Source organism: Rodentibacter genomosp. 1 (assembly GCF_001999285.1).
Classification (GTDB): Bacteria; Pseudomonadota; Gammaproteobacteria; order Enterobacterales; family Pasteurellaceae; genus Rodentibacter.
Window position 1 is genome coordinate 115343 of record NZ_MLHN01000009.1, and the last position, 57671, is coordinate 173013.

Annotated in this window: 58 protein-coding genes and 3 tRNA genes (2 of these 61 running past the window's edge); 40 read left to right on the top strand and 21 right to left on the bottom strand. The window is 40.0% G+C overall.

Features of this window, described 5'->3' with window-relative positions; genetic code table 11:
• From mutL to orn, 6 genes are all read right to left on the bottom strand, one after another.
• Nucleotides 1-947, bottom strand: the beginning of a protein-coding gene (gene mutL, locus BKK54_RS05670) for a DNA mismatch repair endonuclease MutL (protein WP_077542157.1). 958 nt of this gene lie to the left of the window's left edge; only the first 947 of its 1905 coding nucleotides appear in the window; its start codon is at nucleotides 945-947; the stop codon falls past the left edge of the window.
• A complete protein-coding gene (locus tag BKK54_RS05675; protein ID WP_077542158.1) occupies nucleotides 937-2436 on the bottom strand; it encodes an N-acetylmuramoyl-L-alanine amidase in 1500 nt (499 codons plus the stop codon). The genes mutL and BKK54_RS05675 overlap by 11 nt, the downstream gene beginning before the upstream one ends.
• A gap of 20 nt (nucleotides 2437-2456) precedes the next feature.
• Entirely contained in the window at nucleotides 2457-2927 is a 471-nt protein-coding gene (gene tsaE / locus BKK54_RS05680) for a tRNA (adenosine(37)-N6)-threonylcarbamoyltransferase complex ATPase subunit type 1 TsaE (protein WP_077542159.1), read from the bottom strand.
• Nucleotides 2928-3085: 158 nt separating this feature from the next.
• Nucleotides 3086-3161 (bottom strand) — tRNA-Gly (locus BKK54_RS05685).
• Between the two features lie 16 nt (nucleotides 3162-3177).
• Nucleotides 3178-3253: transfer RNA gene (locus BKK54_RS05690), tRNA-Gly, on the bottom strand.
• A gap of 92 nt (nucleotides 3254-3345) precedes the next feature.
• Nucleotides 3346-3894, bottom strand: a complete 549-nt coding sequence (gene orn / locus BKK54_RS05695) for an oligoribonuclease (RefSeq protein WP_077542160.1) — start codon at nucleotides 3892-3894, stop codon at nucleotides 3346-3348.
• Nucleotides 3895-3964: 70 nt separating this feature from the next.
• Between orn and rsgA the strand changes: the two genes are divergently transcribed.
• The 5 genes from rsgA (at nucleotide 3965) to manA (ending at nucleotide 9090) form a co-directional block, all read left to right on the top strand.
• Complete coding sequence (gene rsgA / locus BKK54_RS05700) at nucleotides 3965-5005, top strand: small ribosomal subunit biogenesis GTPase RsgA (RefSeq protein WP_077542161.1); 1041 nt, start codon at nucleotides 3965-3967, stop codon at nucleotides 5003-5005.
• Nucleotides 5006-5187: 182 nt separating this feature from the next.
• Nucleotides 5188-5445, top strand: a complete 258-nt coding sequence (gene ptsH / locus BKK54_RS05705; RefSeq protein ID WP_077414172.1) for a phosphocarrier protein Hpr — start codon at nucleotides 5188-5190, stop codon at nucleotides 5443-5445.
• A gap of 102 nt (nucleotides 5446-5547) precedes the next feature.
• Nucleotides 5548-7275: a phosphoenolpyruvate-protein phosphotransferase PtsI gene (gene ptsI / locus BKK54_RS05710; protein WP_077542162.1), complete on the top strand. Its 1728-nt coding sequence runs from the start codon at nucleotides 5548-5550 to the stop codon at nucleotides 7273-7275.
• Between the two features lie 59 nt (nucleotides 7276-7334).
• Nucleotides 7335-7835 (top strand): PTS glucose transporter subunit IIA, encoded by a 501-nt coding sequence (crr, locus tag BKK54_RS05715; RefSeq protein WP_077542163.1) that lies wholly within the window; start codon nucleotides 7335-7337, stop codon nucleotides 7833-7835.
• A 55-nt stretch (nucleotides 7836-7890) separates the two neighbouring features.
• Nucleotides 7891-9090 (top strand): mannose-6-phosphate isomerase, class I, encoded by a 1200-nt coding sequence (manA, locus tag BKK54_RS05720; protein WP_077542164.1) that lies wholly within the window; start codon nucleotides 7891-7893, stop codon nucleotides 9088-9090.
• A 237-nt stretch (nucleotides 9091-9327) separates the two neighbouring features.
• Here the strand turns inward: manA and BKK54_RS05725 are convergent, their stop codons facing one another.
• The 6 genes from BKK54_RS05725 to BKK54_RS05750 all read right to left on the bottom strand — a co-directional run bounded on the left by BKK54_RS05725 (nucleotide 9328) and on the right by BKK54_RS05750 (nucleotide 15376).
• On the bottom strand, nucleotides 9328-10767 hold the full coding sequence (locus BKK54_RS05725) for an anion permease (RefSeq protein ID WP_077542165.1): 1440 nt from the start codon (nucleotides 10765-10767) through the stop codon (nucleotides 9328-9330).
• A 2-nt stretch (nucleotides 10768-10769) separates the two neighbouring features.
• Nucleotides 10770-12167, bottom strand: a complete 1398-nt coding sequence (citG, locus tag BKK54_RS05730; RefSeq protein WP_077542166.1) for a triphosphoribosyl-dephospho-CoA synthase CitG — start codon at nucleotides 12165-12167, stop codon at nucleotides 10770-10772.
• Between the two features lie 65 nt (nucleotides 12168-12232).
• The gene (gene citF, locus BKK54_RS05735; RefSeq protein WP_077542167.1) at nucleotides 12233-13735 is read right to left on the bottom strand and encodes a citrate lyase subunit alpha; all 1503 of its coding nucleotides are present in this window, start codon (nucleotides 13733-13735) and stop codon (nucleotides 12233-12235) included.
• An 11-nt stretch (nucleotides 13736-13746) separates the two neighbouring features.
• The gene (citE, locus tag BKK54_RS05740) at nucleotides 13747-14622 is read right to left on the bottom strand and encodes a citrate (pro-3S)-lyase subunit beta (protein WP_077542168.1); all 876 of its coding nucleotides are present in this window, start codon (nucleotides 14620-14622) and stop codon (nucleotides 13747-13749) included.
• A complete protein-coding gene (gene citD, locus BKK54_RS05745) occupies nucleotides 14619-14906 on the bottom strand; it encodes a citrate lyase acyl carrier protein (RefSeq protein ID WP_077542169.1) in 288 nt (95 codons plus the stop codon). Before citD ends, citE begins: the two co-directional genes overlap by 4 nt.
• 206 nt (nucleotides 14907-15112) lie before the next feature.
• Nucleotides 15113-15376 (bottom strand): GrxA family glutaredoxin, encoded by a 264-nt coding sequence (locus tag BKK54_RS05750; protein WP_077542170.1) that lies wholly within the window; start codon nucleotides 15374-15376, stop codon nucleotides 15113-15115.
• 121 nt (nucleotides 15377-15497) lie between these two features.
• Here BKK54_RS05750 and BKK54_RS05755 point away from each other — a divergent pair, with 121 nt between their 5' ends.
• Nucleotides 15498-16397, top strand: a complete 900-nt coding sequence (locus BKK54_RS05755) for a RimK family alpha-L-glutamate ligase (protein ID WP_077542171.1) — start codon at nucleotides 15498-15500, stop codon at nucleotides 16395-16397.
• Between the two features lie 28 nt (nucleotides 16398-16425).
• Here the strand turns inward: BKK54_RS05755 and BKK54_RS05760 are convergent, their stop codons facing one another.
• A complete protein-coding gene (locus BKK54_RS05760; protein WP_077542172.1) occupies nucleotides 16426-17028 on the bottom strand; it encodes a hypothetical protein in 603 nt (200 codons plus the stop codon).
• Between the two features lie 111 nt (nucleotides 17029-17139).
• Nucleotides 17140-18534, bottom strand: coding sequence for a class II fumarate hydratase (fumC, locus tag BKK54_RS05765; protein ID WP_077542173.1), 1395 nt, complete (start codon nucleotides 18532-18534; stop codon nucleotides 17140-17142).
• Between the two features lie 239 nt (nucleotides 18535-18773).
• Between fumC and BKK54_RS05770 the strand changes: the two genes are divergently transcribed.
• The 4 genes from BKK54_RS05770 to BKK54_RS05785 all read left to right on the top strand — a co-directional run bounded on the left by BKK54_RS05770 (nucleotide 18774) and on the right by BKK54_RS05785 (nucleotide 23536).
• Nucleotides 18774-19205: a DNA polymerase III subunit chi gene (locus BKK54_RS05770; RefSeq protein ID WP_077542174.1), complete on the top strand. Its 432-nt coding sequence runs from the start codon at nucleotides 18774-18776 to the stop codon at nucleotides 19203-19205.
• A gap of 26 nt (nucleotides 19206-19231) precedes the next feature.
• Nucleotides 19232-19816 carry a hypothetical protein gene (locus BKK54_RS05775; RefSeq protein ID WP_077542175.1) on the top strand — a complete coding sequence of 195 codons (585 nt, stop codon included), beginning with the start codon at nucleotides 19232-19234 and terminating at the stop codon, nucleotides 19814-19816.
• Between the two features lie 269 nt (nucleotides 19817-20085).
• Nucleotides 20086-20637: a membrane lipoprotein lipid attachment site-containing protein gene (locus BKK54_RS11750; protein ID WP_158074620.1), complete on the top strand. Its 552-nt coding sequence runs from the start codon at nucleotides 20086-20088 to the stop codon at nucleotides 20635-20637.
• An 88-nt stretch (nucleotides 20638-20725) separates the two neighbouring features.
• Nucleotides 20726-23536 carry a valine--tRNA ligase gene (locus BKK54_RS05785; RefSeq protein ID WP_077542176.1) on the top strand — a complete coding sequence of 937 codons (2811 nt, stop codon included), beginning with the start codon at nucleotides 20726-20728 and terminating at the stop codon, nucleotides 23534-23536.
• Between the two features lie 73 nt (nucleotides 23537-23609).
• Here the strand turns inward: BKK54_RS05785 and BKK54_RS05790 are convergent, their stop codons facing one another.
• Nucleotides 23610-24485 carry a D-alanyl-D-alanine carboxypeptidase family protein gene (locus tag BKK54_RS05790; protein ID WP_077542177.1) on the bottom strand — a complete coding sequence of 292 codons (876 nt, stop codon included), beginning with the start codon at nucleotides 24483-24485 and terminating at the stop codon, nucleotides 23610-23612.
• Nucleotides 24486-24696: 211 nt separating this feature from the next.
• Here BKK54_RS05790 and BKK54_RS05795 point away from each other — a divergent pair, with 211 nt between their 5' ends.
• The 6 genes from BKK54_RS05795 to BKK54_RS05820 all read left to right on the top strand — a co-directional run bounded on the left by BKK54_RS05795 (nucleotide 24697) and on the right by BKK54_RS05820 (nucleotide 30528).
• The gene (locus BKK54_RS05795; RefSeq protein ID WP_077542178.1) at nucleotides 24697-25845 is read left to right on the top strand and encodes a bifunctional tRNA (adenosine(37)-C2)-methyltransferase TrmG/ribosomal RNA large subunit methyltransferase RlmN; all 1149 of its coding nucleotides are present in this window, start codon (nucleotides 24697-24699) and stop codon (nucleotides 25843-25845) included.
• An 18-nt stretch (nucleotides 25846-25863) separates the two neighbouring features.
• The gene (gene pilW / locus BKK54_RS05800) at nucleotides 25864-26409 is read left to right on the top strand and encodes a type IV pilus biogenesis/stability protein PilW (RefSeq protein WP_077542179.1); all 546 of its coding nucleotides are present in this window, start codon (nucleotides 25864-25866) and stop codon (nucleotides 26407-26409) included.
• Between the two features lie 69 nt (nucleotides 26410-26478).
• A complete protein-coding gene (locus BKK54_RS05805; RefSeq protein WP_077542180.1) occupies nucleotides 26479-27495 on the top strand; it encodes a RodZ domain-containing protein in 1017 nt (338 codons plus the stop codon).
• Between the two features lie 12 nt (nucleotides 27496-27507).
• Entirely contained in the window at nucleotides 27508-28614 is a 1107-nt protein-coding gene (gene ispG, locus BKK54_RS05810) for a flavodoxin-dependent (E)-4-hydroxy-3-methylbut-2-enyl-diphosphate synthase (protein WP_077542181.1), read from the top strand.
• Nucleotides 28615-28623: 9 nt separating this feature from the next.
• Entirely contained in the window at nucleotides 28624-29895 is a 1272-nt protein-coding gene (hisS, locus tag BKK54_RS05815) for a histidine--tRNA ligase (RefSeq protein ID WP_077542182.1), read from the top strand.
• 18 nt (nucleotides 29896-29913) lie between these two features.
• Nucleotides 29914-30528, top strand: a complete 615-nt coding sequence (locus BKK54_RS05820; RefSeq protein ID WP_077542183.1) for a YfgM family protein — start codon at nucleotides 29914-29916, stop codon at nucleotides 30526-30528.
• A gap of 194 nt (nucleotides 30529-30722) precedes the next feature.
• Here BKK54_RS05820 and sodA read toward each other — a convergent pair whose 3' ends face one another.
• Nucleotides 30723-31370 carry a superoxide dismutase [Mn] gene (gene sodA, locus BKK54_RS05825; RefSeq protein ID WP_077542184.1) on the bottom strand — a complete coding sequence of 216 codons (648 nt, stop codon included), beginning with the start codon at nucleotides 31368-31370 and terminating at the stop codon, nucleotides 30723-30725.
• A gap of 280 nt (nucleotides 31371-31650) precedes the next feature.
• Between sodA and ccmA the strand changes: the two genes are divergently transcribed.
• The 16 genes from ccmA (at nucleotide 31651) to rnd (ending at nucleotide 45837) form a co-directional block, all read left to right on the top strand.
• On the top strand, nucleotides 31651-32289 hold the full coding sequence (gene ccmA / locus BKK54_RS05830; RefSeq protein ID WP_077542185.1) for a cytochrome c biogenesis heme-transporting ATPase CcmA: 639 nt from the start codon (nucleotides 31651-31653) through the stop codon (nucleotides 32287-32289).
• Between the two features lie 4 nt (nucleotides 32290-32293).
• A complete protein-coding gene (ccmB, locus tag BKK54_RS05835; protein WP_077542186.1) occupies nucleotides 32294-32959 on the top strand; it encodes a heme exporter protein CcmB in 666 nt (221 codons plus the stop codon).
• 44 nt (nucleotides 32960-33003) lie between these two features.
• Nucleotides 33004-33741: a heme ABC transporter permease gene (locus BKK54_RS05840; RefSeq protein WP_077542187.1), complete on the top strand. Its 738-nt coding sequence runs from the start codon at nucleotides 33004-33006 to the stop codon at nucleotides 33739-33741.
• Nucleotides 33742-33845: 104 nt separating this feature from the next.
• Nucleotides 33846-34049: a heme exporter protein CcmD gene (gene ccmD / locus BKK54_RS05845; RefSeq protein WP_077542188.1), complete on the top strand. Its 204-nt coding sequence runs from the start codon at nucleotides 33846-33848 to the stop codon at nucleotides 34047-34049.
• A complete protein-coding gene (gene ccmE, locus BKK54_RS05850) occupies nucleotides 34046-34570 on the top strand; it encodes a cytochrome c maturation protein CcmE (RefSeq protein WP_077542189.1) in 525 nt (174 codons plus the stop codon). Before ccmD ends, ccmE begins: the two co-directional genes overlap by 4 nt.
• The gene (locus tag BKK54_RS05855) at nucleotides 34567-36522 is read left to right on the top strand and encodes a heme lyase CcmF/NrfE family subunit (protein WP_077542190.1); all 1956 of its coding nucleotides are present in this window, start codon (nucleotides 34567-34569) and stop codon (nucleotides 36520-36522) included. The genes ccmE and BKK54_RS05855 overlap by 4 nt, the downstream gene beginning before the upstream one ends.
• A 38-nt stretch (nucleotides 36523-36560) precedes the next feature.
• Nucleotides 36561-37106: a DsbE family thiol:disulfide interchange protein gene (locus tag BKK54_RS05860; protein ID WP_077542191.1), complete on the top strand. Its 546-nt coding sequence runs from the start codon at nucleotides 36561-36563 to the stop codon at nucleotides 37104-37106.
• Nucleotides 37106-37570, top strand: a complete 465-nt coding sequence (locus BKK54_RS05865) for a cytochrome c-type biogenesis protein (RefSeq protein WP_077542192.1) — start codon at nucleotides 37106-37108, stop codon at nucleotides 37568-37570. The genes BKK54_RS05860 and BKK54_RS05865 overlap by 1 nt, the downstream gene beginning before the upstream one ends.
• A complete protein-coding gene (gene ccmI / locus BKK54_RS05870; protein ID WP_077542193.1) occupies nucleotides 37571-38488 on the top strand; it encodes a c-type cytochrome biogenesis protein CcmI in 918 nt (305 codons plus the stop codon).
• Nucleotides 38489-38646: 158 nt separating this feature from the next.
• A complete protein-coding gene (locus BKK54_RS05875) occupies nucleotides 38647-39225 on the top strand; it encodes a hypothetical protein (protein ID WP_077542194.1) in 579 nt (192 codons plus the stop codon).
• Nucleotides 39222-39515, top strand: a complete 294-nt coding sequence (locus BKK54_RS05880) for a hypothetical protein (protein WP_077542195.1) — start codon at nucleotides 39222-39224, stop codon at nucleotides 39513-39515. The genes BKK54_RS05875 and BKK54_RS05880 overlap by 4 nt, the downstream gene beginning before the upstream one ends.
• Before the next feature lie 198 nt (nucleotides 39516-39713).
• The gene (locus BKK54_RS05885; protein WP_077542196.1) at nucleotides 39714-41624 is read left to right on the top strand and encodes an ATP-dependent DNA helicase; all 1911 of its coding nucleotides are present in this window, start codon (nucleotides 39714-39716) and stop codon (nucleotides 41622-41624) included.
• Nucleotides 41625-41634: 10 nt separating this feature from the next.
• Nucleotides 41635-42345, top strand: a complete 711-nt coding sequence (tsaB, locus tag BKK54_RS05890; protein ID WP_077542197.1) for a tRNA (adenosine(37)-N6)-threonylcarbamoyltransferase complex dimerization subunit type 1 TsaB — start codon at nucleotides 41635-41637, stop codon at nucleotides 42343-42345.
• Nucleotides 42346-42347: 2 nt separating this feature from the next.
• Nucleotides 42348-42887: a Slp family lipoprotein gene (locus BKK54_RS05895; protein ID WP_077542198.1), complete on the top strand. Its 540-nt coding sequence runs from the start codon at nucleotides 42348-42350 to the stop codon at nucleotides 42885-42887.
• Between the two features lie 49 nt (nucleotides 42888-42936).
• Nucleotides 42937-44625: a long-chain-fatty-acid--CoA ligase FadD gene (gene fadD / locus BKK54_RS05900; protein WP_077542199.1), complete on the top strand. Its 1689-nt coding sequence runs from the start codon at nucleotides 42937-42939 to the stop codon at nucleotides 44623-44625.
• Between the two features lie 57 nt (nucleotides 44626-44682).
• The gene (gene rnd, locus BKK54_RS05905) at nucleotides 44683-45837 is read left to right on the top strand and encodes a ribonuclease D (protein WP_077542200.1); all 1155 of its coding nucleotides are present in this window, start codon (nucleotides 44683-44685) and stop codon (nucleotides 45835-45837) included.
• A gap of 332 nt (nucleotides 45838-46169) precedes the next feature.
• Here rnd and BKK54_RS05910 read toward each other — a convergent pair whose 3' ends face one another.
• A complete protein-coding gene (locus BKK54_RS05910) occupies nucleotides 46170-46421 on the bottom strand; it encodes a helix-turn-helix domain-containing protein (protein WP_077542285.1) in 252 nt (83 codons plus the stop codon).
• A gap of 106 nt (nucleotides 46422-46527) precedes the next feature.
• Between BKK54_RS05910 and BKK54_RS11755 the strand changes: the two genes are divergently transcribed.
• Both BKK54_RS11755 and BKK54_RS05915 read left to right on the top strand, forming a co-directional pair.
• A complete protein-coding gene (locus BKK54_RS11755) occupies nucleotides 46528-46689 on the top strand; it encodes a hypothetical protein (protein ID WP_158074621.1) in 162 nt (53 codons plus the stop codon).
• A 74-nt stretch (nucleotides 46690-46763) separates the two neighbouring features.
• Entirely contained in the window at nucleotides 46764-47102 is a 339-nt protein-coding gene (locus tag BKK54_RS05915; RefSeq protein ID WP_077542201.1) for a hypothetical protein, read from the top strand.
• A 72-nt stretch (nucleotides 47103-47174) separates the two neighbouring features.
• Here the strand turns inward: BKK54_RS05915 and pta are convergent, their stop codons facing one another.
• Nucleotides 47175-49310 carry a phosphate acetyltransferase gene (pta, locus tag BKK54_RS05920; RefSeq protein WP_077542202.1) on the bottom strand — a complete coding sequence of 712 codons (2136 nt, stop codon included), beginning with the start codon at nucleotides 49308-49310 and terminating at the stop codon, nucleotides 47175-47177.
• Between the two features lie 65 nt (nucleotides 49311-49375).
• Nucleotides 49376-50575 carry an acetate kinase gene (locus tag BKK54_RS05925; RefSeq protein ID WP_077542286.1) on the bottom strand — a complete coding sequence of 400 codons (1200 nt, stop codon included), beginning with the start codon at nucleotides 50573-50575 and terminating at the stop codon, nucleotides 49376-49378.
• 233 nt (nucleotides 50576-50808) lie between these two features.
• Here BKK54_RS05925 and yfbV point away from each other — a divergent pair, with 233 nt between their 5' ends.
• The 3 genes from yfbV to purF all read left to right on the top strand — a co-directional run bounded on the left by yfbV (nucleotide 50809) and on the right by purF (nucleotide 53370).
• Nucleotides 50809-51252: a terminus macrodomain insulation protein YfbV gene (gene yfbV / locus BKK54_RS05930; protein ID WP_077542203.1), complete on the top strand. Its 444-nt coding sequence runs from the start codon at nucleotides 50809-50811 to the stop codon at nucleotides 51250-51252.
• Between the two features lie 98 nt (nucleotides 51253-51350).
• On the top strand, nucleotides 51351-51842 hold the full coding sequence (locus tag BKK54_RS05935; RefSeq protein WP_018356704.1) for a CvpA family protein: 492 nt from the start codon (nucleotides 51351-51353) through the stop codon (nucleotides 51840-51842).
• Nucleotides 51843-51852: 10 nt separating this feature from the next.
• Entirely contained in the window at nucleotides 51853-53370 is a 1518-nt protein-coding gene (gene purF, locus BKK54_RS05940; RefSeq protein WP_077542204.1) for an amidophosphoribosyltransferase, read from the top strand.
• Between the two features lie 32 nt (nucleotides 53371-53402).
• On the opposite strand, the gene BKK54_RS05945 is transcribed toward purF, so the two are convergent.
• A complete protein-coding gene (locus tag BKK54_RS05945) occupies nucleotides 53403-54434 on the bottom strand; it encodes a branched-chain amino acid aminotransferase (protein WP_077542205.1) in 1032 nt (343 codons plus the stop codon).
• A 465-nt stretch (nucleotides 54435-54899) separates the two neighbouring features.
• On the opposite strand from BKK54_RS05945, the gene BKK54_RS05950 reads away from it, so the two are divergent.
• Both BKK54_RS05950 and rlmM read left to right on the top strand, forming a co-directional pair.
• Complete coding sequence (locus tag BKK54_RS05950; protein WP_077542206.1) at nucleotides 54900-55793, top strand: transcriptional regulator GcvA; 894 nt, start codon at nucleotides 54900-54902, stop codon at nucleotides 55791-55793.
• Complete coding sequence (gene rlmM / locus BKK54_RS05955; RefSeq protein WP_077542207.1) at nucleotides 55786-56874, top strand: 23S rRNA (cytidine(2498)-2'-O)-methyltransferase RlmM; 1089 nt, start codon at nucleotides 55786-55788, stop codon at nucleotides 56872-56874. Before BKK54_RS05950 ends, rlmM begins: the two co-directional genes overlap by 8 nt.
• A gap of 83 nt (nucleotides 56875-56957) precedes the next feature.
• Here rlmM and BKK54_RS05960 read toward each other — a convergent pair.
• A tRNA-Met gene (locus BKK54_RS05960) sits at nucleotides 56958-57034 on the bottom strand.
• Between the two features lie 192 nt (nucleotides 57035-57226).
• Between BKK54_RS05960 and mltA the strand changes: the two genes are divergently transcribed.
• Nucleotides 57227-57671 carry the beginning of a murein transglycosylase A gene (gene mltA, locus BKK54_RS05965; protein WP_077542208.1) on the top strand. Its footprint extends 668 nt past the window's final position, so only the first 445 of its 1113 coding nucleotides appear in the window; the start codon lies at nucleotides 57227-57229; the stop codon falls past the right edge of the window.

The window sequence follows — 57671 nt, forward strand, 5'->3', positions numbered from 1 at the left end:
AAGCGTTGTTGATGAAAACGCACCTCGTGTTTTGTTGGGTGAACATTCACATCAACTTCATGAGGATTGAGGTCTATAAACAGCACAAACGCAGGGTAGCTTTCATTGGGTAAATGTTCGGCATAAGCTTGGCGAATTGCATGGGTAATGACTTTGTCACGCACCATTCGTCCATTGATATAACAATAACTTAAATCATTTTGTGAACGGCTAAAGTTTGGGGTGGTAATCCAGCCGGAAAGATGGAGATCGTTGTGTTTCCAATCAATACGTAGGGCATTTTTGACAAATTCATCACCACAAATTGCTGAAACCCGTTTGAGTTGTTGGTTAAGATCTGATGCTGGGCGATATTGACGAATGACTTTGCTATTGTGGGTGAGGGTAAAGGCGATATTAAATTTTGCCAGTGCAATGCGGCGAATGACCTCATCAATATGGGCAAATTCGGTTTTATCGGTGCGTAAGAATTTACGGCGGGCAGGGGTGTTGAAAAATAAATTCGCCACTTCTACCGTAGTACCAACAGGATGGGATGCCGGTTTGATAGTGGTTTCCATCTCACGTCCTTGGGCATACACCTGCCAAGCCTCGTTTTGTTCAGCGGTGCGAGAGGTGAGGGTTAAACGGGAAACGGAGCTGATACTCGCCAGCGCCTCGCCACGAAAACCTAAACTTAAAATAGACTCAAGATCTTCCAAATCCGCAATTTTACTGGTGGCGTGACGGGCAAGGGCTAAGCTTAGCTCCTCTTTCGGGATACCGCTGCCGTTATCACGAATTCGGATAAGTGTTGCACCGCCATTTTCAATATCCACTTGGATTTTATTGGCGCCGGCATCTAGACTATTTTCTACCAATTCTTTCACCACTGAAGCAGGACGTTCTACCACTTCACCGGCAGCAATTTGGTTGGCAAGTTGGGGGGAAAGAATTTTAATTGCCATTATTTTCCCTTAGTTTAATTTTTTGACCGGTCACGACTTTACCGTTTTTTAATGTCGGGTTGAGTTTCAAAATTTGATTAACCGGAATGTTATACTCCCGTGAAACCGCATAAATTGTCTGATCTTTTTTAATGGTGTGATAGAGCGGAATAGCCGCTTTTTTTCCATCAGTATTGATGTTTTTCTTTTCGTTTTTATCAGTTTTTTTATCCGTTGATTTTATTTTTTCTGTTTTTAGGGTTTCAACAATTTTTTGATTTTTACCGTTATTTGGGATTTTGATGGTTTCCCCAATCCATAATTCTTTGCGTTTCAATTGGTTAAGGGCAATAATATCTGCCACTTTGACATCATATTTATTCGCAAGACTGCCAATACTTTCGCCATTTTTTACTTTATGGCGAATACCGCTGTCTTTTACTTCTGAAGTGCGGTCAGTTTTTTCGGTGTTTTTCTCGTTTATTTTTTTATCGGCAGAACCGCTTTCTTCCGGTTTTTTATGTTTTCCGTTATCCGGAATTTTAATGGTTTCTCCCACCCATAATTCTTTTCGTTTCAAATTATTGAGTGTCACAATGTCTGCCACTTTCACCTCATATTTGTTGGCAAGGCTGCCAAGGCTTTCACCATTTTTTACTTTGTGGTGAATTAAACTCTCTTTCGTCAATGAAGTGCGGTTGGTTTTTGCTTCCTTCTCTTTACTATCATTTTCAAAGGCAACAAGAGATTTCAAATTGCCATTTCGGTATGCTACTAGGCCCTCATAAATCATATAAGCGATACGGCGGCGATAGGTCGGGGAATTGAGCTTTTGCTCCTCCTCAGCATTTGAGAGGAAGCCGGTTTCCACCAAGACAGAAGGAATATCAGGTGAACGCAATACGCCAAGGCTGGCGTGTTGTGGCGTGCTTCGGCTTAGTGGCGTGACTTTGGCAAAACGGCGTAAGATACTTCTACCGATTTCATAGCCGGTACGTTGGCTATGGCCAAATTGGAGATCCAGCACAGTTTGATCTAAATATTTGTCGTTATTATGAGAGAGAACCTTTCCGGCCCCCCCCAATAATTCGGAGCGTTTTTCATCATCTTCCAACCATTGCCCCATTTCATCATTTGCCCGACGATTGGATAGTACCCAAACGGACGCCCCCCGTTGATTTGGGTTGAGGGAGGAATCAGCGTGGATAGAAACTAAATAATTGGCTTTGAATTTGCGGGCGATTTCTGAGCGATCAGGCACGGAAATGTAGTAATCCCCATTGCGGGTGAGGACACCACGGAAATTGGGATCTTTATCCAGTAAGGCTTTAAGTTCACGAGCAATAGATAAGGTAACATTTTTTTCGTAAATGCCGAGATTGCGTCCGATTGCACCGGGGTCTTTACCACCATGACCGGGATCAATGGCGATCGTCCATTGAGCAGAGAAAACGGTGGAAGAAAAAAGAGAGAGTATTATTCCTAAAAAAAATGAAAATTTTGTATTCATTGTTGTAAACAGATAAAAGCTTATAGTTGTTGAAGAATTTGTTCGCCTAACGCATTTTGTGCGACTAATGTGATGTTTCGCGCATCATCGTAATAATCAATATTCACTAATAAGTCAGCTGGTGGCAAAATGCCTTCGCCTTTTTCTGCCCATTCAATCAGGCAAATGGCATCTTTGGTGAAGTAATCCCGAATCCCCATAAATTCTAATTCTTCAGGATCGGCAAGACGATATAAATCAAAATGATAAATCATTTTTCCGGCAATATTGTATTCTTCCACTAAGGTATAAGTCGGGCTTTTTACATTGCCTTTATGCCCCAACCCTTGAACCATACCGCGGGTAAGGGTTGTCTTTCCTGCGCCTAAATCGCCATTAAAGTATAACATCACCGCTCGATCGGCTTGGCATTGAACAATAGTTTCTGCCAATTTTTTACCAAAGCGAAGCATAGTGGATTCATCAGGAATATATTGGGTTAATTCATTCATTGGCTGTGATTATTGAAGTCAAAAACTAGCCGAAATTTTACCGCACTTTTGAGTTTTTCGCTAAGGGGATTTTAGCCATATTAGAGGTTGTTTTTTGGGAAATGTTCCATTTGGTTTAGAAACAAAAAATCCACCGCCTTCAGCGATGGATAAAAATCTGGAGCGGGAAACGAGGCTCGAACTCGCGACCCCAACCTTGGCAAGGTTGTGCTCTACCAACTGAGCTATTCCCGCTGGGGATATAAATGAATGGAGCGGGAAACGAGGCTCGAACTCGCGACCCCGACCTTGGCAAGGTCGTGCTCTACCAACTGAGCTATTCCCGCAGTTCACATCAGTGAATGGGGGGCATTATACGAATATTTCGATGTCTTGCAAGGGCAAATTTTTCAAAATGGCTTACCTGACTAAGTTTTCATCAATCTAATTGAATGAAATGATCACGATAATAGGCGAGTTCTTTAATGGATTCTCGAATATCATCTAGGGCTAAATGGGTATTCGCCTTTTTAAAACCCTCTAAAATTTCAGGTTTCCAACGAGCGGCAAGTTCTTTTAATGTGCTGACATCCAAATGGCGATAATGGAAATAATCGGCTAAATCCGGCATATATTGGTAAAGAAAACGTTTATCCTGTGCAATACTGTTACCGCAAATGGGGGAAGCCCCTTTGGGAACCCAACGTTTTAAGAAATCTAAGGTTTGTAATTCCGCCGCCCGTTCGGTAAGTTTACTGGCTTTTACCCGATCCACTAAGCCGTTTGCTGTATGGGTTTTCACGCACCATTCAGACATTTTCCCTAATAATTCATCGCTTTGATGAATAGCAAGCACCGGTCCTTCCGCAAGAATATTTAGGTTTTTGTCTGTGATAATCGTTGCGATCTCAATAATGCGCTCTTTTTCCGGATCTAATCCTGTCATTTCTAAATCAATCCAGATTAGATTTTGTTTATCTAATTGCATAATATAAGGTATCCTATGTGAAAATTTTCTCCATTTTATCAAAATCACAGTAAAAAACGACCGCACTTTTATGGCTAAACGTAAACTCACTCAAAACCAGTCTCGCAGAATTGAATCCAATCACGCTCGTACTCTTCATCGCCATCAAAAAAAAGATATTGAATGGCAAGATGAGATGTTGGGGGAGTCGCAAGAAGGGATTGTGGTTACCCGTTATTCTGTACACGCAGATGTGGAAAATTCACAGGGGGAAATTTTCCGCTGTAATTTACGCCGAACCCTTTCAAGTTTGGTGGTGGGGGATAGAGTTGTTTGGCGGAAAGGAAATGGGCAATTACAGGGGGTTAGCGGGGTAATAGAAGCAATTCATCCGAGAGTGAACGAGATTACGCGTCCAGATTATTATGATGGCTTGAAACCGATTGCGGCGAATATTGATCGTATCATTATTGTGTCAGCGGTATTGCCAACACTTTCACTCAATATTATTGATCGTTATCTTGTTGTATGTGAAACGGCGGGCATTGAACCGATCATTGTGGTGAATAAAGCTGATCTCCTGACATCGGCACAAGAAAAAGAGGTGGAGAGGCAATTACAAATTTATCGTGAGATTGGTTATCAAACTTTAATTATTTCCGCCCAAAATGGAAAGAATATGGAAAAATTGACCGCACTTTTAAGTGAAGGAACTTCCATTTTTGTGGGGCAATCCGGTGTGGGGAAATCAAGTCTTATCAATCATATTTTTCCCACTGTGAATGCCCAAGTTGGAGAGGTAAGTGAAACTTCAGGTTTAGGGCAACATACGACAACCTCGTCCCGTCTTTATCATTTGCCTCAAGGGGGGAGTTTAATTGATTCTCCAGGGATTCGGGAATTTGGACTATGGCATTTAGATGTCGATCAAATTACGAGAGGATACCGTGAGTTTCAATACGTATTAGGCACTTGTAAATTCCGTGATTGTAAGCATTTGACCGACCCCGGCTGTGCATTGAGGGAAGCGGTTGAAGAAGGGAGAATTTCGTCGGTGCGTTATGAGAATTATCACAAACTGATCGAAAGTTTATCAGAAACAAAATCACAGCGGCATTTTTCAGTAACCTAGTTAAACGTTAAGACTAATTTGATTTACTCAAGAAATCACGTGATTTTTTTATGACTTAGCTCAACTTTTTTTGCCTTTTTCCTTGATTATTTCGTGTTTAACAAGGATACTATCGGCAAATCAAAAGTTTGGATTTAACCGTTTTAAAATTAAACAATGACTAAAATAATAGAGGTAACATTATGTTTTCAAAAGATGTAGAAATTACAGCCCCTAATGGTTTACACACACGCCCGGCTGCACAGTTTGTAAAAGAGGCAAAAGCCTTTGCTTCTGATATTACTGTCACATCAGCAGGAAAAAGTGCGAGTGCTAAAAGCTTGTTTAAGTTACAAACTTTAGGTTTAACACAAGGAACAGTTATTACCATCTCAGCAGAAGGTGAAGATGAACAACAAGCTGTTGAGCATTTAGTTGCGTTAATTCCTACTTTAGAATAATTTTGAGTATAGCCATAAAATCCGTTTTAAAGTTACTCCGGTAAATGCGGTATTTTGTGGCTATTTTTTGTTTAACTCCTATTCACATTTCGGAAGGTAAACATGATTTCAGGTATTCCTGCATCCCCCGGTATTGTTTTTGGTAAAGCATTAGTTCTTAAAGAAGAAAAAATTGTTCTTGATACCACAAAAATTACCGATGACCAAGTTGACGCTGAAGTTGCGCGTTTTTATGAAGGCCGTAGTGCTGCCGTTGAGCAATTAAATTCAATCAGAGATCGCGCTTTTGCTTCATTAGGCGAAGAAAAAGCGGCGATTTTTGAAGGTCATTTAATGATTCTTGAAGATGAAGAACTTGAAGAAGAGATTATTGACTATTTGCGTTCACATAAAGTGAATGCCGGTGTAGCGGCAAGTAAAATCATTGACCAACAAGTGGCAATGTTGTCTGAAATTGACGATGAATATCTGAAAGAACGCGCCGGTGATATTCGTGATATTGGTAACCGTTTGGTCAAGAATATTCTAGGTATGCATATTGTTGATTTAGGTGATATTAACGAAGAATCTATTCTTGTTGCTTACGATTTAACACCATCGGAGACAGCACAATTAAACCTCGACAAAGTCCTTGGTTTTATTACAGATATTGGCGGTCGTACTTCCCACACTTCAATTATGGCACGTTCCTTGGAATTACCGGCGATTGTTGGAACTAACAATGTGACTGAAAAAGTGAATACCGGGGATTTCCTGATTCTTGATGCCGTAAATAACAAAGTCTATATTAATCCAACCCAAGCCCAAATTGATGAATTAAAGTCCTTAGAAGCAAAATTAGCAGAAGAAAAAGCCGAATTGGCAAAATTAAAAGATCTGCCTGCCGTGACATTAGACGGGCATAAAGTTGAAGTGGTGGCAAATATTGGTACCATTCGTGATTGTGATGGAGCAAACCGTAACGGAGCCGAAGGCGTAGGCTTATACCGTACAGAGTTCCTCTTTATGGATCGTGATCAACTACCAACGGAAGAAGAACAATTTATTGCTTACAAAGAAGTTGTAGAGGCAATGGAGGGGCGTTTGGTTGTGCTTCGTACGATGGATATCGGTGGTGATAAAGATTTACCATACCTAGATCTTCCAAAAGAAATGAACCCGTTCTTAGGATGGCGGGCAATTCGTATTGCACTGGATCGCCGTGAAATTCTCCATGCTCAGTTACGTGCTGTGTTGCGTGCCTCTGCATTTGGCAAATTAGCGGTGATGTTCCCGATGATTATTTCGGTAGAAGAAATTCGTGAATTAAAATCGGTGATTGAAACGCTGAAAGCAGAATTACGTGTAGAAGGCAAAGCCTTTGATGAAAATATCCAAATTGGTGTGATGGTGGAAACCCCATCTGCTGCGGTAAATGCGAAATTCTTAGCGAAAGAGGTTGATTTCTTTAGTATTGGTACGAATGACTTAACGCAATATACCCTTGCGGTTGACCGTGGTAACGAATTAATTTCTCATCTTTACAACCCAATGCAACCGTCCGTACTTGGCTTAATTAAACAGGTTATTGATGCTTCTCATGCCGAAGGTAAATGGACGGGGATGTGTGGTGAGTTAGCCGGTGATGAGCGTGCAACCTTACTCCTGTTAGGTATGGGGTTAGATGAATTTAGTATGAGTGCGATTTCTGTACCTCGTATTAAAAAACTTATCCGTAGCGTGAATTTCCAAGATGCAAAAGAACTTGCAAATAAAGCATTGCAGAAACCAACTGCTTCGGAGATTGAGCAATTAATTGAAGAATTTTTGTCAGCAAATGTACTGAACTAGATACAAAATCAGTATTTTCAGCTAAAATATCAACCATATTTAATGGATAGGAGATTAAAATGGGTTTATTTGACAAGTTATTCGGTTCCAAAGAGAACAAATCGGTCGAAGTTGAGATTTATGCACCGCTTTCCGGTGAAATTGTCAATATCGAAGATGTACCGGATGTTGTGTTTTCTGAAAAAATTGTGGGTGATGGCGTAGCTATTCGCCCAACAGGCAACAAAATTGTTGCACCGGTTGATGGTGTGATTGGTAAGATTTTTGAGACTAACCACGCCTTTTCAATGGAATCAAAAGAAGGGGTGGAATTATTTGTTCACTTTGGTATTGATACCGTTGAATTAAAAGGTGAAGGTTTTACTCGTGTTGCACAAGAGGGGCAATCTGTAAAACGTGGCGATACAGTCATTGAATTCGATCTTGAACTGCTTGAAGCGAAAGCAAAATCGGTATTAACACCGGTTGTGATTTCTAATATGGATGAAATCTCAAGTATTGAGAAAAAAGCAGGTGAGGTTGTTGCAGGCGAATCTGTGGTTTTAAAACTTAAAAAATAATTTTATATAGAATGAAAAAGTCCGCCGTTGTGCGGATTTTTTGTTTGGAGAGAAAATGATTTATAAATTAACCGGCGCTTTACAGCATTATGTCTGGGGCGGACAGTATTACATTCCACAATTATTAAATATTTCAGTAGAAGAAAATCAACATTATGCAGAATGGTGGCTTGGGGCGCATACTTCTGCACCTTCCATAATTGAGGTTGAGGGCAAAAACTTACCTTTGACTGAATTTTTACAACAAAATCCGACCGCACTTGGTGAAAAAAGTCGAGAAATCTTTGGTGAGACGTTGCCTTATTTATTGAAGATTCTTGATGTGGAAAAGCCACTTTCTATCCAGTTGCACCCAACAAAACAACAGGCAGAAATCGGTTTCGCAAAGGAAAATGAGAAGGGTATTGATCTAAAAGATTCAAAACGGACTTATAAAGATAATAATCACAAACCGGAAATGATGATTGCATTGTCCGATTTTTGGTTGTTACACGGATTTAAGGCGAAAGAAAAAATTCTTTCTTCACTTAATGAGCATCCTTCTCTTGCACCGCTAGCAGAAAAATTAGGTAATCAGGATCTACATTCATTTTACGCAGATGTCATGCAAGCGGATCAAGCCCAATTATATCAATGGCTTGCCCCTATTATTGATAAAAAGCGTGAAGCTTATAGTGCAAATGAACTCAGGCTAAATAATCCCGATTATTGGCTGCTTTATACTATGGAAGCAATGGATATTCCTCTGGAAAAACTTGATGCTGGTTTACTCTGCTTTTATCTTTTCAACATTGTTCACCTTAAAAAAGGCGAGGGGATTTATCAAGATGCAGGTATCCCACACGCTTATCTACGTGGGCAAAATATTGAATTGATGGCATGTTCAGATAATGTCATTCGTGGTGGATTAACGCCAAAATATGTAGATATTCCGGAGCTATTAAAAGTGGTGGATTGTCGTGAAGTAGAACCACAAGTAATCTCTGCTGCTCCTCATGATGCACGTGTCTTTACTTATTCCACACCGGCAAAAGATTTTGCCTTGCAAAATATTCAATATGAATGTGGTGAAACCCATCGTTTAAAAATTCAGAGTGCAGGAATTTTAATGGTGATGAAAGGACAACTCAATTTACGCTCAGAAACTAGCGTATTTGCTCTTAAGTCAGGAGAGTCGGCGTTTATTAGCGCTGATGCTTTTTATGAAATAGAAGGTTTAGATGAAGGATATGCAGTCGTAGCTAAGTTACCTTGATTATATAATATGCGATATTATATGGAGCTGAGCAAACCTAATTTTTAGGTTATCTTGTCGGGATACATTGTGTGTCTGAATTTTAACTTATTGAAATGATTTGATTTTATAACGGACACATGCAATGTGTCCCTAAATGTCATTGAAATTTCTACTTTTGTGTATTTGCTACATAATACCCCAAAAATAAAAAAGTGCGGTTGATTTTAACCGCACTTTTAACCTATGAAGTCTAGATTATAACCAACCGAGATTCATTAATAATTCCCACCATGCCATACCGATGGTTAAGTGAACAATTAAGCTACCAAATGCGATAATTGCGCCGGCAATCCACCAAGATTTAATGTCGTTATAGCCTGCACCAAATGCGATTGGACCCGGGCCGCCACCGTAGTGGGTAACCGAACCGCCATAAGAGTTAGCGAATAACAAACCAAGGGCGAGCAATTCTGCCGGAGCGCCGGCGACGTGTCCAACGGTCGCAAATACAGGTACCATTGCGGCAACATAAGCGCCGCCCGAAGCGAAGAGATAACGTACTGCGACACTTAAAGTGAGGATGACGATTAGGGCTAATGTGCCTTGTCCTTCAAATTGGAGGAGAGTTTTCAAGGAGTCGGCTAACCATTCAAAGAATTTGGCTTTTTCAAGTAAACCAGACATCCCAATAATACCGCCATACCAAATTAAGGTGTTCCAACCGCCTTTATTTTTCAAAATATCATCCCAAGAAACGATACTTAGCACCACACAGCACACCATCACGATTAATGCCACGATAGTTGCATTGACATTAAGTGCAGAGGAGAAAATCCAGCCGAATAATGCGATGATGAATAACACAATAAGGGCTTTTTCACGGAAAGACATTGGGCCTAATTCTTCCAGACCTTTTTTCGCAATGGCTTTATTATCTACTTCTTTCATTTCTGGCGGGGATACCCAATAGCAGATTAATGGAATGATAAATAAGCAGAGTAAACCCGGTACAGAGGCGGCTAAGAACCAATGTAACCAGTCAATATTGAAACCTAAAATTGGTGCCATTAATGAAAGGGCGAGGGCATTGGGCGCCATTGCGGTTAAGAAAATATATGAGGTTGTTTTTACCACCATATATACGTTCATCATTAAATAGCGACCGGCTTTTTTCGGGCTTTTTTCCGGATCTGAACCTAATGCGACCGCCACGCTATTGATGATTGGGAAGATAATTCCACCGGAACGTGCCGTGTTAGAAGGGGTTGCCGGAGAAAGGAGTAAATCTAAAAACATAGTCACGTAGCCTAAGCGTAGCGTGGTACTTCCCATTGCGCCGATCATATGGTAGGCAATACGTTTACCTAATCCCGTAATAACGAAAGCCGAGCTTAGCGTAAAAGCGGTAAAAATCAGCCAAGTTGTACCGGATTTGTAGCCATTAAGAATATCGCCGGCTTTGACAAATTCTTTTGCACCTTCGGTATTACCGATAATTGCGCCGGAAACAGCAATAGCGGCAAGTAAAATAATCGGCTCACCATAAGGTTTAAGTACAAGCCCGACGATTGTCGCAATGTACACGCCAAGCAAACGCCATGCAATGAGAGAGAGTCCCTCAGGAGCCGGCAGTAAAAAGGTGATCAACGGCATAGCCGCTAAGATCACTAATTTTGCATTTTTGGATAATGCCATTTTTAGTTACCTCTAAAAAATAAAAAGAAAATCGACAGTGCTAATAAATCAGCACTTCCGCCCGGACTTAAGTTTTTGGCAATACAGGCAGAATCAAATTTCAGTAAGGCTTGTGTCAGTTTTGTTTTATCTAACACAAGTGATTGATTTTCAAGTAAATCAATCGCACTTTGTTGCACGAATTGTAAGGCTTCCAACCCACCACGATGAACCACATTGGTATCAGGGTTTTCCGCCATTAAATGCAACAAAGCAATCAACAAACGATGTTCCCAATCAAGTTGGTGATACTCATCCAACAATGGCAACAACATTTGAATTTGTTGAAAACCACTTTCTGCTTCACCACGAGCACCTGTTAAACCGTATTTACGGTATAAACGTACACCGGCAGTAATAGGCAAGTGGTCTGGGTAATGTTCAAGTTCTTTCGTGAGATCTTGAGCGAATTTTGCACTGAGAGAACAAATAGTCTCAACACTAAAAATTAGACCATCGGGATTAGAGTAAGCCAATTTCGCCAATCGACCGATTGCGGAACAAATTAATCCGAAAGAAAAAATTGCACCTTTGTGTGTATTGATATTCTGTGTTGCCCGAAACATTGCTTGTTCTGCTAATAGACCAATAGGGCGAATATGCGATAACACTTGGTTTTCCGGTAACGCAGCGGTTTCTATCCCTTTCAACACAAAGTCCACAAAAAAAGGTTTTAAAGCTAATGCACTGTGTTCAAAGGTGTGTAAATCCATATCTTGATGAGCGCCATTTGTAAGGGCATCGACCAATCCTGGCTTCGGTGATAGCTGCGCTTCTTGCAACAAAGCCTGGTAAACTTTTTCGCTAATTTGCTCGGCAAAATAGTGAGCCTGTGTACGGTGTTGCATCTCTAAAAGGATATCATTAATGTGATGTTTTCGGCTACGTGTGCAGTTTTTAGCATTCTCACCACATATCAAACAGGTACGGGGAGATTTGTTAAAATCTGAGCGACTTAACAGACGGCCTGTTACATCAAATACATCTAAATCCCAAAGACGGGCAAGAGAGCTACTCTCTTCGAGCTCAATCATTGCTCGTTTGAGTTCCCTTGCCTCCACGGGCAAGACAAAAAACGCTTCATGTCCCGAATCTAAAATACGAATAGCTTTTTTAGCAGGCTGCCATTTACGCTGAGCAAAAAGTGCGGTCAATTTTTCTAATGCTTTTTCAAACACATAGTCTAATAAAGGATTTTTTTTCACCTCACCGATAGCCGTTAAGGTAACGGAAAGGAGGGGAAGTTGATATTTCTCCAAAAGTTGTTGCTGTAATAAAGCCCGTTCCTCACGTGCATTTAGCAATGCTTCAAGAGAAATTTTTTTTCCTTGGGTTGAAAAGGTTTGAAAAAAACGCTGCAAAATTTGACCGCTCTTTTAGTGTTTCTCAGGCAACAATAGGGCATATAAAATACGCCCTGCTATCATTATTCTTTGATTTGATACACCGTATCAATAACCGAACCGTCACGGTAACGAACGACTGCGACCGGTTTATCGGTAAACTCAATTTCTTTTGGTTTACCGGTTAAACCGTAAGCCCGTTCGCAAAGTTGTTCAATGGTGAACAATGGAATGCCGGCATTGCTTAAAGATTCAATTAAATCAGGGCGTTTAGGATTGACGGCGACGCCATGATCAGTCACGAGAATATCAATATTTTCACCCGGTGTGACGCAAGTAATCACATTTTCCACTACTGTTGGAATACGTCCGCGAACTAATGGGGCGACAATGATTGCCACTTGAGCGGAGGCAGCCGTATCACAGTGCCCCCCTGATGCGCCACGAATCACGCCGTCAGAACCGGTTAAGACGTTCACATTGAATTTGGTGTCAATTTCTAACGCAGAAAGAATCACCACATCTAAACGTTCTACGGATGCCCCTTTTGAGCTGTAGTTCGCATATTGGTTGGCTGAAACTTCAATGTGGTTTGGATTGCGAGCAAGGGATTCCGCAGCAACCGCATCAAAGCTTTGCACATCTAATAATTTTTTGATTAGACCGGCTTCGTGTAATGCCACCATACTTGAGGTGATGCCACCTAATGCGAAATCTGCTGTCACATTTTCACGGCGCATTTTTTCTTCTAAAAAGCGGGTAACGGCTAACGCTGCGCCACCGGATCCGGTTTGTAAAGAAAATCCCTCTTTGAAATAGCCGGAAGCAAAAATCACTTCAGCACATTTGCGAGCGATGAGTAATTCTCGAGGATTGGTGGTCATACGGGTTGCACCGCCGCCAATTTTTTTCGGATCACCGACCGCCTCAACCTGTACGATTAAATCCACTTTATCTTGCCCGATACTGATAGGATGATGGGGATAGTCGGCGAATTCTTCCGTTAAAAGCACGACTTTATCGGCATATTCCGCATCGACACGGGCATAACCCAACGAACCGCATTTACTTTTGCCGGTAAAACCATTTGCATTGCCGAATTTATCACAGCAAGGTACGCCTAAAAATGCCACATCAATATGCAATTCACCGGATTTGACTAAGTGTACACGTCCACCGTGGGAGTGAATATTGACCGGTTCATCTAATAAGCCACGGGAAATTTGCTCGGCAAGTTCGCCTCGTAATCCGGAAGAATAAATTCTAGTTACAACACCATTTTTAATGTGTTCAATAATTGGTGAATGGCTATCAATAAGTGAGCTTGAGGCAAGGGTTAAATTTTTAAAGCCCATTTCGGCAATTTTATCCATCACCATATTAACGACAAAATCACCGCCACGGAAAGCATGGTGGAATGAAACGGTCATCCCGTCTTTTAAGCCCGAACGTGTAATAGCTTCTTCTAAGTTGGCGCAAAGTTTGCGATCTTTCGCTGTGCGGGCAAGGGATTCTGCTTTTGGTACGGCTTGATAAGTTGCTCGACCTGCGTTGTATTTTTCAATACGTTGTTCTCTCGTTGTCATTTTTCTCTCCCTTACTCTTCACGAATACCTGATTTGGCACGTTCTAATACTAATCGTGCACGATCAATAATCGGCGCATCGATCATTTTACCGTTGAGTGAAACCACACCACTGCCTTGACGTTCGGCTTCTTCCGCAGCTTCAATGATACGTTTTGCTTGATCCACATCTTTTTGAGTGGGTGCAAAGAGGTTGTGTAGTAATTCAATTTGACGTGGATTAATTAAGGATTTTCCGTCAAAACCGAGTTGTTTGATTAACGAAGCTTCTTGCAAAAATCCTTCTTCGTTGTTTGCATTAGAATAAACGGTATCAAAGGCTTGGATCCCCGCTGCACGGGCTGCTTGAAGAATAGCGCAGCGGGCAAATAATAATTCAATGCCATCTGCGGAACGTTCGGTTTTTAGGTTACGGACATAGTCTTCCGCACCTAGGGCAATGCCGATTAAACGTTTAGAGGCAGTTGCGATTTGGTTTGCTTGCGTGATACCGAGAGGAGATTCAATGGCTGCTAACATTTTTGTGGAACCTATTTCACGTCCGCACGCTTTCTCAATTTCAGTGATTTCGTGCTCCATATCGATCACATCTTGTGCCGTTTCGGTTTTTGGCATACGCACGACATCGACACCGGCACGCACTACGGCATTGAGGTCTAATAAGCCAAATTCAGAATCTAATGGATTGACCCGAACAACGGTTTCCATCTCTTGATAAAGAGGGTGTTGTAGCGCGTGAGCGACAAGAAGACGTGCCGTATCTTTTTCTTTTAATGCCACCGCATCTTCTAAATCAAACATAATGGAATCGGGTTTGTAAATGAAGCTGTTGCTTAACATCGCGGCATTGGAACCCGGTACGAATAACATACTTCTTCTTAATTTCATAGCAGTCTCTCCCAGTTAATCGCTTCATCCGTTGCACGCATAACCGCAGCTTTCACACGGGCTTGTAAAACACAATCCAATGCGCCTTTGTCCTCAACTACAACGAGGGCTTCAGTGACACCGAGTTTTGCTAACGTGGCAAGAACGGTTTGCTCAATGGCTTCACCAAATTGTTTTCCGACAGAACTGTTAATTTCAACAGATAATGAATTTGCGGGTTCGATACGAATTAATGCATCGCTAGATTCTAGCGTGCCTGCTACCGCAGATTTACTAATCTTCATTGTCATTTCCTTCATTTATTTACTCCAAAAAAATAGACGCTCATTTTACTGACTTTCAGTTCAACTCGCTAACTCTAAAGAGGTATTTTTCTGATATAGATCAAAAAATAGTTTTTAAGAAAAAAAGTACGGTCAATTTTCAAGGTATTTTTAAATATTCCTCAAAATTGACCGCACTTTCTATAACAATCAAGCATCGTTTGAGATTAAGCGACGATACCAAATTGTTCTTTCATTAATGCTTCAAAATCGGTACATCCGCCAATTGGTTTTTCGTCAATAAAGATTTGTGGTACGGTTTCAACGGGTTTTCCGACTGATTTAGATAAATCCTCTTTTGTAATACCTTCAGCGTGAATATCAACGTAACGGTAATCAAAATCAGCAATTTCACTTTTTAATTTTTCAGCAAGATTTTTTGCTCGAACACAGTAAGGACAACCGGGGCGACCAAAAATAACAACAAACATAATTTTCTCCTATTCATATTAAATTTTGTCATTCTACTCTTTTTTTGATTGGCCATAAACCGTTTTTCAGGATTGTTATGATTGGTATAATGTATCGCTATTTTTAATTTGGAATTTTCCTATGAAATTGTTAATGCTTTGCCGTGAACCCCGTTTATACAGTTGCCAACGTTTAAAAGAAGCCGCAATACAATGCGGACATGAAATGGATATTTTAGATCCGAATCGTTGTATTCTAAAACTCAGGGAAAATTCACCGCACTTTGCCATTTATTATCAGCCAAAGGAAGGGAATATCTATCTTTTGCCCGATTATGATGCGGTGTTACCACGCTTCGGCACGGCAAGTACAAAAATGGGCTGTGCTGTATTGCGTCATTTCCAAGCAAAAGGTGTCTATTGTTTAAATACCGAAAGGGCATTTTCAATGGCGCGTGATAAATGGCAAAGTTTACAAATTTTGCGAGAGCAAGGTATTTCCGTGCCAAATAGTCAGTTATCGGGTGTTGAGCTTGAAGCGAAAACCTCTATTGACCAAATGGATTCGCCTTTAATTATTAAAACTTTAAATGGTTCTCAAGGCATTGGCGTGATGTTGATGGAAACATCACAAAGTGCGGTCAGTATTTTAGAAACTTTAAAACAATCGAATGTACCAGTATTGTTGCAAGATTTTATTAGCGAAGCGAAGGGCGAAGATATTCGTTGTTTTGTGATTGGCGATAAAGTTGTCGCGAGTATGCAACGCATAGGGCAAGAAGGTGAATTTCGTGCTAATTTCCATCGTGGAGGCTCTGCACAAAAAATTATTTTGTCCGATGAAGAAAAGCAAGTGGCAGTGAAGGCTACAAAAGCGCTAGGATTAGCGGTTTCAGGCGTAGATCTTATCCGTGCTAAATCAGGTTTATTAGTGCTGGAAGTGAATGCCAGTCCAGGGTTAGAAATGATTGAGAAAACCAGTGGTGTGGATATTGCGTTACAGATGATTTTATATTTGGAGAAAGCAATTTCACAAAAATAAACAGGCGAATAATCTATTTGCCTGCTTATTACCCTTTCAAATTCTGTTGAGGATCGTAATTGGGTGGTAATTCCGGCATTGAATTTTCTTCATCAAAGGGTTCGCTGGCAGGGCGGTATTGAAATTCCTGGTTATTTTGACCGCTCTTTTCCTTGCCTAATAATTGGGGCTGTAATTTCAAAAAGCTACTTTTTGGGGAAAGCCAAATATCAATAAAAGCTTGAGTGAATTTTGCATCAAATTCGTGATTCAATACGGTGTCGTTGGCAATAAAATAACCCTTATTTTCTAACGCAACGAAATTTAAAAGATCATTCGGTGCAAAATCGGGGAAAATCTCCTGCATTTTTTTCAACCAAGCATTGGTGTCATCAGCACTAAGTTGTTGTGCGTCCATTTCTTTTATCAGAGTAATCGCAAAGTTTTTACCTTCAATCGGTTTCTCATATTTGATCGAAAACATTAAAGGACGTTGACTTTCTTGGAAAGTCCCGTTTTCTGAAAAAAGTCCGACACTATAAACGTGAAAGGGACCCCAAGTATATTCGGCATTGCCTACAGGAATCCAGTGGGCAGAAAGTGCGGTTGAAAAAAAAGTTAAAATTGTCACGAAAAGATATTTAATTTTCATATTGTTATTTTATCGTTCAATATGGGGCGGATTATAGCAAAAGCACCTTTAAAACCACAAATAAAAAGGCGGGAGTTTTCCCCGCCTTTGGCCGTTATTTTATCGGTAAGTTTATTTTAAACTCCCTACCATATCTTCAGGGCGTACCCATTTGTCGAAATCTTCCGCTGAAACCAAGCCAAGATTAATGGCTTCTTCACGTAGGGTTGTGCCATTTTTGTGAGCGGTTTTGGCAATTTTCGCTGCATTTTCGTAACCAATATGAGTATTAAGTGCGGTCACTAACATCAATGAATTTTCAAGTTGTTGTTTAATGCGTGGATAATTTGGTTCAATGCCTACCGCACAATGTTCGTCAAAGGACACGCAAGCATCGCCTAATAATTGCGCGGATTGTAAGAAGTTAGCGATCATCACCGGATTAAACACATTTAATTGGAAATGACCTTGTGACCCTACAAAAGCAATGGTGGTGTCATTACCAAATACTTGTGCACAAACCATGGTCATCGCTTCACACTGGGTTGGATTTACTTTGCCCGGCATAATGGAAGAACCCGGTTCATTTTCTGGGATTAAAATTTCACCGATACCTGAACGAGGGCCGGAGGCTAACAAACGAATGTCGTTAGCGATTTTGAATAAGCTCATGGCAAGTTGGCGTAATGCGCCGTGAGTTTCTACGATGGCATCGTGCGCCGCTAATGCTTCAAATTTATTGTCGGCAGTAACAAATGGAAGTCCGGTGAATTTTGCAATGTAATCCGCCACTTTTACATCATAGCCTTTCGGCGTATTTAACCCTGTCCCTACTGCCGTACCGCCAAGAGCTAATTGGCTTAAATGAGGAAGAGTATTTTTTAATGCACGCAAGCCGAAATCTAATTGGGTCGAATAGGCTGAAAATTCTTGACCTAAGGTTAATGGTGTTGCGTCCATTAAATGGGTACGACCGATTTTTACCACATCTTTAAATGCTTCAGATTTGGCAGCGAAGGTTTTTTGTAAACGCTCAACGCAAGGAATGGTGTGTTCCACCACTTTTTTATAGGCTGCAATGTGCATTGCTGTTGGGAACGTATCATTAGAGGATTGAGATTTATTCACATCATCGTTCGGGTGAATAATTGATTTCTCCCCTAATTTACCACCATGTAAAACATGGGCACGATTCGCTACCACTTCATTAACATTCATATTGGATTGCGTACCGGAACCGGTTTGCCAAATCACAAGTGGGAATTGATCGTCTAATTTGTGAGCAAGGATTTCATCGCAGGCTTGGGCGATTAAGTCGCGTTTTTCAGCAGGTAATACGCCTAAATCGTGGTTAGTAAAGGCAGCGGCTTTTTTCAAATAACCAAAGGCTTCAATAATTTCAGCCGGCATTGAGGCTTCAGGCCCAATTTTAAAGTTATTACGTGAACGTTCAGTCTGCGCTGCCCAATATTTATCGGCAGGAACTTGAACTTCACCCATCGTGTCTTTTTCTATACGAAATGCCATTGTGATACTCCTATTCAATAGAATGAAAAATAAAAAACGGATCGATTTTAACACTTCAGAGGTATGAATGGAATGTAACAGAAATACCAAAAATCAGTTTTGTGATTTAGATCATAAAAAGTGCGGTTGATTTTATGCCTGTTTTTCTCCATTAACTTGAGTCATGATTTAGTCATTTATTTTCCTCCGATTTTTCGGTAGAATTCCACAGTTTATAGTCTGGTGAATTTGAGGCAACAATGATGAAAAATGCACAGTTTTACATTCTGACAGAACAAAGCCCATTCACTGCTGAACAACTTGCGTGTAATTTAGCTGCATCAGCTTGGCGTTTAGGAAAACGGATTTTAATTGCCTGTGAAACGGAACAACAAGCACTAGATATTGATGAGGTGCTTTGGCAACGGGATCCCAATGAGTTTGTGCCGCATAATTTATCGGGTGAAGCGACTCAATATCCCACACCTATTGAGATTTCATGGCGTGGAAAACGCAATGCACAACGACGTGATTTGCTCATTAATTTACAGAAAGACGTACCCGAATTTAGCCATAGTTTTACGCAGTTAATTGATTTTGTGCCTGTGGAGGATGACCAGAAAGAGCAGGCACGGGTGCGGTACAAACAGCTACGTATGCAAGGTTGGCAACTTTCCACCGAAAATACTTAATTTTACTAAAACCCTAGGGATCTAATATGAAACTTTCTTTGCCAATTTTTATAGGATTAAGCGTTTTAACCTTAGCTGCTTGTGATAAGCAAGAAGCAAAAACAACCGAAAAATCAACCGCACTTACTGAAAATTCCATTGTTCCAAAAGCGGAAGAAAAAACGGATACATCAGCAGAAACTGAAATGGCGGTAGGAACGGAAACAGCTGTTGAGCAAGCTGAAATCGCCGTTTCGCAAAAATCCGACGAATTAAAAAATGATGAGATTGAAACAAAATCGGTATCGGAAAAATCTGAAACCGAAGCAGAGCAGACAAAGCCTAAAACTGAAAAAACAAACTTGCAATCCGCTGTTGAAAATACGGATACACAGCCTGTCGTATCTAATGATTCAAAGAAAGTATCGAAAAAGATAACAAAAGTGAATCGTGAAAATCGTTATTTAAAGGAACAAAAAGCAATGCTCAAAGTGCTTGAATCGCAATATCAACAAGTGCGTTGTACCCCAGAAACGGCAAAATTAGGGGAAAATAGTTTTTGTCGCCAAGAAGAACGCCGTTTATTTTTAGAGATTGAGCGCGTGAAAAACGAGATTCGTTTGAATCGGTAATCAAAACTTACTGAAATTTAACCGCACTTTAACTTTAAGAGACAAATGCAATCGAACGACATCACCTTTTACCAACGTTTTGAAGACGATATTCTCGCCGGTCGTAAAATGATTACTAATTGAAGTGTTTAGCGTATAACCGATTCGGTTAGATGAACTTACCGGGCAGTATGCGAAGCAGGAAAATATGGGACTGTAGGAATTGAAAAAAGTGATTCGGGGAGCCGAGTGAAGAAGAGTTTTTTGTTATTGAATTTAATGGAGTTTTTATGAAGAAAATCATATTTTATTTTTTTGTTTTTTTACTAACAGCTTGTTCAAGCCAAATTGCGTCTGAGGTAAAAAAAGAAGTTAATTATAACCCTAAGTCCGAAGCTAGAATAAGATTATTTGGACAAAATAACTATAGTACTATTATTTATACTGATGGCACAAGGATACAAGTAGGTGGTATAAGAGCAAAAACTTTTACAGGAACACTCTCTGAAATATTTTCTCCGTTAAAAAGTATTAGTATAGGTATCCCTAAAACTGATTTGATTGAAAAATTAGCTAAAAGTAGATCAAGTATTATTGCAGGTCTTTACTATGAAGAATATGTTATTCCAGCAAATAGAGTTTATAAAGTTGGAACAAACTATAGAGATGGTGGAATTGGGCCAGTACAAATAAGTTGTGATGTAAATGGTGGTTTTTATGTTCAAAATAATTTTGATTATGAAATTTTAGCTGATATTACTTCAAATAAATGTGTAATACAAGTGCTTAAGATAATTCAGGATAATGGCAAAATTAAACATGAAATTGTTCCCTTAAAGTAATAAATTTTAAGTGAATTTTGTTATTTTATATATAAGTATAAATTTTAGTATTTATTGGGATAAATCTCCCCTAAAAAAGAGAGCGACAATGACAAAAAAATTCCAAATGGCAGATCGTTTTAATCCGTCTGCAGTAGAACAAGCCCTTTATCAACACTGGGAAGAGCAAGGCTATTTTAAGCCGTCTGAAAATCCTGACGTACCAAGTTACTGTATTGCCATTCCACCGCCGAATGTGACGGGGAGTTTGCATATGGGGCATGCGTTCCAGCAAACCTTGATGGATACATTGATTCGTTTTCATCGTATGGAAGGGCATAACACCTTATGGCAAGCAGGAACAGACCACGCTGGGATCGCTACTCAAATGGTGGTAGAGCGCAAAATTGCGGTAGAAGAAGGCAAAACCCGCCACGACTACGGACGTGAGGCGTTTATCGACAAAATCTGGGATTGGAAAGCCTATTCGGGCGGCACAATCAGCCAACAAATGCGCCGCTTAGGTAATTCTATTGACTGGGAACGTGAACGTTTCACTATGGACGAGGGGTTGTCCAATGCCGTAAAAGAAGTGTTTGTTCGATTACACGAAGAAGGCTTAATTTATCGTGGCAAACGCTTGGTAAATTGGGATCCAAAACTTCTCACTGCCATTTCTGATTTGGAAGTAGAAAACCGTGATGAAAAAGGCTTTATGTACCACGTTCGCTATCCGTTTGTGGATAAATCCGAAACCTTTGGCGGTGGCTATATGCACATTGCCACCACCCGTCCGGAAACGATTTTGGCGGACGGCTGTTTAGCGGTTCACCCTGACGATGAACGTTACAAAGATGTGATCGGTAAAATGGTACACGTCCCGATGACTGACCGTGTCATTCCGGTGGTGGCTGACCCTTACCCTGATCCTGAATTTGGTACGGGCTGTGTGAAAATCACGCCGGCGCACGATTTCAACGACTATGAGGTGGGTAAACGTCACGATATTGAAATCATCAATTTAATGAACCCTGATGCGACCTTGAATGACAACGCGCCTGAGCGTTATCGTGGCTTGGATCGCTTTGAGGCTCGCAAAAGAATCGTAGCTGATTTAGACGCAGAAGGCTATTTAGAAAAAATTGAACCGCACGAATTAAAACGCCCGTATGGCGACCGTTCCGGCGTGGTGATTGAGCCGTATTTGACCGACCAATGGTACGTTTCTGTAAAACCACTTGCTGAAGTGGCAACCAAAGCAGTAGAAGACGGTGAAATCCAATTTGTACCGAAACAGTACGAAAACCTCTATTTCTCTTGGATGCGGGATATTCAAGATTGGTGTATTTCACGCCAACTTTGGTGGGGACATCGTATTCCTGCGTGGTATGATGAAACAGGTAATGTTTATGTTGCTCGTAGTGAAGAAGAGGTTCGCACAAAATACAATTTACCTGCAGATTTAGCCTTAAAACAAGATGAAGACGTGTTGGATACGTGGTTCTCCTCAGGATTGTGGACGTTCTCCACCCTCGGCTGGCCGGAGCAAACCAAAGAACTCAAAATGTTCCACCCTACCGATGTGCTGATCACCGGGTTTGACATCATTTTCTTCTGGGTTGCCCGAATGATTATGTTCACCATGCACTTCATCAAGGACGAAAACGGCAAACCGCAAGTGCCGTTCAAAACTGTTTACGTTACAGGTTTGATCCGTGACGAGCAAGGGCAAAAAATGTCGAAATCGAAAGGCAATGTGCTTGATCCGATTGATATGATTGACGGTATCAGCCTTGAAGATTTACTTGAAAAACGCACGGGTAATATGATGCAACCGCAATTAGCGGAAAAAATTGCTAAAGCAACCCGTAAAGAATTTGCCGAAGGCATTGCGGCACATGGTACGGATGCCTTGCGTTTTACCCTTGCGGCGCTTGCTAGCAATGGTCGTGATATTAACTGGGATATGAAACGCCTTGAGGGCTATCGTAATTTCTGTAATAAACTGTGGAATGCGAGCCGTTTCGTATTAACCAATGAAAAATTGGATTTAAGCGAAGGCGAAATTGAGTTTTCTGTGGCGGATCGTTGGATTGAATCTTGTTTTAACCGCACTGTGGGCGATTTCCGTGAAGCATTAAGCCAATATCGTTTTGATCTCGCAGCAAATGCAATTTACGAATTTACTTGGAACCAATTCTGCGACTGGTATCTAGAATTAACTAAACCGATATTCGCAAACGGTACGCCGGCACAAATTCGTGCGGCAAGCCAAACTCTTGTTAGAGTGTTAGAACGGTTATTGCGTTTAGCTCACCCATTGATTCCATTTATCACAGAAGAAATTTGGCAAAAGGTGAAAAATTTTGTGGGCATTGATGCGGACAGCATTATGCTACAAGCGTTCCCTATGGTGAATGAAAGTGCTCTTGATTGTGAAGCAGAGCGTGAAATTAATTGGTTAAAAGAAGTGATCGTTGCCGTGCGTAATATTCGTGCAGAATGCAATATTGCACCAAGTAAAGGATTAGATTTATTGTTCCGTAATATTGATGTAGCAGAACAAAAAATTCTTGAAAAACAGACCGCACTTTTATGCGCTATGGCGAAACTTGATGGTTCACGTGTGTTAGCTGAAGGGGAAAATGCGCCACTCGCCGTGGCAAAACTGGTGGGCAATACGGAACTTCTTGTACCAATGGCCGGTTTTATTAACAAAGAGACCGAGCTTGCACGTTTGAGCAAAGAGATTGCAAAATATCAAAATGAAGTCAAACGTATTGAAGGTAAACTCAGCAATGAAGCCTTTGTTGCCAAAGCACCGGAAGCGGTAATTGCCAAAGAACGTGAGAAAATGGCAGAGTATCAATCGGGATTGGAAAAAATCCGTGAGCAATATAAAGCGATTGAAGCGTTGTAATTGGGTTCTAAAAAATGAGAAAAGCAGGTAATTACCTGCTTTTCTTTTTTCTATTTCATTCTTTCATTTAATGTTATTTTGAAAGTTGTTCGATGAGATTGCTAAGTCCTTCCTCATCATAGCCTTCTTCATATTGTGCATCTTCTGCGCTGAAGCTATGTAAGTGGCGACCTGCCGTACAGCCGTATCTTTCTAATTTGGCTTTGGTGAAATTTGTTCTGAATTGGGAAGAGCTATTGTTTAAACTAATTACGCCAATCGTTGAATTTCGGCAAGGGTGCTTATTGATAAAGACTAGGTTATAGCCAGATTCACGGATGTAGCCGGTTTTATTAATGGCGGCATCAAATACTTCTTCTCGAACCAATTTATTTGTATTTTTCACAAATACACTACCTCTGCCTGTTTGAATATAAGTACTTGGTATATTAGAAAAGTCTCTAATTTGAGGCTTATCCATTGAATATTTAGCAAGTTTAACTAAGTCCATTGCACTTGAAATATTGCTATCCGATAATCCTGAACTGTCAGTAAAACGTGTAGAACGCATACCTAACTGTTTGGCTTTTTCATTCATTTTTTGAATAAATTGCAGGCGACTCATTCCGGCTGAACGGGAAAGTGCGTGAGCGGCTTGATTGTCTGAATGAACGAGCATCGCCTTGAGTAATTCATAGCAAGAAATCGGTGTGTACTTTGGCAATTTTGTATGTGTGCCTTTGATGTAATCATCGTCATCATCAGTGATTGAGGCTGTGCAACGAGGGTTGCTATTTTGTTCTAGAAACACATTAGCGGTCATGAGTTTTGTGACGGAAGCAATGGGTTGAACATGATTGGAAGCACTACTTTCTAATACTTTATCATGAGTAAAATCGTAAACAACATAGGATTGTGCCAAGACAAAAGAAGGCATAAAACAGAAAGCAGAAAACAGTTTTTTTAACATTGCAGATATTGAAGAATGAAACAGGCGCGTATTCTACCGCACTTTTGTTTAAAGTATTGTTTATTTTTGCGAGCCGATTCGTAAAAAGTGCGGTCAAAACTTCTTTTGTTTTTGAAATTTGCTAGCTTATCTTTTGGCAAATCGGTAAAATCGCTACCCATTTTATATCAGGCTTTTGTTGCGGTGAGCTACCGCAATTTTTATCGCCACAATGTGTAGCAACGAGGCTTTAATGTTAGAACAAACAAAAAAAATTAATTTAATGGACTTAACACGCAAGCAGATGCGTGAATTTTTTCAAGAGCTCGGTGAAAAACCATTTCGAGCAGATCAGCTGGTTAAGTGGATCTATCATTTTGGCGAAGACAACTTCGACAATATGACCAATATTAATAAGAAATTACGTGAAAAGTTAAAAGCAGTTGCTGAAATTAAAGCGCCGGAGGTGGCGGTGGAGCAACGTTCCGCCGATGGTACAATTAAATGGGCAATGAAAGTAGGCGAGCAACAGGTGGAAACTGTCTACATACCTGAGGCGGATCGAGCCACGCTTTGTGTTTCCTCTCAGGTGGGATGTGCGTTGGCTTGTACTTTCTGTTCCACGGCACAACAAGGGTTTAACCGTAATTTGACAGTATCTGAAATTATTGGGCAGGTATGGCGGGCATCAAAAATTATTGGCAACTTTGGTGTCACTGGGATACGTCCCATTACCAATGTTGTCATGATGGGAATGGGAGAGCCACTATTAAATGTGGCAAATGTTGTGCCGGCAATGGAAATTATGTTGGATGATTTTGCTTACGGCTTATCTAAACGTCGTGTAACACTTTCTACTTCAGGGGTTGTGCCGGCATTGGATAATTTGAGCAAGATGATTGATGTGGCATTAGCTATTTCTTTACATGCACCGAATGATGAATTACGTGATGAAATTGTACCGATTAATAAGAAATACAACATCAAAATGCTCATTGATTCGGTTAATCGTTACCTGAGCGTCTCCAATGCCAATCATGGTAAAGTCACGATTGAATATGTGATGTTGGATCACGTTAATGATAGTGTAGAGCATGCTCATCAGCTTGCGGAAGTGTTGAAAAATACACCTTGTAAAATTAATTTAATCCCGTGGAATCCGTTTCCTGAAGCACCTTATGCGAAAAGTTCTAATAGTCGTATTGACCGTTTTCAAAAAACACTTATGGAATATGGATTTACGGTTATTGTACGCAAAACCCGTGGTGATGACATTGATGCAGCATGCGGACAACTTGCCGGAGAGGTGATTGATCGTACTAAACGTACAGCAATGAAACGTCAGTTTGGACAAAATATAGGTATAACCCAAGTTAATTAACTTATAATAGGAGGAAAAATGAAAATCTTGTCTATTCAGTGCCTAAGTGCGGTTATTTTTCCTCTTGTTTTTTCAGCTTGTGTTTCTCAACTCCCATCGTCTGATTTTAATAAGCAACAAGCGGCAAAGGCTCGCGTTGAATTGGCTCTCGGTTATTTGCAACAAAATAATTTTTCACAAGCGAAACAAAATCTTGATAAAGCCTTGGCACACGATTCAAACTATTACCTCGTTTATTCAGCAATGGCTCATTTCTACCAATTGCAAGGGGAGTTAAATTCTGCTCGAGAATCTTATCTTCAAGCGATCAAACTTGATGATAAACAGGGCGATACCCATAATAATTTTGGTACGTTTTTATGTAGCCAAGGTGAGTTTCAAGAGGCTTATCAAGAGTTTATCCTTGCATTGAACTCTCCACATTATTATCGCCAAGCGGATACTTATGAAAATATAGCACTTTGCGCACAAGCTTCAAATCAAACAGAGGTTTATCGACAGGCATTGGATAAGTTACAGCAACTTGATGAACGCCGAGCGGAAAAACTCAATCAAATCAAATAAAACATTGCCAAATTATGCTTTCGACTTTAAAATTCAGCCTCCCACTATGTTGCAAAAATGAATAAATTTATGAATACACAAGCTGAAAAAACGGAAATGAAGGCGGAACATGTTTCTTTAGGCGCGCAATTTCGTCAAGCTCGCGAAGCATTAAATCTTTCTCTTGAGGAAGTCTCAAAGCAAATTACTTTGCGTCCGGCAATATTGATGCAAATAGAAAATAATGAATTTATTCAAAAAAATGTGCCAGCAACCTTTATGAAAGGGTATGTGCGTAGCTACGGAAAGTTTTTGCGTTTACCTGAAACACTTTGGGCTAATCTTTCTTTTGGTGAAGACGAAAAAAATGATTTAGATAAAAATGCACGGGCAACGCGATCCGTTAATCAATATTCTTCTCATAGTCGCTGGGTCGGTTATTTAACGGCGTTAGTGCTTCTGATTGCATTAAGTATGACGGGATTATGGTGGTGGCAAAATTACCAACAATCTAATGAAGAGCGTGATACTTTAGTGCAAAATTATGTCTCAAGTTCTGAGGAAGAAGTGGTACCAAAATCGGTTTCAGATCAAAGTTTGGAGCAGTCTTCTATTCAGCTTAATCAACCTAATCAAGTGATTGTACAACCATCAGAAACACCGCCAGTTTCTTCAGACACTAAGATGGTAGAAGAAAGCAATCCTAATTCTTCAGAGGTGAGTTTACAGACCTCCTCCTTACAAAAGGATGGTCTCTCACCGAAATCTATGACATCTCCTGAATTATCTGTGAATGATGAAGGAACGGTGATTCCGGATACCCAAAGTGCGGTTGAAAATCCAACGATTTCTCCGGCACCTCCTGCTGTGCAAGGTGATCTTATCGTGGAGGTTTTAAAAAATAGTAGCTGGTTGAGTGTTAAAGATCAGAATCGCAAAGTCCTTGTACAAAAAGAATATAAGCAAGGTGAGGTGCTGACCTTTAATGGTAACGAGTTCTCTTTAATCGTAGGGGCACCGGGTAATGTTCGTATTACCTATAAGGGTGAGAATTATCCATTAAAAGTGGATGGACGAGTGGCAAAATTTAAACTTTCACAACCTTAGTAAGGAATGATAATGTCTGCTTTCCAACCGACAATCAAGCGTCGCGAATCAACTAAAATTTATGTAGGCAATGTCCCTATCGGTGGTGATGCGCCTATTGCAGTGCAGTCAATGACAAATACTCGCACAACAGATGTAGAAGCAACAGTTGCACAAATTAAATCATTAGAACGTGTTGGCGCAGATATTGTTCGTGTTTCTGTGCCAACTATGGATGCGGCAGAAGCGTTCAAAATAATCAAACAGCAAGTGAATGTGCCGCTTGTTGCAGATATTCACTTCGACTATCGAATCGCCTTGAAGGTGGCGGAGTATGGTGTAGATTGTTTACGTATTAATCCCGGTAATATCGGTCGGGAAGATCGTATTCGTGCGGTTGTAGATTGTGCACGTGATAGAAATATCCCGATTCGTATTGGTGTGAATGCGGGGTCTTTGGAAAAAGATCTGCAAGAGAAATACGGTGAGCCAACACCGGAAGCTTTGTTGGAATCGGCATTACGTCATGTCGAAATTTTAGATCGACTAAACTTCGATCAATTTAAAGTGAGTGTGAAAGCCTCTGATGTATTTTTAGCCGTGGAGGCTTATCGTTTGTTGGCAAAAGCAATTAAACAACCTTTGCATTTAGGAATTACCGAGGCGGGGGGCGCAAGGGCCGGTGCAGTTAAATCTGCTGTTGGTTTAGGTATGTTACTTGCTGAGGGGATTGGTGATACCTTGAGAGTATCACTTGCAGCAGATCCTGTTGAAGAAATTAAAGTTGGGTTTGATATCCTCAAATCTTTACGAATCCGCTCTCGGGGAATTAATTTTATTGCTTGCCCGACTTGCTCCCGTCAAGAATTTGACGTGATCGGCACAGTGAATGCTTTGGAACAACGGCTTGAAGATATTATCACCCCAATGGATGTATCAATTATTGGCTGTGTGGTGAATGGACCGGGTGAAGCATTAGTTTCCGATCTAGGGGTGACCGGTGGTAACAAAAAAAGTGGTTACTATATTGACGGTGAACGTCAGAAAGAGCGGTTTGATAACGAAGATATTATTAATCAATTAGAAGCAAAGATCCGAGCGAAGATTGCGTTGCAGGATCCGAAAAATCGTATTATTTAAGGAAAACTCGTGGCAAAAACAATTCAAGCAATTCGTGGAATGAATGATTGCTCTCCAACAGAATCTCCATTATGGCAATGGGTTGAGGCGCAGGTACGTGAAGTATTAAATAGCTACGGCTATTCTGAAGTACGTATGCCAATCGTAGAAAGTACCCCGTTATTTGCTCGCGCCATAGGTGAGGTCACAGATGTGGTATCAAAGGAAATGTACACTTTCTGGGATAATGATGAGCAACTTACTTTGCGTCCGGAAGGTACAGCGGGTTGTGTACGTGCGGCTATTGAACATGGCTGGATTTATAATAATGAACAACGCTTGTGGTATATGGGACCAATGTTCCGTCACGAACGTCCACAAAAAGGGCGTTATCGCCAATTTCATCAAGCCGGTGTTGAAGTTTTTGGTATTGCGAATCCGGAAATTGATGCAGAATTAATTATTTTAACGGCTCGCCTTTGGAAGAAATTAGGTATTGATCAACATGTATCCCTTCAACTTAATTCAATTGGTTCATTAGCGGCAAGAGCAAATTATCGTTCAGCACTTGTTGCTTTTCTGGAGAAGCATCAAGATTTAATGAGTGAAGAAGAGAAAGAGCGTTTAGTAAAAAATCCTCTTCGTATTTTAGACACAAAAAACCAAGCCTTACAAGATGTGTTGGATGGTGCACCGAAACTACTTGATTATTTAGATGATGAGAGTCGTGAGCATTTTGGGCAATTGTGTGCATTGCTAGATTCTGTGGGAATTCGGTATGAAATTAATCCGAAGCTTGTACGTGGCTTAGATTACTACAATAAGACAGTGTTTGAATGGATCACCTCTGCATTGGGAGCGCAAGGAACGGTATGTGGCGGCGGTCGTTATGATGGCTTGGTCGAACAATTAGGCGGACATTCTGCGCCAGGTGTTGGATTCGCTATGGGATTAGAGCGTTTGGTCTTGCTCGTGCAAGAAGTGAATCGTTCAATTCCAGTAAAAAATGCGGTCGATATTTATGTGGTTTATCAAGGTGAAGGGACTGCCTTATCTGCCTTCCAACTTGCTGAAAAAGTTCGTTCAACATTACCGCACTTGGGAACAATGTTACATTGCTCGGGAGGAAACTTTAAAAAGCAATTCAAACGAGCGGATAAATCTGGGGCAAGTTTAGCGTTGGTAATTGGTGAAAGTGAAGTACTCAATAATCAAGTTGTGGTGAAGCATTTAAACGGTGGTGTTGAACAACAAACCCTTGATACAGAAAAGGTCATTGATTATATTCAGTCTCAATTTTAGTTTATAAAGGAAAATAATATGGCGTATTCTATTGAAGAAGAACAAGAGATTAACCAGTTAAAAGAATGGTGGAAGGAAAATGGTAAAAGCATCATTGTTGCCTTTATTTTAGGTGTGAGTGGTGTATTGGGTTGGCGTTATTGGCAGACCTATCAAACTAATCAAATTATTGAAGCCTCTGCAGGATATGATGCATTAATTTATAGTGCCGAACAGGATTTGACGGCGAAGAAAGCAAAATTAACCGAATTTGTTCAAGCAAATAGTCAAACCAGTTATGCCGTGTTTGCTTTATTTGATGAAGCGAAGAAAGCAGTTGAGAAACAAGATTTCATCTCTGCTGAAGCCGTTCTGCAAGACGCTTTAAAACAATCTCAAGATGAAATTCTGACTTCTCTTGCAGCACTGCGTTTAAGTGCGGTGCAATTTCAATTGGGGCAGTTAGATTCGGCGTTATCCAATCTTAATCAGGTAAAAAGTACTGGTTTTATTGCAAGAAAAGCACTTTTAACGGGTGATATTCAACTTGCCAAAGGGGAAAGCGGTGCGGCTAAAATGAGTTTTGAACAAGCGCTTAAAGTAGGTGGCCCCCTAGAACAACAAGCGGCACAAATGAAGCTAAATAATCTTTAATGTAAAACGCTCGTAAGAGCGTTTTATCTTTTTACATTACCTATTTATTTTCCCTACATTTCGTTGAAATTTTTACTTTTGTGTATTCACTACATAATACTGAAAATATCAGAAGTACAAATCTAAGGTGAGGCAGTGGATGTGAAAAGTGCGGTCAAAATTGACCGCACTTCTTTATGTTTTATTTTCTTTTCTTATTTCGCACAGTTGCAATCAGCCGTTTTCTTTTCAAAACGTTCTGCGACATAATCCCAGTTCACAACATTCCAAAATTCTTTAATGTAGTCGGGACGGCGATTTTGGAATTTTAGGTAATAAGCATGTTCCCAAACATCTAAGCCTAAAAGAGGGAAACCTTCACAGCCAGCCACCTCTTTACCCATTAATGGATTATCTTGATTCGCAGTAGAAACTACTGCTAATTTTCCTTCATGGGTTAAAACTAACCATGCCCAACCTGAACCAAAACGGGTTGCAGCTGCTTTTTCAAATTCAGCTTGGAATGTTTCAACAGAGCCAAAATCACGCATGATTGCCTCTTTTAATGCTCCTTGTAAGGTTGTTCCTTTTTTCAAGGATTTCCAAAATAAGCTATGGTTTGCGTGACCACCGGCATTATTGCGTAATACAGCACGTTTTTCAGCCGGTAGTTTGTCAAGGTGAGCAACTAATTGACCCGGGCACATTTCTAAAAATTCAGCAGGTAAGTTCTCTAATGCCGCATTTGCATTGTTAACATAAGCTTGGTGATGTTTACTGTGGTGAATTTCCATTGTTTGAGCATCGAAATGTGGTTCCAATGCATCATAGGCATAGCCTAGTTCAGGTAAAGTGTAAGCCATAATTCGTTCCTTCTATAAAACAAGTTATTATTTGAGCCATTTTGGCTATGCACTACAAAGAAAAGTCATAGCCAAAAATTGGTCAGATAGTAGCAGAAAATTTGATTTAGATCATTAAATGTTTTTCCTTTGTTGAAATTGGTATCTTAACAAATCTTGTTTTAAATCAATAAAACCTATGATATACGTCTAAAGAGTTAGCTTTTTTACCTGTTGGGAATCTCGTCAAATTTTTACCTTATGATAAAATGTCGCCAATTGTATATGGCTGTTTTTTCTTATGTTTGAATCTCATACTTTATCGATAAAAAATCTCGCTTGCCAACGTGGTGAACGGGTACTTTTTCGTGGGTTATCACAAGATTTTAAGAGTGGCGATTTTATTCAAATCGAAGGGCGTAACGGCATTGGAAAAACCAGCTTATTGAGAATTTTAGCCGGACTTGCTCAGCCCTTGGACGGAGACGTGTGGTGGGATTTGGCGTCAATTTCCAAACGACGGGAAATTTATCATCAGAATTTGCTTTATTTAGGCCACCTTTCTGGTGTAAAACCAGAATTAAGCGCATGGGAAAATTTACAATTTTATCAGCGAATTAGTCAGGCAAAATCCGGTGATGAAGCACTTTGGGCGGTGTTAGAAAAAGTGGGATTAGTAGGACGTGAGGATCTACCGGCCGCACAACTTTCAGCCGGGCAGCAGCGTCGCATTGCCTTAGCCCGTTTATGGCTTTCTCGTGCAGCACTTTGGATTTTGGATGAGCCTTTTACTGCGATTGATAAAAAAGGTGTAGAGATTTTGACTGCACTTTTTGATGAACACACAAAACAAGGTGGTATTGTTTTATTAACCAGCCATCAGGATGTGCCAAGTTGCAACTTAAAAAAGTTGGATTTAGCCAAGTATCAAGCGGAATAAGCAAATGATTTTTTGGGAAATAGTAAAACGTGAATTACAAATTGCTATGCGAAAGCGAGCGGAAATTTTAAATCCACTGTGGTTTTTTTTAATTGTGATTACACTCTTTCCGCTTGTGATTGGGCCGGATCCAACATTACTTTCACGTATTGCACCGGGAATTGCATGGGTGGCTGCTCTGCTTTCTGCGTTACTTTCTTTTGAGCGACTATTTCGTGATGATTTCATTGACGGTTCACTTGAACAATTGATGCTCTCCCCCCAATCTCCAGTCTTAACTGCATTAGCTAAAGTATTATCTCACTGGCTTTTAACCGGTTTCCCTCTTATTTTGCTTTCACCGATTGCCGCATTATTACTTTCTCTTGAGATTCATCTTTGGTGTGCGTTGGTTCTGACATTACTTCTTGGAACGCCGGTGCTAAGCTGTATCGGCGCGATTGGCGTGGCACTCACAGTGGGATTGCGTAAGGGGGGAGTATTATTAAGTTTAATTGTTGTGCCACTCTTTATTCCCGTACTCATTTTTGCTTCTTCTGTGTTAGAGGCTGCGGGATTACATTTGCCTTACGGGGGGCAATTGGCAATTTTGGGTGCAATGATGAGTGGGGCTATAACCTTATCCCCTTTTGCTGTGGTCGCTGCTTTGCGTATTAGCCTTGATAATTAGGTTAAAAGTGCGGTTGTTTTTTTGTATTTTTTGAAGGATTTTTTATGTGGAAGTGGTTACATCCCTATGCGAAATCAGAAACTCAATACCATCTTTGTGGGAAATTGAGTCCGATATTTGCAGTTTTAAGTTTTCTCTTGCTTGCTGTCGGCATTGTGTGGGGATTAGCTTATGCACCTGCGGATTATCAACAGGGCAATAGTTTTCGTATTATGTATGTGCATGTTCCTACTGCAATTTGGTCCATGGGGATTTATGGTTCAATGGCTGTAGCGGCAGTAGTTGCACTTGTATGGCAAATAAAGCAAGCTCATTTAGCCATGATTGCAATGGCACCAATTGGCGCATTGTTTACTTTCCTTGCGCTCATCACCGGGGCAATTTGGGGCAAGCCAATGTGGGGGACTTGGTGGGTATGGGATGCACGTTTAACTGCTGAGTTAATTTTATTTTTCTTATATCTTGGCATTCTTGCGCTTTATTCTGCATTTTCTGATCGGTCAACCGGTGCAAAAGCGTCCGGTATTTTATGTATTACTACCGTGGTGATTTTACCGATTATTCATTTTTCGGTGGAATGGTGGAACACTCTTCATCAAGGGGCGAGTATTACTAAATTTGAAAAACCGTCTATTGCTACGCCGATGTTAATTCCGCTGGTTTTGTGTATCTTTGGTTTTCTAGCTTTATACATTTGGTTGACATTGGTGCGTTATCGTGTGGAATTACTGAAAGAAGAGGCGAAGCGTCCTTGGGTAAGGGAATTGGCACATAAAATATAAAAGGCTCATTGGCTTTTAGCAAAAATAGGAATGGACAGAATGTGAAAACTTATTTTTCTTTCTGTTATCGAAAATAAATTGAATTTTAAGTAAAAGGAATAACGATGTTTTTTCAAACTTGGCGTGATTTTTTCAATATGGGAGGCTACGGTTTTTATGTATGGCTTTCTTATGGTATCAGTTTTGCCTCAATTGTGGCATTAATGGCTCAAAGTATTAAACAGCGAAAAATGGTATTACGGAATGTCCAACGTGAAGTGCAACGCGAGGCTCGTTTAAAACAAATCAACAAAGGAGACATATTATGAACCCGAGACGGAAATCCAGACTTCAAGTCATTACTTTTGTTGTGCTTGGCATTGCGATTGCCAGTGGCTTAATGTTATATGCATTACGCCAAAATATTGATTTGTTTTATACCCCTTCTGAAGTGATTCAAGGAAAAGAGAATAATCCAAATCAAAAACCGGAAGTCGGACAACGTATCCGAGTCGGTGGTATGGTAGTTGAAGGTACGGTGGTGCGTGATCCTAAAAGCCTAAAAGTACGGTTTGATTTAAATGATATTGGGCCGGCGATTACAGTGGAATATGAAGGTATTTTGCCGGATTTATTCCGAGAAGGGCAAGGGATTGTGGCACAAGGTGTATTGACTGCGCCGACCGTATTAACGGCGACAGAAGTATTAGCAAAACACGATGAAAACTATGTTCCCCCGGAATTGGGAGAAAAAATGCAAAAAGTGCATCAACCCATGGGGCTTAATGCTGCCGATCTAAAAGGTGAAAGCGCTCGTGATCTTCAAGAAAAACAAGAAGGCGGGAAATGATTGCTGAAATCGGAAATTATGCGCTTGCTTTAAGCCTTGCGGTGTCATTAATGTTAGCTATTTTTCCCTTATGGGGTGCTGAGAATGGTAATGTGAGATTAATGGCATTGGCTCGCCCAATGACATACGGATTGTTTATCAGTCTTACTGTTGCGTTTATCGCACTATTCTATTTGTTTGCGGTGAATGATTTTAGCGTGCAATATGTGGTGAATAATTCAAATAGTACACTTCCTGTTTATTATCGCCTTTCCGCTGTTTGGGGATCTCATGAAGGGTCATTATTGCTTTGGATTTGGTTGCTTACGCTTTGGTCAGCAGCTGTCGCATTATTCAGTAAACATTTACCTCAAGAAGCGGTCGCTCGCGTCTTAGGCATTATGGGCATTATTAGTGTAGGATTTGTGTTGTTTGTCTTGTTTACATCCAATCCGTTTAGCCGTACTTTCCCTGATTTTCCGGTAGATGGAAAAGAGCTGAATCCAATGCTACAGGATATCGGATTAATTTTTCACCCCCCTTTGCTTTATATGGGCTATGTGGGTTTTTCTGTTGCCTTTGCTTTTTCTATCGCCTCACTTATGACCGGTAAACTTGATTCCGCTTGGGCTCGTTGGTCACGTCCTTGGACGATAGCGGCATGGGTATTTTTAACCCTTGGTATTGTGCTGGGTTCTTGGTGGGCATATTACGAACTCGGTTGGGGGGGATGGTGGTTTTGGGATCCTGTTGAAAATTCCTCTTTTATGCCTTGGTTAGCAGGGACAGCATTAATTCATTCCCTTGCCGTTACGGAAAAACGGGGGGCTTTTAAAGCTTGGACGGTATTACTGGCGATTTTGGCATTTTCCCTTTGCTTGCTTGGCACGTTTTTAGTGCGTTCCGGTATTTTGGTATCGGTTCACGCTTTTGCATCAGATCCAACCCGAGGATTATACATTCTTGCTTATTTGGTTGTTGTGATTGGCGGCTCTCTTACTCTCTATGCCTATAAAGGTAACCAAATTCGATCTCGTGATAATGCCGCGCGTTATTCGCGTGAAACAATGTTGCTATTAAATAATATCCTTTTAATGACCGCACTTTGTGTTGTGTTTTTAGGGACATTATTGCCACTTATACATAAGCAGCTCGGGCTAGGCTCAATTTCAATTGGCGCCCCGTTTTTTGATCAAATGTTTCTGGTGATTATGACCCCTTTCGCTCTCTTATTGGGTATTGGCCCTTTAGTGAAATGGCGAAGAGATCAATTTTCGGCAATTCGCACGCCTGTTGTTATTAGTTTGATTGTGATGATGATTGCCGGTTTTGTTTTACCTTATCTTTTACAAGACAATATTACAGTGAGTGTCGTGCTCGGTTCCATGATGACCATCATCATCTTATTGCTTACTATTTATGAACTTCAGCAACGTGCTATGCACCGCACATCGTTTTTTGTGGGCATACGTAAGCTTTCCCGCTCTCATTGGGGAATGTTATTGGCACACTTAGGGGTGGCGATGACCGTATGGGGCATTGCTTTTAGCCAAAATTTTAGTGTAGAGCGTGATGTTCGTATGACGGTGGGAGAGAGTGCTCAAATTGGTCGTTATGATTTCAAATTTGTTGGTGTGAGTGAGGCAAATGGGCCAAATTATATCGGCGGTAAAGCACAAATTGACATTACAAAAGATGGAAAAGCGGAAGCAACATTGTTTGCTGAAAAACGTTTTTATACGGTAAGCCGGATGTCTATGACCGAGGCGGCAATCAATGGTGGCTTAACACGAGATCTCTATGTGGCACTCGGAGAAAAATTTGATGATAATTCTTGGGCGTTGCGTTTATATTACAAACCTTTTATCCGTTGGATTTGGATCGGTGGGCTATTTATGGCGTTTGGCGGATTGTTGTGCTTATTTGATAGACGCTATCGGTTTGGTTTATTACTCAATAAGTCACGTCTCTAACGTTTTATTGTTTACCTTATTTAGAAGTGCGGTAGAAAATGAAAAAGAAATTATTTATTCCTCTTATTCTCTTTTTAATGGTGGCGATCACTTTTTTAGTGCAATTGAATCGTAACGCACAGTGGGAAGATATTAAAGCACTGGAATCGGCTTTGGTTGGCAAACCTGTACCGGAGAAAATTTTAGCGGAACTTTTTGAAAACAAATCTTATGGTAAAGAATTGTTCCAACAGGGGACACCGCTGTTGTTAAATGTATGGGCAACCTGGTGCCCGACTTGTTATGCAGAGCATCAATATTTAAATAAACTCTCGCAGCAAGGCATAGCCATTATAGGCTTGAACTACAAGGACGACTCGCAAAAAGCCATCAAATGGTTAAAAGATTTAGGCAATCCGTATCAGGTTGTATTGAAAGATGAAAAGGGATCTTTCGGGTTAGATTTAGGGGTATATGGTGCGCCGGAAACTTTCATTATTGATGGTAACGGTGTGATTCATTATCGTTTGGCGGGGGATGTGAGCGAAAAAGTGTGGATGGAAACCTTGAAACCGCTTTATGACAAACTCTCGGAGAAAAAGTAATGAAAAAATTGGCGATTTTTTTGACCGCACTTTTATTCAGTACATTAGCGTTTTCTGCGATTGATGTATTAAATTTTAGTTCTCAAGAGCAAGAAACGGATTATCATCAACTCACTCAATCTTTACGTTGCCCTCAGTGCCAAAATAATAACATCGCAGATTCTAATGCAACTATTGCGGTAGATATGCGTAATAAAGTATTTGACCTGCTAAAAGAAGGAAAGTCGAAAGATGATGTGGTGGAGTATATGGTGGCGCGTTATGGTCATTTTGTCACCTATGATCCACCTATAACAAAAAGCACCTTGATTTTATGGATTGCGCCTCTACTTTCAGTGCTGTTTGGTCTTTTTTTCCTATTAAAACATCAACCTAAAAGACAAAGTGCGGTGGAATCTGACAATGTTTTAACGGAGCAGGATAATGTCCGTTTGGCTGAATTATTAAAACAAAAGGATAAATAGATGAATTTGATATTGTGTTTTGTCATACTGACATTGGTTGTGGCATTAATTTGTTTTTATCCTTTACTGTGTCAATTTAAAGCAAAAGACGAACAAAATCGCGATGAATTGAATAAAGCTTTGTACTTTTCACGCTTACAAGAAATAGAGCAAGATAATGAGAAAGGTTTAGTCGAAAATTTAGGCTTACTCAAGCAAGAATTGCAGAAAAATTTGTTGGATGATGTGCCTGCTCAAGAAGAAAAAGTGGCGGTAGAGAATCAATCTTACGGAAAAATTTGGTTCGCTTGTGGGGTTTTAGCGAGTGGGATTATTGCCGGCACAAGCTATTTTATGGTAGGTGCTTGGCAAGCGGAGTCAATGTTAATGCAAACCTATGAAAAGTTACCCTATTTTTATGAGCGGTTAAAGGAAGAAAATAGTCACCCACTTTCCGATGAGGAAATACAACAATTTTCTACCGCACTTCGTATTGATTTGCAGAAAACACCAACAGATGCCAAAAAATGGTGGTTACTTGGTCAGATAGGAATGAATTTGGGCAACGCACGTTTAGCTTTTGATAGCTATCAGAAAGCCAATCAGCTTGATCCTGAAAATATACAATATAAGCTTGGTTATGCACGCGTATTGATGTTTTCCGATGATCCAACGGATAAACTCAAAGGGGGAGATTTGTTACGTGACGTGATTCGTCAAGATCATACCAACATTGAAGCACTAAGTTTATTGGCATTCCGATATTTTGAAACGGAAGATTATAAAATGGCTGCCGTCACGTGGGCGATGATGTTACGCTTAATGCCAAAAGATGATGAACGTCTCCCATTAATTGAGAAGAGTATCCGAGCGGCAAGGGATGCTTTAGAAAGCCAAGAGAAAGAAAAATCAAAAAGTATTACACCTGATAAAGATTAGGTATCGTGGTGTTTTATTTTTTGTTAATGGAAACTGTAAACTATTTTATTTTTTGTAAAGTTGATGGATTAACTAAAATGGAGTAAACTTTGGCGGTCGTCTTTATAATTCGCCAATCGGTCTTTATTGATTATTACGGATGATAAAAGGAATTAGTTATGTGTCATCATAAAAAATTAAATATCTACTTATTATATTTTTCCTCTTTATCATTTTTTTCTATACCTCTCTATGCAAAAAATGTGCAATCTTTCGTTAATAGTGAAGAAGGGAGCATTAACGAAGGGATTGTTCGTTATGTGGAAACGGGGGGCGAATTACGTGCTTTAACAGAGGATAAATCGACACAAGATGCCAAGGATTTGGGAAATAGTATTGAGTTTGAAGTTTATAGGGTAGATGAAAACTCCTCATCTCGAAGTGTTTTTGTCTCTGCAGCCGGTATATGTAAAGGCTTTAATGGCGATTATGGTGTTGATTTCACAAACTTTACAAACCACTATATCAGCCGTAATGATGATAGCCAGTACTATGGCGGTATTACAGGGGCATCGATTTATAGAAAACATGATCCAAATAATATGCAGTATGTGCCTATTTATGCAATTAAGAATCATCAATTAGAAAAAGAAATTCGCGAAAGGGAAATGAAGAAAACAAAGGATATCGTGAGAGAGAAAATCTATACAGGCGAACAACTTTTAAATAAAACGATTTGTAAAGCAGGTAAAAAATGAAGAAATTATTCATCGCAGTTCCAGTGTTATTTCTTATGGCTTGTAGTTCACCACAACCACAGCAAGATACTGGGATTTATGATATGAAAACGGTGCAGGAATATCAGGCGCAGGTGGCATCAGGTAGAACCGTTACTGCCGCACAAAAAGCGAAAGTAGCGAATGAGATTGATGATCCGATTAAAATGAATGCGAGTGATCATAGCTCAAAGGTGAAATATCAACGTGCACCGGTGGCTATCGTACCAAGTGTTGGTTTTGGTTACTATCGAGGATATCATTATTGGTAACAAATAAAACACCCATCCGCCGATGGGTGTTTTTTATATGTCAATAAATCTATATTGAGATAGTATTGATTTAGGAAAAAGACGGCATTTAACATTCTCATTTCTCATCAATTTTTATTTCATTTTACTGTACTTTTATTCAATAGATTCCCTAATTTTGCTAAACTACGGCAATATTAAAAGGAATATTTTGTATTTATGGCTAAGGTAATAGATGTTTTTGCTGAGAATGGTGCATTAACACAACAGATTAAAGGTTTTCGTCCACGTTCAGCACAGTTAGAAATGGCAATTGCGGTGGAAAGTGCTTTGGCAAATAAAACATCATTAGTCGTGGATGCAGGAACCGGTACAGGTAAAACCTTTGCTTATCTTGCCCCAGCACTTCTTTCCGGTAAAAAAACAATCATTTCGACAGGATCTAAAAATTTACAGGACCAACTTTTTAAACGGGATCTACCGACAATTAAACGAGCTCTTAATTACACAGGCAAAACCGCACTATTGAAAGGGCGGGCAAATTATTTATGCTTAGAGCGTTTAGAACAACTCATTGCACAAGGAGTATTAGGCGATAAATCAGTGCTGGCGGATTTATTTAAAGTGCGTCAATGGAATGTTTCAACGCAAACCGGAGATTTATCGGAATGTCCCGAACTCGCAGAGGATAGTCCTATCCTATCACAATTAACCAGTACCGCAGAAAGTTGTCTGGGTTCAGATTGTCCAAATTATGCGGATTGTTATGTCGCCTTAGCTCGTAAGAAAGCACTTCAAGCGGATGTGGTTGTCGTGAACCATCATTTATTTTTTGCGGATATGGCGGTGAAAGAGAGTGGTTTTGGTGAGCTTATTCCACAGGCAGAAAATATTATTTTTGATGAAGCTCACCAGCTACCTGATATTGCAAGCCAGTATTTCGGACAATCAGTGACTTCCCGTCAATTTTTTGATCTCTGTAAAGATAGTCATATTGTTTATCGGACTGAATTAAAGGATTTGAAACAGCTCGGCAATGCAGCGGATACCTTACAAAAAACAGTACAAGATTTTCGTCTATTGTTAGGGGAAGGGAACCAACGTGGAAACTGGCGTGAGATATTAAAACAAAGTGCGGTCGAAAAATCCTTTAACATGATTATTGAAAAATTAGCATTCTTGTCTGAGGTCATAAAATTAGCTTTAGGGCGTTCGCAAACGCTGGATCATATTTTTGAACGGGCTGAAAGCCTGAAAAATCATATGCAACGTTTATTTGATACCGATCGCACGGGATATTGTTATTGGTATGAAACCTTCTCCCGCCAGTTTGCTTTACATATCACGCCTCTTACTGTTGCAGATAAATTTGGCGAGCAGTTAAAAGCAAAACAAGCTGCGTGGGTCTTTACTTCCGCAACATTAGAAGTGGGGGGAAACTTTGATTATTTTTGCCATCGACTCGGCATTGAAAATGCCCGCCAACTGATTTTACAAAGCCCTTTTAATTACAGCGAACAAGCGTTACTCTGTGTGCCTCGTTATTTACCTCATACTAATCGCTCGAATACACAGTCGGAACTCGGTAAAATGTTGCTACCTGTTATTGAAGCGAATAAAGGGCGCTGTTTTGTTCTTTGTACCTCTTATGCAATGATGCGTAACCTTGCAGAATATTTTCGTGAAAAGAGCCAATTATCGGTTTTATTACAGGGGGAAACATCGAAAGCGACACTTCTATCAAAATTTATCAGCGAAAAACACAGTGTATTGGTAGCAACATCAAGTTTCTGGGAAGGGGTCGATGTGCGAGGGGAGGCATTATCTCTTGTGATTATAGATAAACTTCCTTTTACATCACCCGATGAACCTTTATTAAAAGCACGTATTGAAGACTGTCGTTTACAAGGTGGAGAACCGTTCAATGATATTCAGATTCCCGAGGCGGTGATTAGTCTAAAACAGGGGGTGGGGCGATTGATTCGAGATGTCAATGATCGTGGCGTAGTAATGATTTGTGATAACCGTTTAGTGATGCGACCTTATGGACAAATTTTTTTGCAAAGTCTGCCACAAGCAAAACGAACACGGGATCTGAATAAAGTCGTCGAATTTTTAAAAACAATTTAATGGAAAGAGAATGAGTCATTTAACTTTACTTGCACTTGATACTTCAACAGAAGCCTGTTCTGTCGCCCTTTATTATAAAGGGGAGAAAACGGAGATAAATGAACTGGCACAGCGCTCTCACACAAAGCGTATTTTACCCATGGTGGATGAGATATTGGCTCAATCGGGGATTCGCTTAACGCAGCTTGATGCTTTAGCATTCGGACGAGGACCGGGGAGTTTTACTGGGGTACGGGTAGGTTGCAGTGTCGCACAAGGGTTAGCCTTAGGGGCAGATTTACCTGTATTACCTATTTCTAATTTAACAGCGATGGCACAGGCTGCGTTTGAGCAATATCAAGTGGAAAATGTGGCCGCAGCGATTGATGCCCGAATGGATGAAGTGTATTTCTGCCGACTCCAACGTCAAAAAGTGCGGACGAATTCTGGCGAGTTTTTTGACTGGCAGACAATTGTTGCAGAACAGGTTTGTTCGCCATTGAGAGCTTTAGAACAAATGGAATCCGGACAAGATTTTTTAGTGGGAACCGGCTGGCGGGCTTATGATGTATTTCAGCAGCAGGGGAAAAATGGTTCTGAAATTGAATTGCCTCGTGCATTGTCAATGCTACCTCTTGCTCTCAATGATTGGCGGCAGGGAAAAGCGGTTTCAGCCTTGGATATTGAACCTGTGTATTTACGTAATACGGTGGCGTGGAAAAAATTACCGGGGAGAGAATAGCGATGCTTAAAAAAATAGGATTATTTTTAACCGCACTTTTAGGATTAACTGCTTGCGTGAGTGCTCCTAAAGGGCTTGAAACGGAAAATTTTACTCGAACGGATTTAATGCAAATTCAAACGCAAGATTATGCCTGTGCCTGTCATCATATCCGCTTGGGAGGTAAAGTGATTCGTGCCACGGCATTAGAAAATCGAACCGAACTTGAGATTTTAAATCTGCCGGTTTCCTCACTGAATGCTAAACCTTTGTTGGAGGCTCATAGCAACGGTCGATTTATTGCCTATATTGAGGGATTTATTGATCCTGAGGTCGTTAAAAATCAATATATTACGTTAGGTGGTATATTAAAGAAACAACAAGTAGGAAAGGTTGATCAAGCGGAGTATGTCTATCCGGTAATTAATGTGAAAAATTATAGATTGTGGAAAGTTGGCGTAGATTATTATTCTGATTATGATGAGAATTGGCGGTTTTATCGTGCTCATTATTGGCGTAATGATGGGTTTTATCTGCCGCAAATTCGCTATTATTTATATTAGATGATAGAATCCCCCCACTTTTCCTTATGGCAAATATAAAGGATAGAAAATGGAAAAAAGTTGGTTTCAAAATTATCCGGAAGGTGTACCTACGGAATTGGATACCTCAAAATATGCCTCGATTTTGGACATGTTTGAAAAGGCAATACGTGAACATCCCGATCGTCCAGCCTATATTAATATGGGGCAGGTGCTGACTTTCAGAAAATTAGAAGAGCGTAGCCGTGCTTTTGCCGCTTATTTGCAAAATGAATTGAAATTAAAACGTGGTGATCGTGTTGCATTGATGATGCCGAATTTGCTGCAATACCCCATTGCGTTATTTGGTGTATTACGTGCAGGGCTTATAGTGGTCAATGTGAATCCGCTTTATACCCCAAGAGAACTGGAACATCAATTACAAGATAGTGGGGCGACAACTATTGTTGTGGTCTCAAATTTTGCTTCAACCCTAGAGAAAATCGTGTTTAACACAAATATTAAACACGTTATTTTAACCCGAATGGGAGACCAACTTTCCTTTGGTAAACGCACACTTGTTAATTTCATTGTGAAATATGTTAAGAAATTGGTGCCAAAATATAAGTTACCTCATGCCGTCACCTTTCGCGAAGTGCTGAGTATTGGAAAATATCGCCAATATGTACGTCCTCAGGTGGAAAGGGAAGATTTAGCATTTTTACAATATACAGGGGGAACGACAGGTGTGGCGAAAGGTGCGATGTTGACTCATGGCAATATTATTACTAATGTTTTTCAAGCAAAATGGATTGCCGATCCGTTTTTGGGTGATCATCATCGCCAAAGAACGGCTATTCTTGCCTTACCGCTTTACCATGTTTTTGCGTTAACCGTAAATTGTTTACTGTTTGTCGAGTTAGGGATTACCGCTATTTTGATCACCAATCCAAGAGATATTGATGGATTTGTGAAAGAGCTGAAAAAATATCCTTTCCATGCCATTACAGGGGTGAATACATTATTTAATGCGCTATTAAATAATGAAAATTTCAAAGAAGTGGATTTTTCATCCTTAAAATTATCTGTTGGTGGTGGAATGGCGGTACAGCAATCAGTGGCGACCCGTTGGCATGAATTAACGGGGTGCAGCATTATTGAAGGCTATGGGATGACAGAATGTTCGCCGCTTATTGCCGCTTGTCCGATTAATGTGGTCAAACACAATGGGACAATTGGGGTGCCGGTACCAAATACCGACATAAAAATTATCAAAGAAGATGGAAGTGAAGCCAATATTGGGGAAGCCGGTGAACTTTGGGTAAAAGGTGAACAGGTTATGAAAGGTTATTGGCAACGTCCGGAAGCCACACTTGAAGTGCTTAAAGATGGCTGGATGGCAACGGGCGATATTGTCATTATGGATGATACCTATAATTTACGCATCGTTGATCGTAAAAAAGATATGATCTTAGTCTCAGGTTTTAATGTGTATCCTAACGAAATTGAAGATGTGGTGATGTTGAATTATAAAGTCTCTGAAGTTGTTGCGATTGGCGTACCGAATGAAGTTTCAGGCGAAACTATTAAAATTTTTGTAGTGAAAAAAGACGAAAGTCTTACGCGTGATGAACTTCGTCAGCATTGCCGACAGCATTTGACCGGTTATAAAGTACCAAAAGAGATCGAATTCCGAGAGGAACTCCCTAAAACCAATGTGGGAAAAATTTTGCGTCGAGTGCTAAGGGATGAAGAATTAGCCAAACGTGCCACACATTAAGCAGCATTAATTATGGGATAGCAATATCCCATTTTTATTTTTTGAAGAGATAATGTCATGATAAAACAATGTGAAAATCAACCGCACTTTTCTTTAATTACAACAAATCAATCATTGGTGGAAATTTGTCAGCTGGCACGTCAAAAAAGTGTGGTCGCTTTAGATACTGAATTTATGCGTGTATCGACTTATTTCCCGAAGCTGGGTCTTATCCAGATTTATGATGGAGAACATATTTCTTTAATCGACCCTTTAGCGATTACTGATTTCTCTCCTTTTATTGCATTACTTGCGGATTCCAATGTATTGAAAATTCTCCATTCTTGTAGTGAAGATCTTCTTGTTTTTTTACAGGAGTTTGAACAACTGCCTCAACCGATGATCGATACCCAAATCATGGCACGTTTCTTAGGATTAGGAAATTCTGTGGGGTTGGCAAAATTAGCATTGAAATATTTGAATACTGAAGTCGATAAAGGGGCAACAAGAACCAATTGGATGAAACGCCCTCTTTCTGATACGCAATTACAATATGCTGCCGGCGATGTATATTATTTATTACCTATTTACCATTGCTTACAACAAGAATTATCCACAACCCCTTGGCAGAATGCGGTACAGTTGGACTGTGACCTTGCTTTAATGAAAACGAAGAAATTACAGGATCGTGATATCGAAAAAGCCTATTTAGAGATTCCCAATGTTTGGAAGCTGAATCCGTTAGAGCTCACAAGATTGAAAATTTTAGCGAAGTGGCGACAGGAGGTTGCGATGATGCGTGATTTAGCGCTTTCTTATGTGGTGAAATCCGAAAGTTTATGGAAGGTTGCAAAATATAATCCACGAAATACCTCTGAAATGCTTGAAATAGGGCTTTCCAATAACGAGGTGCGGGTACGTGGAAAGAAAATGTTACAACTTTTAGCACAAGCACGTCGTGTTTCTCCTTATGATTATCCAAAACGGATCGTACGTATTGCTGATGATCCACGGTATAAGAAAGCGATTCGTCTTCTACAAGAAAAAGCCTACGAATTAACACCACAAGGCTTAACATTAGAAATATTAGCAAGTAAGCGAAGTTTAGAGGATTTAATCAAGTGGGCTTGGTTATATCATGAATCGCAAGATAAATTACCGGATTTATTGGTAGGGTGGCGTAGAGAAATCGGGTTACAGCTTTTAGCGTTGTTGAAATCTATTGAGGCTTAAAATCGGTATTATATCGCAGTTTCACAAAGCAGACATTTCAACAAAATGCAGATACCTAGGGTACAACAAGTTTATTTTTCCAATATCCTAAAATTAAAGACGATCATTATCCGATCCAATATTAAATAACGTAATTGATAGGGACTCACTGAGTGCGTCCGTTTAATGATTCATAGAATTGCTTGTTTTTTATAGTGGACACTCGCAGTATGCCTGACAATCGAGTTCCAAAATTAGTATCGTGCAACTGCTGCATGATACCGAAATATGATAAAAAATTGACCGCATTTAATTAAAGTGCGGTCATTTTTTTGAGAGATTCTGTTAGATTTTTATCTAAAACGTTGTTCTATCTCAGATAGAATTTCTATCGGATCAAGCTCTAATCCTCGACAATACTCAATAAATTCAAATACATCTAAACGACGATCGCCCGTTTCAACTTTACCGATGAAAGAATATAGCACGCCCATTTTTTCACCTAGCGCCCGTTGCGAAAGCCCTAAATTTAACCGTTGTTTGAGTAATTTTTCTCGTAACCAACTATGTTCGGCGGAATGTATTGATAATCTTAAATTTCTCATAGCACCTATTTTAGGTGCAAATTTCATTGAACCTATTTCAGGTTCATAGTATAATCTTTACGAACCTATTTTAGGTTCATTTGGAATTTATTTTGTGAGGTAAAAAATGTATCAAATTAAAAAATGGGCGATTGCAATGATGGTTTGTGGTTTTTCTACAATGGCGTTGGCAGATTGGGAACCTACAAACTTGGTAGATGAACAAGATGCAGGGGGGTATATAAGAAATGTATATATGAAACACCAGGAGGATTTCGATTTTCAATGATTAGCAAAGGAATTTGTAATCCAGTTGAAGTTAATCCGGAAACCGGAAAAGCTAGAAGAATATAGGAAAATGCTATGAATATTTCAGAAATTGACTTCCCCAGCCTAGAAACAAAAGAGGTATTTATCAAAAATGCCTCTTGTTGCTATTGTCAATCAAAGAATATTGACTGGAAATCGGGAGAATATCCAAATATTTCTTTATATTGTCCTGATTGTGAACAGGAAATGGATTTTTATGAAGCCATTGTTCATTTGTTACCGGGGGAGGACAATTTTTATGTTGAATGTCCGGAATGTGAAGATAATAATGTGATTGAAGGTGTTTGCTTTTCCTGTGGTTTTGAATTGGAAGAAGGACGAGATTATAAGCGTGAAAAATATGTGCGTTGGTTATTGGAAAAAAACGATTAGTATAAGGTTTTAAGTGGTGTTTTTGAGGCTGGTAAGATAAGGGATGCAATTGCATCCCTTATTTTTATGATTTTATTGTGTGGCTTGAATTGCGGTTAATGCGATGGTGTACACAATATCATCGACTAATGCACCACGAGAGAGGTCATTAACCGGTTTACGCATACCTTGCAGCATTGGGCCGATAGACACTAAATCAGCAGAGCGTTGTACCGCTTTATAAGTCGTATTACCGGTGTTTAAATCAGGGAATACGAATACGGTTGCTTTACCCGCAACAGGTGAATTTGGTGCTTTGGAACGAGCCACATCTTCCATCACTGCCGCATCGTATTGTAACGGGCCATCGATTAAGAGATCAGGGCGCTTTTCCTTAGCAATTCTTGTCGCTTCTTTTACTTTTTCCACATCGGCACCACTACCAGATGTGCCGGTAGAGTAGGAGATCATTGCCACTTTCGGGTCAATCCCAAAGGCTTTCGCCGAGTCAGCCGATTGAATGGCAATTTCCGCTAATTGTTCTGCATTCGGATCCGGGTTTACGGCACAGTCACCATAGACTAATACTTGATCCGGCAATAGCATAAAGAAGATAGATGAAACGATTGAGCTACCCGGTGCAGTTTTAATGATTTGCATTGGTGGACGAATGGTATTTGCAGTGGTGTGAACCGCACCTGATACTAAACCGTCCACTTCGTTTGCTTCTAGCATCATTGTACCGAGTACCACGGTATCTTCTAATTGCTCACGTGCAGCAGCTTCAGTCATACCTTTTGCTTTGCGAAGTTCAACTAAGCGATCCACGTAATTTTCACGGACATCAGCCGGGTTGATGATGGTGATACCTTTACCTAATTCCACACCTTGTGCTTCTGCAACACGTTGAACAGAGGCTGGATCTGCCAATAATACACATTCTGCAATACCACGCTCTGCACAAAGTGCAGCGGCTTTAATGGTACGGGGTTCATCACCTTCTGGGAGGACGATACGTTTTTTCGCTGCTCGAGCCAATTCGGTTAATTGGAAACGGAATGCCGGTGGAGATAAACGGCGTAAACGTGTTGAACCTGCGACCAAACCGTTGATAAATTCTGCATCGAATTGTTCGCTCATGTAACTTTTAATATTTTCAATGCGTTCTTTATCATCAACAGGTACTTCAAGATTGAAACTTTGTAGATTCAACGCTGTTTGCCATGTATTACCTTCAATGCGGAAGATAGGTAATTTTGTTGTTTCAAAAACATGTTGGCAAAGTTTGTTAATTTGAGCATCAATTTTGTAGCCACCGGTTAATAGCATACCGCCAATTTCTACGCCATTTGATGCCGCGAGTGCTGAGGCAACAATCACATCAGGGCGATCTGCAGATACAACTAATAAACTACCTGCACGGAAATGCTCAACCATATTAGGTAAACTTCTTGCACAGAATGTAATACCACGAATACGGCGGTTGATATCGCCTTCATTAATAATTGCTGCCCCCAAGTGTTTGACTAAATCAATGGCACGGGTTGCAATCAAATCGGCAGACCAAGGTACGCAGGCTAATAGTTTAATTGTGCTATTAGTAAATAGTTTTGTTAATTCTGCTTCACTATTATGGCTATGTTGGAAAGAATCAAAAATTTCCGTTAAATCAGGACGGGTACGACCAGATTCGTCAATTGGCGCATTAAATTTATTCACAACAACACCTAATAAATTAGGGTTGTTTTTTCCCCCGAACAATGAGGCAGCAGCTTCGACACGTTCTTTTAATTCTACCGGTGTTTCTGTCGCTGGCGCCGCAACCAAAATAATTTCTGCATCCAGTGCTTGGGCAATTTCATAGTTAATGCTATTGGCATACGTATGTTTACGGGTTGGAATTAAACCTTCAACTACAACAATTTCGTTATTTTTTGAAAGTTGTTGATGATTTTCAACGATTTTTTCCAATAATACATCAGATTGATTTTGACCGATTAGTGATTCCGCGACGCTGAGCATAAAAGGTTCGGCTGTTTCCAATGTTGTACTGGTACGAACGATGGAAGTTGTGCGATCTAACTGATCTTCACCAGAGTTTGGCTGAGAAATAGGTTTCATAAAACCTACTTTCGCCCCTTTTTGTTCAAGGGATTGGATTAATCCTAGGCTTACGCTGGTTAAGCCAACGCCGGCACTAATAGGGATAAGGATAATTGTACGGGACATAACAAACCTTAATTGATTGAGTAGTAAAGAAAAACTGCCGAAAAATTCGGCAGTTTGTAGTTAAATTAGAAACAAAGTCTTGCAGTATCTTGTGCAATGACTAACTCTTCATTAGTCGGGATGACAATTGCAATTGGTGAACCGTCTTTAGTGATAATGCCTTCATTACCAAAGCGTGCGGCTAGGTTACGTTCTTCATCAATTTGGTAACCGAACAGTTTTAAGTGATTTAATGTGATTTCACGTACATGTGCAGAGTTTTCACCAATACCGCCGGTAAATACGATAGCGTCTAAGCGTTCACCGATAACTGCCATGTAAGAGCCGATATATTTTGCCAAACGGTAGCAAAATACATCTAATGCTCGTTTTGCCGGTGCTTCTTTTTCATAGTTATCTTCAGCATAGCGACAGTCGCTTGTGACTTCTGTTAAGCCTAAAAGACCTGATTTTTTGGTTAAAGTCGTTTCGATTTCGTCAACAGACATACCTAGGGTTTTGTGCATATAGAACATGATGGCTGGATCGATATCACCTGAGCGGGTCCCCATAACTAAGCCTTCTAATGGCGTTAAGCCCATTGAAGTATCAATACACTCACCATGACGAATGGCAGAAACAGAACCACCGTTGCCTAAATGACAAGTGATAACATTGACTTTATCTTCCGAAATACCCAAGCGTTTTGCAGCTTCACGGCTGACATAATAATGGCTTGTACCGTGAGCACCGTAGCGACGAACGCCATGCTCTTTATACAAAGAGTATGGTAATGCATATAAGTAAGCTTCTTCAGGCATAGTTTGATGGAAAGCCGTATCAAAAACCGCCACATTTTTATCTTTTAGTGCAGGGAATAATTTGAATGCTTCACGAATACCGATTAAATGAGCAGGGTTATGCAATGGGGCAAATTGAATCGCATTTTCAATTTCATGGACAACTTCGTCAGTGATTAACGCTGATTTTGTAAATTTCTCACCACCGTGGACGATACGGTGACCAATAGCAGAAATGCTATTTTGTAATTCAGGCGCTTTGGTGAAAATATTTTCAACGATGAAGTTTAATGCTTCTGCGTGAGCCGCACCTGCACCTAAGTCTGCTTGTCCTTTTTCACCGTGAAATTTCCATTTTATGCGAGCTTCCGGTAAATAGAAGGCTTCAGCTAAACCTGATAATTTTTCATCGCCTGAAATAGGATCAAGGATTGAGAATTTTAATGATGAGCTACCACAGTTAAGGATAAGAACAAGTTTTGACATAAGAAACCTATATATAGATTGATAGTTGATAGAAATTTGTTCATTCACTGAAAATGTTATGAACAAACCATAAGCCTGCATAGAATACACCTTTTATTGAATAAAATAAATTCATTGAGAAAGAAAAATAGGTTTTCAATTAGAGAAAGGTGAAATCTACCTCTATTTGATGAGATAGAAATTGCCGATAAACTAGAGTATGATCGGTGCGGTTATTTTTTAGGGCGTTTTTTATGTCGTTTTTTTCTATTTTGAAACAAGGTCAGGTTTATCTCAATACATGGCCGAAAGAGGCAAAGTTAGGAATCATTTTTCCTGAAAATCGAATCATAAAAGCAACCGGCTTTGCGCAAAAGACGATGCCTTTGATAGCCGTGTTTGCCATTGCTTGGCAACAGCTTTATGCTACACAAGATATGATGGCATTTTCTACCGCAATTTTGACCGCACTTTTTGCCTTGCTTATCCCACTACAAGGGCTATATTGGTTGGGTAAACGTGCTAAATCTCCTCTAAATGCTCAAAGTGCGGTATGGTTTTACGACATTTGTGAACGCCTAAAAAAAATCAATGAACCTTTACCTTGGGTAGAAGGTCAACCGACATATCAACATTTGGCTGAGGTATTAAAGAAAGCGGAGCAACGATTAGAACGAACATTTTGGCAAGATATTTAGCCGAAATTAATCTTACGCAAACGTTTTCTTTTTTGCTTTATTTTTTGTAGAATACGCAGGCTGCTTTATGCAGCTCTTTTTTATTGAGAGATTTTTTAATGATCGATTACATTATCATTGGTATTATCGCTTTTTCTATTCTTGTCAGTTTACTCCGTGGTTTTGTGCGTGAAGTATTATCACTTGCCAGCTGGGTCGTTGCATTTATCGTGGCAAGTCAGTTTTATCCTTACCTTGCAACCTATTTAACGCAAATTGAATCCATGTACGTGCGTAATGGCACGGCAATTGGTATTTTGTTTGTTCTGACATTAATTGTTGGTGGTATCGTCAATTTTGTGATTGCACAGTTAGTGGATAAAACCGGATTAAGTGGTACTGATCGCGTATTGGGTGCAGCATTCGGTTTATTACGTGGTGCATTAATTGTCGCAGCGATCTTATTCTTCTTGGATACCTTCACGAATTTTGAACAAACCGATTGGTGGAAAGAATCAACGTTGATTCCGCACTTTGGGTTTATTATTGAATGGTTTTTCCAACAGCTTCAAGCAAGCTCCAGTTTCTTAAATTCAACATTTAATCAATAAGGGTTATAAAATGTGTGGTATCGTCGGTATTGTGAGTCAAAGTCCGGTTAATGAATCTATTTATGCAGCACTGACATTGTTGCAACATCGTGGACAAGATGCCGCGGGAATTGTGACGGTGGACGATGAAAATCGATTCCGTTTGCGTAAAGCAAATGGATTAGTCAGCGATGTTTTTAGACATGAGCATATGTTGCGGTTACAAGGTAATGCGGGTATGGGGCATGTACGTTATCCCACGGCAGGGAGCTCAAGTGTCTCAGAAGCACAACCTTTCTATGTGAATTCACCCTATGGGGTCACATTGGTTCATAATGGTAACTTGACGAATTCGGCAGAATTAAAAGAAAAAGTGTTTAAAACCGCACGCCGTCATGTGAATACCAATTCTGATTCTGAGCTACTTCTTAATATCTTTGCTAATCACCTTGACAATATTCCGCAAGATCATCTTGATCCTCAGGATATTTTTTATGCAGTGAGCAAAACCCATAAAGATGTACGTGGCGCTTATGCTTGTCTTGCGATGATTATCGGTCATGGTATGGTGGCATTTCGTGACCCTTTTGGTATCCGTCCTTTAGTGCTAGGGCAGCGTGAAGAAAATGGTAAAACGGAATATATGTTTGCCTCTGAAACTGTCGCACTTGATGTTGCCGGCTATGATTTTGTTCGTGACATAGAACCGGGGGAAGCCGTTTATGTGACCTTTGATGGCTCACTTTATTCCAGACAATGTGCTGAAAGTGCGGTCTTAAATCCCTGTATTTTTGAATATGTGTATTTTGCCCGTCCTGATTCAATCATGGATGGGGTTTCTGTCTATGCTGCACGTGTGCATATGGGGGAACGTTTAGGACAAAAAATTGCACAAGAATGGCAAGATGAATTAGATAATATTGATGTGGTTATTCCTGTGCCGGAAACCTCAACAGATATTGCGTTACAAATTTCTAATGTGCTTAATAAACCATATCGTCAAGGCTTTGTGAAAAACCGCTATGTAGGTCGTACCTTTATTATGCCGGGGCAAGCACAACGTATTAATTCTGTTCGCCGTAAATTGAACACGATTAAAGCGGAATTTAAAGATAAAAATGTGCTATTGGTAGATGATTCTATCGTTCGTGGCACTACCTCGGAACAGATTGTCGAAATGGCACGAGCAGCAGGGGCAAAGAAAATTTATTTTGCTTCAGCCGCACCGGAAATTCGTTACCCGAACGTGTATGGTATTGATATGCCAACAAAAAATGAGCTTATTGCGAATGGTCGTAGTGTCGATGAAATTGCGAAGTTGATTGGTGTCGATAAATTGATTTTCCAAGATCTTAATGCTTTAACTGAATCCGTTCAGCAAGAAAATCCTGCAATTAAAGGATTTGATTGCTCAGTCTTCACCGGTGAATATATCACAGGGGATATTACGTCCGAATACTTGAATAGTATCGCGTCACAACGTAATGATACCGCGAAGAAAAAGCGTGAAAAAGATGCAACGAATTTAGAAATTCATAATGAGAGATAAAAAAGTGCGGTGAAAATTCACCGCATTTTTTATCATTCAACTTTCACAATCCAGCCTTCCGGTGCTTCAATATCACCAAATTGAATACCGGTGAGTTCATCGTAAAGTTTACGGGTAATCGGCCCGACTTCGGTTTCCGAATAGAAAACGTGGAATTTGTCTTTGTGCTGAATGCCGCCAACAGGTGAAATAACGGCTGCAGTCCCACAGGCTCCGGCTTCGGCAAATTGGTCAAGCTGATCAATATAGACATCTCCTTCTATCGCCTCCATACCCAAACGTTCTTTGGCAATATAAAGTAGGGAATATTTAGTGATACTCGGTAGAATAGATTCTGACGTTGGGGTAATAAATTTATTATCTTTGGTGATACCGAAGAAGTTTGCTGCCCCCACTTCTTCTATTTTAGTATGAGTTTTCGGATCAAGATAAATGGCATCGGCAAATTTTCGTTCTTGTGAACCTTGCTCAACAGCTAATTCATGTGGAAGTAAGCTTGCTGCGTAGTTACCGCCCACTTTCACACCGCCGGTTCCCATCGGGGCTGCACGGTCGTATTCGGTTGTGATGAAATTAGACGGTGTTAATCCACCTTTAAAATAAGCACCTACCGGACAGCAAAAGACGGAGAAAATAAATTCAGGTGCTGCTTTTACACCAATATTTTCTCCCACGCCAATGAGGAATGGACGTAAATATAAAGTTGCTCCTGAACCATAAGGACCAACCCATTCTTCATTCGCTTTGACCACTTCTTTACAGGCACGAACAAATAATTCCGTAGGAACTTGTGGCATTAAGAGACGATCCGCTGTGTGCTGCATGCGTTTTGCATTTTCTTCTGGGCGAAATAAATTAATTGAACCATCTTTACAGCGATAGGCTTTTAAGCCTTCGAAACATTGTTGACCATAGTGAAGTGCGGTCGAACCTTCGTGAATATGGAGGGTATTGTCTGTCGTGAGTTTGCCTTCATCCCATTGACCATTTTTCCAATGAGCAATAAAACGGTAGTCGGTTTTAATATAATTAAAACCCAGGTTATTCCAATCTAAGTCTTTCATTTTGCTTCCTTTTATTTATTGTTAATGAAATACCGTTTAATCTACATCATTATTCTGAGCATTTAAACCTTAACGCAGAAATTTTTTTGATTTTTAATATTTTGGGGAAGGATAAACGTCATAAAGTCAAAGAAGAAAAAAGAGAAGTATGTTAGAATGCCACGCAAAAAAAACGCCACTCTAATGAGCAGCGTTTAACCAAAAAGGTTTAAGTAATACAGGAAGTAAATGAGTAACCTATTTTGTTACTCAAGTTCGGTTTCCCGAACTCTATGCAAACACAACATCATACTTAAGTCCGAAACTCATTAACTAGTAAGGAATTACCAATCATTAAGTATGTGCGCATTGTAGGAAGTGGAGATAAGAAGAACAAATGATGTTTTTTTATTTGAAGGATTAGAAAAACTAATCCGAACTGAATCCTGCTCATTATAGACGAAAAAATTATCTTTGGAAATCATTATGTATAAACGTTTGCCTCCCTTGAATTCACTGAAATCCTTTGAATCTGCCGCACGACATTTAAGTTTTACAAAAGCGGCGGACGAGCTTTTTGTGACACAGGCAGCGGTGAGTCATCAGATTAAACTGTTAGAAGATTTTTTAGGCATTGAATTATTCAAACGTAAAAATCGCGCTTTAGAATTAACTGAATTTGGTAAAGCGTATTTTGTCGATATTAATAAAATTCTGAGAAAACTTAATGAGGCTACAGAAAAATTATTAATATTAAAAAATGATCCTCACTTAAGTATTGGTGTTCCACAAACTTTTGGTATTCAATGGCTCGTTCCTCATCTCAGCGAATTTAATCGGCTTCATCCTGAAATTGAAGTTCGTTTAAAAGGGGTCGATCAGGATGAAGGATTATTAAATAAAGAAATCGATCTTGCGATTTACTACGGTAGGGGAAACTGGCAGAATTTGCAGGTTGATCGCTTAGGTAAAGAAAATTTACTGATTCTCGCTTCACCGGAATTATTGGTGAAAAATCCAATTCATAGTAAGGAAGATTTAAAACACCACACCTTAATTCACACTCATACACGCGATAATTGGCGTGCGATGGCGGATTATCTGATGCTTGATGAATTAAATATCCAACAGGGTCCTTTATTTAGCCATACATTTATGGCATTGCAAGCGGCGATTCATGGGCAGGGTATCGTGCTGGCAAATCGCTTACTGGCACTGCAAGAAATTGAGCAGGGCGCATTAAAAGTTGTCTTTCCAACAAATTTGCCTGATCCAAAATCCTTTTATGTGGTGAATCACCTTGATCGCCTTGATGATGAACAAATCCAAGCCTTTCGACATTGGATTATTAATGCAATAAAAAATGAAGAATATGAATAAACTCGCTTTATATTGTCGTCCCGGTTTTGAGAAAGAGGTAGCGGCAGAAATGACGGATCGTGCAACAAACCTAGGTATATTTGGTTTTGCCCGAGTACAAGAAAATTCAGGTTATGTGATTTTTGAATGTTATCAACCTAATGAGGCCGATCGCTTAGCCCGAGAAATTCCTTTTCATCAGCTAATTTTTGCCCGACAAATGTTGGTCGTATCAAATTTATTAGAAAATCTAGATCCTGCTGATCGCATTAGCCCGATTATCTCTGAATTTGAGACATTGTCAGAACAAGTCAATTTGAAACAATCAAACATGATTTTAGTTGAAATGGCGGATACAAATGAATCCAAAGAACTTTCAGCCTTTTGTCGAAAATTTACCGTACCACTACGTCAAGCATTGAAAAAGAAAGGTTGGTTAATGGCTAATGAATCTCAAAAGTGCGGTCTGTTTTTACATTGTTTTTTTGTGAAGCCGAATTGTTGCTATATAGGTTATTCCTATACCAATAACCATTCTGAACATTTTATGGGGATACCTCGTTTAAAGTTTCCATCTGATGCCCCGAGCCGTTCTACGTTGAAACTTGAGGAAGCGATTTTAACGTTTATACCTAGAAAGGAAGAAGAAAAACGATTCAATGAAAATATGATAGGGGTTGATCTTGGGGCTTGTCCGGGGGGATGGACATATCAATTAGTCAAACGAGGTCTATTTGTGTATGCAGTGGATCACGGAAAAATGGCAGAAAGCCTACATGAAACCGGTCGAATCGAACATTGTGCGGAAGATGGTTTTAAATTTCAGCCACCAAAACGCAAAAAAGTGGATTGGCTAGTGTGCGATATGGTGGAACAGCCAAGCCGGATTACTAATTTAATTGGCAAATGGTTGGTAGAGGGCTGGTGTCGTGAAACGATTTTTAATTTAAAGTTACCCATGAAAAAACGTTATCAAGAAGTGATGCAATGCTTAGAAAACCTTACAAGTATGTTGAATAAGCAAAAGTTGACCTTTGAGATTCAGGCAAAGCACCTCTACCATGATAGAGAAGAAATTACCGTTCACATTGTCATTAAATAAGAAAAGCATTTTCCTTATGAGGGAAAATGCTTTTTACTGATGAGTAATGAAAAAAGCACCGATAAAATCGGTGCTTTAGAATCTGGTTGCGGGGGCCGGATTTGAACCGACGGCCTTCGGGTTATGAGCCCGACGAGCTACCAAGCTGCTCCACCCCGCGTCTGTTGGTGCGTACTATACGCTACTCAAAAAATTTTGCAACCTTTCAACAAAAGTTTATTGTGTGTTTGTTGTTTAAATAAACAAAGCGACGATAAATTAGACATCATTAGGAAATAGTGCTAGTGGTTTTAGGCAATTTTTGATAGCGTATGCAGCTTCATAAAAATTCATTTTTGTTTAGGAATAAGGTATGAAATTTTGTAAAAGTCTCGGTATCAAAGCGTTCTCTATTTTAGCGGTTGCATCAATTTTGGTGGCATGTGGTGGTTCGTCAAATAAAAGTAGCTCATCAGTTCTTACACCAACAGGCGATGATCCTCAAAAATTTGGTGCAAAATACAGCGGTCGCAGCTATCAACAAAGCATTTTATCGCCGGTATTACAGGTAGAGAATCAAAGTGCGGTCGTAAATCAGGGGGATTTTTTAACGCAACTTTCTAATGTAAAAGCCTATTCCGGGCGATTATCTGATCGTTTTTATGGCAACTATCAAAAAATTACGAGCTGGGTGCTTGCCGGCGCAGATGTGAGTGAATTGTCCCAATACGGAATTTCTCCACAAATAATGAAAGGCTTTGATGGTTACCAAAACGTCTTAATGACCGGCTATTATTCCCCCGTAATTCATGCGCGCC

Coding starts and splice junctions, on each gene's coding strand:
- ccmE (WP_077542189.1), top strand. CDS start 34,046: ATGAACCCGAGACGGAAATCCAGACTTCAAGTCATTACTTTTGTTGTG.
- ccmB (WP_077542186.1), top strand. CDS start 32,294: ATGATTTTTTGGGAAATAGTAAAACGTGAATTACAAATTGCTATGCGA.
- fadD (WP_077542199.1), top strand. CDS start 42,937: ATGGAAAAAAGTTGGTTTCAAAATTATCCGGAAGGTGTACCTACGGAA.
- BKK54_RS05790 (WP_077542177.1), bottom strand. CDS start 24,485: ATGTTAAAAAAACTGTTTTCTGCTTTCTGTTTTATGCCTTCTTTTGTC.
- purF (WP_077542204.1), top strand. CDS start 51,853: ATGTGTGGTATCGTCGGTATTGTGAGTCAAAGTCCGGTTAATGAATCT.
- pta (WP_077542202.1), bottom strand. CDS start 49,310: ATGTCCCGTACAATTATCCTTATCCCTATTAGTGCCGGCGTTGGCTTA.
- BKK54_RS05855 (WP_077542190.1), top strand. CDS start 34,567: ATGATTGCTGAAATCGGAAATTATGCGCTTGCTTTAAGCCTTGCGGTG.
- BKK54_RS05865 (WP_077542192.1), top strand. CDS start 37,106: ATGAAAAAATTGGCGATTTTTTTGACCGCACTTTTATTCAGTACATTA.
- ccmI (WP_077542193.1), top strand. CDS start 37,571: ATGAATTTGATATTGTGTTTTGTCATACTGACATTGGTTGTGGCATTA.
- rlmM (WP_077542207.1), top strand. CDS start 55,786: ATGAATAAACTCGCTTTATATTGTCGTCCCGGTTTTGAGAAAGAGGTA.
- pilW (WP_077542179.1), top strand. CDS start 25,864: ATGAAAATCTTGTCTATTCAGTGCCTAAGTGCGGTTATTTTTCCTCTT.
- BKK54_RS11750 (WP_158074620.1), top strand. CDS start 20,086: ATGAAGAAAATCATATTTTATTTTTTTGTTTTTTTACTAACAGCTTGT.
- BKK54_RS05875 (WP_077542194.1), top strand. CDS start 38,647: ATGTGTCATCATAAAAAATTAAATATCTACTTATTATATTTTTCCTCT.
- ccmD (WP_077542188.1), top strand. CDS start 33,846: ATGTTTTTTCAAACTTGGCGTGATTTTTTCAATATGGGAGGCTACGGT.
- BKK54_RS05785 (WP_077542176.1), top strand. CDS start 20,726: ATGACAAAAAAATTCCAAATGGCAGATCGTTTTAATCCGTCTGCAGTA.
- ccmA (WP_077542185.1), top strand. CDS start 31,651: ATGTTTGAATCTCATACTTTATCGATAAAAAATCTCGCTTGCCAACGT.
- ispG (WP_077542181.1), top strand. CDS start 27,508: ATGTCTGCTTTCCAACCGACAATCAAGCGTCGCGAATCAACTAAAATT.
- BKK54_RS05805 (WP_077542180.1), top strand. CDS start 26,479: ATGAATACACAAGCTGAAAAAACGGAAATGAAGGCGGAACATGTTTCT.
- crr (WP_077542163.1), top strand. CDS start 7,335: ATGGGTTTATTTGACAAGTTATTCGGTTCCAAAGAGAACAAATCGGTC.
- BKK54_RS05950 (WP_077542206.1), top strand. CDS start 54,900: ATGTATAAACGTTTGCCTCCCTTGAATTCACTGAAATCCTTTGAATCT.
- orn (WP_077542160.1), bottom strand. CDS start 3,894: ATGCAATTAGATAAACAAAATCTAATCTGGATTGATTTAGAAATGACA.
- BKK54_RS05675 (WP_077542158.1), bottom strand. CDS start 2,436: ATGAATACAAAATTTTCATTTTTTTTAGGAATAATACTCTCTCTTTTT.
- BKK54_RS05775 (WP_077542175.1), top strand. CDS start 19,232: ATGAAACTTTCTTTGCCAATTTTTATAGGATTAAGCGTTTTAACCTTA.
- ptsI (WP_077542162.1), top strand. CDS start 5,548: ATGATTTCAGGTATTCCTGCATCCCCCGGTATTGTTTTTGGTAAAGCA.
- BKK54_RS05925 (WP_077542286.1), bottom strand. CDS start 50,575: ATGTCAAAACTTGTTCTTATCCTTAACTGTGGTAGCTCATCATTAAAA.
- BKK54_RS05840 (WP_077542187.1), top strand. CDS start 33,004: ATGTGGAAGTGGTTACATCCCTATGCGAAATCAGAAACTCAATACCAT.
- rsgA (WP_077542161.1), top strand. CDS start 3,965: ATGGCTAAACGTAAACTCACTCAAAACCAGTCTCGCAGAATTGAATCC.
- BKK54_RS05935 (WP_018356704.1), top strand. CDS start 51,351: ATGATCGATTACATTATCATTGGTATTATCGCTTTTTCTATTCTTGTC.
- BKK54_RS05795 (WP_077542178.1), top strand. CDS start 24,697: ATGTGTAGCAACGAGGCTTTAATGTTAGAACAAACAAAAAAAATTAAT.
- citE (WP_077542168.1), bottom strand. CDS start 14,622: ATGAAATTAAGAAGAAGTATGTTATTCGTACCGGGTTCCAATGCCGCG.
- rnd (WP_077542200.1), top strand. CDS start 44,683: ATGATAAAACAATGTGAAAATCAACCGCACTTTTCTTTAATTACAACA.
- manA (WP_077542164.1), top strand. CDS start 7,891: ATGATTTATAAATTAACCGGCGCTTTACAGCATTATGTCTGGGGCGGA.
- tsaB (WP_077542197.1), top strand. CDS start 41,635: ATGAGTCATTTAACTTTACTTGCACTTGATACTTCAACAGAAGCCTGT.
- BKK54_RS05880 (WP_077542195.1), top strand. CDS start 39,222: ATGAAGAAATTATTCATCGCAGTTCCAGTGTTATTTCTTATGGCTTGT.
- yfbV (WP_077542203.1), top strand. CDS start 50,809: ATGTCGTTTTTTTCTATTTTGAAACAAGGTCAGGTTTATCTCAATACA.
- citD (WP_077542169.1), bottom strand. CDS start 14,906: ATGAAGATTAGTAAATCTGCGGTAGCAGGCACGCTAGAATCTAGCGAT.
- BKK54_RS05860 (WP_077542191.1), top strand. CDS start 36,561: ATGAAAAAGAAATTATTTATTCCTCTTATTCTCTTTTTAATGGTGGCG.
- sodA (WP_077542184.1), bottom strand. CDS start 31,370: ATGGCTTACACTTTACCTGAACTAGGCTATGCCTATGATGCATTGGAA.
- ptsH (WP_077414172.1), top strand. CDS start 5,188: ATGTTTTCAAAAGATGTAGAAATTACAGCCCCTAATGGTTTACACACA.
- BKK54_RS05770 (WP_077542174.1), top strand. CDS start 18,774: ATGATGAAAAATGCACAGTTTTACATTCTGACAGAACAAAGCCCATTC.
- BKK54_RS05755 (WP_077542171.1), top strand. CDS start 15,498: ATGAAATTGTTAATGCTTTGCCGTGAACCCCGTTTATACAGTTGCCAA.
- BKK54_RS05945 (WP_077542205.1), bottom strand. CDS start 54,434: ATGAAAGACTTAGATTGGAATAACCTGGGTTTTAATTATATTAAAACC.
- BKK54_RS05910 (WP_077542285.1), bottom strand. CDS start 46,421: ATGAGAAATTTAAGATTATCAATACATTCCGCCGAACATAGTTGGTTA.
- BKK54_RS05885 (WP_077542196.1), top strand. CDS start 39,714: ATGGCTAAGGTAATAGATGTTTTTGCTGAGAATGGTGCATTAACACAA.
- BKK54_RS05760 (WP_077542172.1), bottom strand. CDS start 17,028: ATGAAAATTAAATATCTTTTCGTGACAATTTTAACTTTTTTTTCAACC.
- BKK54_RS05895 (WP_077542198.1), top strand. CDS start 42,348: ATGCTTAAAAAAATAGGATTATTTTTAACCGCACTTTTAGGATTAACT.
- BKK54_RS05820 (WP_077542183.1), top strand. CDS start 29,914: ATGGCGTATTCTATTGAAGAAGAACAAGAGATTAACCAGTTAAAAGAA.
- fumC (WP_077542173.1), bottom strand. CDS start 18,534: ATGGCATTTCGTATAGAAAAAGACACGATGGGTGAAGTTCAAGTTCCT.
- tsaE (WP_077542159.1), bottom strand. CDS start 2,927: ATGAATGAATTAACCCAATATATTCCTGATGAATCCACTATGCTTCGC.
- BKK54_RS11755 (WP_158074621.1), top strand. CDS start 46,528: ATGTATCAAATTAAAAAATGGGCGATTGCAATGATGGTTTGTGGTTTT.
- BKK54_RS05725 (WP_077542165.1), bottom strand. CDS start 10,767: ATGGCATTATCCAAAAATGCAAAATTAGTGATCTTAGCGGCTATGCCG.
- citF (WP_077542167.1), bottom strand. CDS start 13,735: ATGACAACGAGAGAACAACGTATTGAAAAATACAACGCAGGTCGAGCA.
- BKK54_RS05915 (WP_077542201.1), top strand. CDS start 46,764: ATGAATATTTCAGAAATTGACTTCCCCAGCCTAGAAACAAAAGAGGTA.
- BKK54_RS05750 (WP_077542170.1), bottom strand. CDS start 15,376: ATGTTTGTTGTTATTTTTGGTCGCCCCGGTTGTCCTTACTGTGTTCGA.